General features: G+C 65.7%; 51 protein-coding genes, 1 other RNA gene and 1 pseudogene (1 of these 53 cut by a window edge). 20 read left to right on the top strand and 33 right to left on the bottom strand.

What is annotated here, in order from left to right; all coding sequences use genetic code 11:
• The 11 genes from murB to rsmH all read right to left on the bottom strand — a co-directional run.
• Positions 1-590, bottom strand: the 5' portion of a protein-coding gene (gene murB, locus ABIB99_RS26720; RefSeq protein WP_354178204.1) for a UDP-N-acetylmuramate dehydrogenase. The gene continues 328 nt to the left of window position 1, outside the view; 590 of the gene's 918 nt are visible here — the first part of the coding sequence; it begins with the start codon at positions 588-590; its stop codon lies off the left edge, out of view.
• Positions 591-863: 273 nt separating this feature from the next.
• Complete coding sequence (gene murC / locus ABIB99_RS26715; protein ID WP_354178202.1) at positions 864-2,267, bottom strand: UDP-N-acetylmuramate--L-alanine ligase; 1,404 nt, start codon at positions 2,265-2,267, stop codon at positions 864-866.
• A 120-nt stretch (positions 2,268-2,387) separates the two neighbouring features.
• On the bottom strand, positions 2,388-3,488 hold the full coding sequence (murG, locus tag ABIB99_RS26710) for an undecaprenyldiphospho-muramoylpentapeptide beta-N-acetylglucosaminyltransferase (protein WP_354178200.1): 1,101 nt from the start codon (positions 3,486-3,488) through the stop codon (positions 2,388-2,390).
• A 178-nt stretch (positions 3,489-3,666) separates the two neighbouring features.
• Positions 3,667-4,818 carry a putative lipid II flippase FtsW gene (gene ftsW / locus ABIB99_RS26705; RefSeq protein WP_063981538.1) on the bottom strand — a complete coding sequence of 384 codons (1,152 nt, stop codon included), beginning with the start codon at positions 4,816-4,818 and terminating at the stop codon, positions 3,667-3,669.
• Between the two features lie 236 nt (positions 4,819-5,054).
• Positions 5,055-6,455, bottom strand: a complete 1,401-nt coding sequence (gene murD, locus ABIB99_RS26700; RefSeq protein WP_354178197.1) for a UDP-N-acetylmuramoyl-L-alanine--D-glutamate ligase — start codon at positions 6,453-6,455, stop codon at positions 5,055-5,057.
• Positions 6,456-6,462: 7 nt separating this feature from the next.
• Entirely contained in the window at positions 6,463-7,566 is a 1,104-nt protein-coding gene (mraY, locus tag ABIB99_RS26695) for a phospho-N-acetylmuramoyl-pentapeptide-transferase (RefSeq protein ID WP_014492955.1), read from the bottom strand.
• Positions 7,567-7,727: 161 nt separating this feature from the next.
• The gene (locus ABIB99_RS26690) at positions 7,728-9,107 is read right to left on the bottom strand and encodes a UDP-N-acetylmuramoyl-tripeptide--D-alanyl-D-alanine ligase (protein ID WP_354178195.1); all 1,380 of its coding nucleotides are present in this window, start codon (positions 9,105-9,107) and stop codon (positions 7,728-7,730) included.
• Positions 9,104-10,576 (bottom strand): UDP-N-acetylmuramoyl-L-alanyl-D-glutamate--2,6-diaminopimelate ligase, encoded by a 1,473-nt coding sequence (locus tag ABIB99_RS26685; protein ID WP_354178193.1) that lies wholly within the window; start codon positions 10,574-10,576, stop codon positions 9,104-9,106. The genes ABIB99_RS26690 and ABIB99_RS26685 overlap by 4 nt, the downstream gene beginning before the upstream one ends.
• Positions 10,577-10,660: 84 nt before the next feature.
• Positions 10,661-12,415, bottom strand: coding sequence for a peptidoglycan D,D-transpeptidase FtsI family protein (locus ABIB99_RS26680; protein ID WP_354178191.1), 1,755 nt, complete (start codon positions 12,413-12,415; stop codon positions 10,661-10,663).
• Positions 12,412-12,804, bottom strand: a complete 393-nt coding sequence (gene ftsL, locus ABIB99_RS26675; RefSeq protein ID WP_014492951.1) for a cell division protein FtsL — start codon at positions 12,802-12,804, stop codon at positions 12,412-12,414. The genes ABIB99_RS26680 and ftsL overlap by 4 nt, the downstream gene beginning before the upstream one ends.
• Before the next feature lie 3 nt (positions 12,805-12,807).
• A complete protein-coding gene (rsmH, locus tag ABIB99_RS26670) occupies positions 12,808-13,797 on the bottom strand; it encodes a 16S rRNA (cytosine(1402)-N(4))-methyltransferase RsmH (RefSeq protein ID WP_354178188.1) in 990 nt (329 codons plus the stop codon).
• Between the two features lie 430 nt (positions 13,798-14,227).
• Here rsmH and ABIB99_RS26665 point away from each other — a divergent pair, with 430 nt between their 5' ends.
• On the top strand, positions 14,228-15,091 hold the full coding sequence (locus tag ABIB99_RS26665; protein ID WP_175618141.1) for an N-acetylmuramoyl-L-alanine amidase: 864 nt from the start codon (positions 14,228-14,230) through the stop codon (positions 15,089-15,091).
• A gap of 118 nt (positions 15,092-15,209) precedes the next feature.
• On the opposite strand, the gene ABIB99_RS26660 is transcribed toward ABIB99_RS26665, so the two are convergent.
• The 3 genes from ABIB99_RS26660 to ABIB99_RS26650 all read right to left on the bottom strand — a co-directional run bounded on the left by ABIB99_RS26660 (position 15,210) and on the right by ABIB99_RS26650 (position 17,243).
• Positions 15,210-16,445 carry an RNA polymerase sigma factor gene (locus ABIB99_RS26660; RefSeq protein WP_155794952.1) on the bottom strand — a complete coding sequence of 412 codons (1,236 nt, stop codon included), beginning with the start codon at positions 16,443-16,445 and terminating at the stop codon, positions 15,210-15,212.
• Complete coding sequence (locus ABIB99_RS26655; RefSeq protein ID WP_063981533.1) at positions 16,442-16,792, bottom strand: YciI family protein; 351 nt, start codon at positions 16,790-16,792, stop codon at positions 16,442-16,444. The genes ABIB99_RS26660 and ABIB99_RS26655 overlap by 4 nt, the downstream gene beginning before the upstream one ends.
• Before the next feature lie 100 nt (positions 16,793-16,892).
• Complete coding sequence (locus ABIB99_RS26650; RefSeq protein WP_354178185.1) at positions 16,893-17,243, bottom strand: YciI family protein; 351 nt, start codon at positions 17,241-17,243, stop codon at positions 16,893-16,895.
• Between the two features lie 149 nt (positions 17,244-17,392).
• Between ABIB99_RS26650 and rnpB the strand changes: the two genes are divergently transcribed.
• Positions 17,393-17,872: RNase P RNA component class A (gene rnpB, locus ABIB99_RS26645), an RNA gene on the top strand.
• Positions 17,873-17,976: 104 nt separating this feature from the next.
• Here rnpB and ABIB99_RS26640 read toward each other — a convergent pair.
• The gene (locus ABIB99_RS26640) at positions 17,977-18,690 is read right to left on the bottom strand and encodes an alpha/beta fold hydrolase (RefSeq protein WP_354178183.1); all 714 of its coding nucleotides are present in this window, start codon (positions 18,688-18,690) and stop codon (positions 17,977-17,979) included.
• A gap of 71 nt (positions 18,691-18,761) precedes the next feature.
• Positions 18,762-19,220, bottom strand: a complete 459-nt coding sequence (locus tag ABIB99_RS26635) for a DUF983 domain-containing protein (protein WP_071910384.1) — start codon at positions 19,218-19,220, stop codon at positions 18,762-18,764.
• 49 nt (positions 19,221-19,269) lie between these two features.
• On the opposite strand from ABIB99_RS26635, the gene ABIB99_RS26630 reads away from it, so the two are divergent.
• Positions 19,270-20,640, top strand: a complete 1,371-nt coding sequence (locus tag ABIB99_RS26630; protein WP_354178181.1) for an aminotransferase-like domain-containing protein — start codon at positions 19,270-19,272, stop codon at positions 20,638-20,640.
• A gap of 7 nt (positions 20,641-20,647) precedes the next feature.
• Here ABIB99_RS26630 and ABIB99_RS26625 read toward each other — a convergent pair whose 3' ends face one another.
• Positions 20,648-20,908, bottom strand: coding sequence for a hypothetical protein (locus ABIB99_RS26625; protein ID WP_354178179.1), 261 nt, complete (start codon positions 20,906-20,908; stop codon positions 20,648-20,650).
• Positions 20,909-21,139: 231 nt separating this feature from the next.
• On the opposite strand from ABIB99_RS26625, the gene ABIB99_RS26620 reads away from it, so the two are divergent.
• Positions 21,140-21,883 (top strand): sulfite exporter TauE/SafE family protein, encoded by a 744-nt coding sequence (locus tag ABIB99_RS26620; RefSeq protein ID WP_071910378.1) that lies wholly within the window; start codon positions 21,140-21,142, stop codon positions 21,881-21,883.
• Here the strand turns inward: ABIB99_RS26620 and ABIB99_RS26615 are convergent.
• From ABIB99_RS26615 to ABIB99_RS26595, 5 genes are all read right to left on the bottom strand, one after another.
• Positions 21,880-23,160: an O-antigen ligase family protein gene (locus ABIB99_RS26615; RefSeq protein WP_354178176.1), complete on the bottom strand. Its 1,281-nt coding sequence runs from the start codon at positions 23,158-23,160 to the stop codon at positions 21,880-21,882. The genes ABIB99_RS26620 and ABIB99_RS26615 overlap by 4 nt on opposite strands.
• Before the next feature lie 90 nt (positions 23,161-23,250).
• Positions 23,251-24,657 (bottom strand): MATE family efflux transporter, encoded by a 1,407-nt coding sequence (locus tag ABIB99_RS26610; RefSeq protein ID WP_354178174.1) that lies wholly within the window; start codon positions 24,655-24,657, stop codon positions 23,251-23,253.
• 57 nt (positions 24,658-24,714) lie between these two features.
• A complete protein-coding gene (locus tag ABIB99_RS26605) occupies positions 24,715-26,514 on the bottom strand; it encodes an ABC transporter ATP-binding protein (protein ID WP_354178172.1) in 1,800 nt (599 codons plus the stop codon).
• 500 nt (positions 26,515-27,014) lie between these two features.
• Positions 27,015-28,598 (bottom strand): DHA2 family efflux MFS transporter permease subunit, encoded by a 1,584-nt coding sequence (locus ABIB99_RS26600; protein ID WP_354178170.1) that lies wholly within the window; start codon positions 28,596-28,598, stop codon positions 27,015-27,017.
• A 29-nt stretch (positions 28,599-28,627) separates the two neighbouring features.
• Positions 28,628-29,938: an HlyD family secretion protein gene (locus ABIB99_RS26595; RefSeq protein WP_085399265.1), complete on the bottom strand. Its 1,311-nt coding sequence runs from the start codon at positions 29,936-29,938 to the stop codon at positions 28,628-28,630.
• A 199-nt stretch (positions 29,939-30,137) separates the two neighbouring features.
• Between ABIB99_RS26595 and ABIB99_RS26590 the strand changes: the two genes are divergently transcribed.
• Complete coding sequence (locus ABIB99_RS26590; RefSeq protein WP_354178167.1) at positions 30,138-30,773, top strand: TetR/AcrR family transcriptional regulator; 636 nt, start codon at positions 30,138-30,140, stop codon at positions 30,771-30,773.
• A gap of 54 nt (positions 30,774-30,827) precedes the next feature.
• Positions 30,828-31,163, top strand: coding sequence for a DUF6665 family protein (locus ABIB99_RS26585; RefSeq protein WP_354178165.1), 336 nt, complete (start codon positions 30,828-30,830; stop codon positions 31,161-31,163).
• A gap of 18 nt (positions 31,164-31,181) precedes the next feature.
• Here the strand turns inward: ABIB99_RS26585 and ABIB99_RS26580 are convergent, their stop codons facing one another.
• Complete coding sequence (locus tag ABIB99_RS26580) at positions 31,182-31,769, bottom strand: histidine phosphatase family protein (protein WP_354178163.1); 588 nt, start codon at positions 31,767-31,769, stop codon at positions 31,182-31,184.
• Between the two features lies 1 nt (position 31,770).
• Positions 31,771-32,976 (bottom strand): extensin-like domain-containing protein, encoded by a 1,206-nt coding sequence (locus tag ABIB99_RS26575; RefSeq protein WP_354178161.1) that lies wholly within the window; start codon positions 32,974-32,976, stop codon positions 31,771-31,773.
• Between the two features lie 39 nt (positions 32,977-33,015).
• Here ABIB99_RS26575 and ABIB99_RS26570 point away from each other — a divergent pair, with 39 nt between their 5' ends.
• Positions 33,016-33,246 (top strand): hypothetical protein, encoded by a 231-nt coding sequence (locus ABIB99_RS26570; protein WP_354178159.1) that lies wholly within the window; start codon positions 33,016-33,018, stop codon positions 33,244-33,246.
• Positions 33,247-33,318: 72 nt separating this feature from the next.
• Here the strand turns inward: ABIB99_RS26570 and ABIB99_RS26565 are convergent, their stop codons facing one another.
• Both ABIB99_RS26565 and ABIB99_RS26560 read right to left on the bottom strand, forming a co-directional pair.
• Positions 33,319-33,651 carry a hypothetical protein gene (locus ABIB99_RS26565; protein WP_354178157.1) on the bottom strand — a complete coding sequence of 111 codons (333 nt, stop codon included), beginning with the start codon at positions 33,649-33,651 and terminating at the stop codon, positions 33,319-33,321.
• 130 nt (positions 33,652-33,781) lie between these two features.
• On the bottom strand, positions 33,782-34,342 hold the full coding sequence (locus ABIB99_RS26560; RefSeq protein ID WP_354178155.1) for a DUF2147 domain-containing protein: 561 nt from the start codon (positions 34,340-34,342) through the stop codon (positions 33,782-33,784).
• A 499-nt stretch (positions 34,343-34,841) separates the two neighbouring features.
• Between ABIB99_RS26560 and ABIB99_RS26555 the strand changes: the two genes are divergently transcribed.
• Together ABIB99_RS26555 and ABIB99_RS26550 are read left to right on the top strand one after the other, a co-directional pair.
• On the top strand, positions 34,842-35,582 hold the full coding sequence (locus tag ABIB99_RS26555) for a DUF2147 domain-containing protein (RefSeq protein WP_354178153.1): 741 nt from the start codon (positions 34,842-34,844) through the stop codon (positions 35,580-35,582).
• Between the two features lie 418 nt (positions 35,583-36,000).
• Positions 36,001-37,464, top strand: coding sequence for a FecR domain-containing protein (locus tag ABIB99_RS26550; RefSeq protein ID WP_354095489.1), 1,464 nt, complete (start codon positions 36,001-36,003; stop codon positions 37,462-37,464).
• Positions 37,465-37,767: 303 nt separating this feature from the next.
• On the opposite strand, the gene ABIB99_RS26545 is transcribed toward ABIB99_RS26550, so the two are convergent.
• On the bottom strand, positions 37,768-38,331 hold the full coding sequence (locus tag ABIB99_RS26545; protein ID WP_063981515.1) for an NUDIX hydrolase: 564 nt from the start codon (positions 38,329-38,331) through the stop codon (positions 37,768-37,770).
• Positions 38,332-38,398: 67 nt separating this feature from the next.
• Positions 38,399-39,262 (bottom strand): archaetidylserine decarboxylase, encoded by an 864-nt coding sequence (gene asd, locus ABIB99_RS26540; protein ID WP_063981514.1) that lies wholly within the window; start codon positions 39,260-39,262, stop codon positions 38,399-38,401.
• Between the two features lie 35 nt (positions 39,263-39,297).
• Here asd and ABIB99_RS26535 point away from each other — a divergent pair, with 35 nt between their 5' ends.
• On the top strand, positions 39,298-40,962 hold the full coding sequence (locus tag ABIB99_RS26535) for an aminotransferase class III-fold pyridoxal phosphate-dependent enzyme (RefSeq protein WP_063981513.1): 1,665 nt from the start codon (positions 39,298-39,300) through the stop codon (positions 40,960-40,962).
• A 376-nt stretch (positions 40,963-41,338) separates the two neighbouring features.
• On the opposite strand, the gene ABIB99_RS26530 is transcribed toward ABIB99_RS26535, so the two are convergent.
• The 3 genes from ABIB99_RS26530 to ABIB99_RS26520 all read right to left on the bottom strand — a co-directional run bounded on the left by ABIB99_RS26530 (position 41,339) and on the right by ABIB99_RS26520 (position 44,014).
• Entirely contained in the window at positions 41,339-41,998 is a 660-nt protein-coding gene (locus ABIB99_RS26530; protein ID WP_014492925.1) for a hypothetical protein, read from the bottom strand.
• A 238-nt stretch (positions 41,999-42,236) separates the two neighbouring features.
• Positions 42,237-42,926: a class I SAM-dependent methyltransferase gene (locus tag ABIB99_RS26525; RefSeq protein WP_063981512.1), complete on the bottom strand. Its 690-nt coding sequence runs from the start codon at positions 42,924-42,926 to the stop codon at positions 42,237-42,239.
• A 35-nt stretch (positions 42,927-42,961) separates the two neighbouring features.
• Positions 42,962-44,014: a glycosyltransferase family 4 protein gene (locus ABIB99_RS26520; protein ID WP_063981511.1), complete on the bottom strand. Its 1,053-nt coding sequence runs from the start codon at positions 44,012-44,014 to the stop codon at positions 42,962-42,964.
• A gap of 275 nt (positions 44,015-44,289) precedes the next feature.
• On the opposite strand from ABIB99_RS26520, the pseudogene ABIB99_RS26515 reads away from it, so the two are divergent.
• From ABIB99_RS26515 to ABIB99_RS26505, 3 genes and pseudogenes are all read left to right on the top strand, one after another.
• Positions 44,290-44,997 (top strand): annotated as a pseudogene (locus ABIB99_RS26515) (L,D-transpeptidase).
• Between the two features lie 110 nt (positions 44,998-45,107).
• Positions 45,108-45,530: a c-type cytochrome gene (locus ABIB99_RS26510; RefSeq protein WP_063986139.1), complete on the top strand. Its 423-nt coding sequence runs from the start codon at positions 45,108-45,110 to the stop codon at positions 45,528-45,530.
• A gap of 206 nt (positions 45,531-45,736) precedes the next feature.
• Complete coding sequence (locus ABIB99_RS26505; protein WP_063981509.1) at positions 45,737-46,069, top strand: GIY-YIG nuclease family protein; 333 nt, start codon at positions 45,737-45,739, stop codon at positions 46,067-46,069.
• 140 nt (positions 46,070-46,209) lie between these two features.
• On the opposite strand, the gene ABIB99_RS26500 is transcribed toward ABIB99_RS26505, so the two are convergent.
• Both ABIB99_RS26500 and ABIB99_RS26495 read right to left on the bottom strand, forming a co-directional pair.
• Entirely contained in the window at positions 46,210-46,479 is a 270-nt protein-coding gene (locus tag ABIB99_RS26500) for a hypothetical protein (protein ID WP_063981508.1), read from the bottom strand.
• Positions 46,472-47,266, bottom strand: coding sequence for a DUF899 domain-containing protein (locus tag ABIB99_RS26495; protein WP_063981507.1), 795 nt, complete (start codon positions 47,264-47,266; stop codon positions 46,472-46,474). The genes ABIB99_RS26500 and ABIB99_RS26495 overlap by 8 nt, the downstream gene beginning before the upstream one ends.
• A gap of 150 nt (positions 47,267-47,416) precedes the next feature.
• Between ABIB99_RS26495 and ABIB99_RS26490 the strand changes: the two genes are divergently transcribed.
• The 7 genes from ABIB99_RS26490 (at position 47,417) to ABIB99_RS26460 (ending at position 55,480) form a co-directional block, all read left to right on the top strand.
• Positions 47,417-48,637, top strand: coding sequence for a winged helix-turn-helix domain-containing protein (locus ABIB99_RS26490; protein WP_063981506.1), 1,221 nt, complete (start codon positions 47,417-47,419; stop codon positions 48,635-48,637).
• Between the two features lie 28 nt (positions 48,638-48,665).
• Positions 48,666-49,304, top strand: coding sequence for a Vgb family protein (locus ABIB99_RS26485; protein ID WP_063981505.1), 639 nt, complete (start codon positions 48,666-48,668; stop codon positions 49,302-49,304).
• A 138-nt stretch (positions 49,305-49,442) separates the two neighbouring features.
• The gene (locus ABIB99_RS26480; protein ID WP_354178147.1) at positions 49,443-50,999 is read left to right on the top strand and encodes a DUF4403 family protein; all 1,557 of its coding nucleotides are present in this window, start codon (positions 49,443-49,445) and stop codon (positions 50,997-50,999) included.
• A 129-nt stretch (positions 51,000-51,128) separates the two neighbouring features.
• Positions 51,129-52,253 (top strand): ABC transporter ATP-binding protein, encoded by a 1,125-nt coding sequence (locus ABIB99_RS26475; RefSeq protein ID WP_063981503.1) that lies wholly within the window; start codon positions 51,129-51,131, stop codon positions 52,251-52,253.
• A gap of 56 nt (positions 52,254-52,309) precedes the next feature.
• Positions 52,310-53,368, top strand: a complete 1,059-nt coding sequence (locus ABIB99_RS26470) for an ABC transporter substrate-binding protein (RefSeq protein WP_063981502.1) — start codon at positions 52,310-52,312, stop codon at positions 53,366-53,368.
• Between the two features lie 22 nt (positions 53,369-53,390).
• The gene (locus ABIB99_RS26465; protein ID WP_354095473.1) at positions 53,391-54,653 is read left to right on the top strand and encodes an ABC transporter permease; all 1,263 of its coding nucleotides are present in this window, start codon (positions 53,391-53,393) and stop codon (positions 54,651-54,653) included.
• A complete protein-coding gene (locus tag ABIB99_RS26460; RefSeq protein ID WP_063981501.1) occupies positions 54,650-55,480 on the top strand; it encodes an ABC transporter permease in 831 nt (276 codons plus the stop codon). The genes ABIB99_RS26465 and ABIB99_RS26460 overlap by 4 nt, the downstream gene beginning before the upstream one ends.
• Positions 55,481-55,675: the final 195 nt, after the last annotated feature.

Genomic DNA, 55,675 nt, shown 5'->3' with positions numbered 1-55,675 from the left:
TCGCCGCGAAAGCGCGCGGAGGTGAAGATGATGGAGGGGTCGACGCCGCTGTTGCGGTAGACGAACTTCATGTCGGCGTTCGAGAACACGTGCTTGCTGCCGTCCCTCGCAATGCCGGTCGCCTCGATCAAGACGTCCTTGGTCTCGCCGCCATTGGCGCCCGCATTCATGCGCAGCGCACCGCCGATGGTGCCGGGAATGCCGAAATAGAATTCGAGCCCGCCGATATTGGCGGAGGCCGCCACTTCCGCCACGCGCTTGTCGAGCGCGGCAGTTCCAGCGGTGACGACATCGCCGCTCGCGCTCGCCTCGCCAAAGGCGCGCGGCGCCAGCCGAATCACCACGCCCGCAATGCCACCGTCGCGCACGATCAGGTTGGAGCCGACGCCGACGACATAGACGGGAATGTCGGACGCAAGATGCGCGAGGAAGTAAGCGAGATCGTCCTCATCCGCCGGCGTGAACAGCACCTGCGCGGGACCACCGACGCGAAACCAGGTGAGCTCGGCGAGCGACTGGTTGGCGAGCATCCGGCCACGCAGCTCCGGCATCGCAGCTTTGAGATCGGGCGTGATGTCGGGGAAGCTCATGGTGCGCTGACCGACATGCGAGCTGGATTGAGATTGCGCCGTGTGACGTTGTCCGCCAGCGCCCGGGGCTTACCCCTCTCCCCAACCCTCCCCCGCAAGGGGGGAGGGAGCCTGACCAGCGTGCTCACCTCATCCAGCGTCACAGCTGCGCTCTGATCCTTTGCGAGAGTCAGGGAGGCACCGGCGGATGGGTTCCCTCCCCCCTTGCGGGGGAGGGTTAGGGAGAGGGGTGGCCACACGGGCGGTGGTCGACGATGACTTGACATCCGCTCGCTACCCCAGCGCCTTCAATTCGCCGGGCAAGGCATACGCCCATTGCGTGATGTTGCCCGCACCGAGACACACGACGAGATCGCCGGACTTCGCCAGGCCCTTGACGATACCTGCGAGCTCCGGCGCTGCCGGCAGGCCGATCACCTCGCGGTGGCCATGGGCGCGCAGGCCGGCGACGAAATGATCGCGGTCGATGCCGTCGATCGGCGCCTCGCCGGCGGCATAGACATCGGCGACGATCACCGCATCCGCATCGTTGAAGCAGGTGCAGAATTCCTCGAACAGCGATTGCAGGCGGGTGTAGCGATGCGGCTGCACCACGGCGACGATCTTGCCGTTGGTGGATTCCCGCGCCGCCTTCAGCACTGCCGCGATCTCGACGGGGTGATGACCGTAATCGTCGATCACCGTGACGCCGTTCCACTCGCCGGTCTTGGTGAAGCGGCGCTTGACGCCGCCGAAGCCTGCGATCGCCTTGCGGATCGCGTCGTCCGACACGCCGAGTTCGCGCGCGACCGCAATCGCGGCCGTCGCGTTGGAGGCGTTGTGGCGTCCCGGCATCGGCAGCATGAGATCGGCGATCTCGTGCACGGCGCCGGTCTTGCGATCGCGGAACGCGACCTTGAACTTGGAGCCACCGCCCATCGGGGTGAGATCGACGAGCCGCACATCGGCCTGCGGATTCTCGCCATAGGTGATGATGCGGCGATCCTCGATCTTGCCGACGAGGCTCTGCACGACGGGATGGTCGATGCACATCACGGCGAAGCCGTAGAACGGCAGGTTCTCGACGAAATGCCGGAACGCGTCCTGCACCGCCTCGAAGGTCTTGAAGTGATCGAGATGCTCGGGGTCGACATTGGTGACGATCGCGACATCGGTCGGCAGCTTTAGGAACGTGCCGTCGCTCTCGTCCGCTTCGACCACCATCCATTCGCCGGCGCCGAGGCGCGCATTCGAGCCATAGGCATTGATGATGCCGCCATTGATCACGGTGGGATCGAGGCCGCCGGCATCGAGCAGCGTTGCGACCATCGTGGTCGTGGTGGTCTTGCCGTGGGTGCCGGCGATGGCGACGCAGCTCTTCAGCCGCATCAGCTCGGCCAGCATCTCGGCGCGGCGCACCACGGGAATACGGCGTTCGCGCGCCGCCATCAATTCCGGATTGTCGCGCTTGATCGCGGTGGACACGACGACGACCGCAGCGCCGTCGACATTCTCGGCCTTGTGGCCGACCGAGACCTTCGCGCCCGCCTTGCGCAGACGGTCGAGATTGTAATTGTCGGAGGCGTCCGAGCCCTGCACGGCGTAGCCGAGATTGACCAGCACCTCGGCGATGCCGCTCATGCCGATCCCGCCGATCCCGACGAAGTGGATGGGTCCGATCTCGCGCGGCAGTCTCATGCTCTGTTCCCTGACCTCGCCGCCGGAAAGGCGGCATCTGGCGAAGGTCACGGCCAAATCAGCCGCGCCGTTGTTACTGGATGCCCCGCTTTGGAAGGCCAAGACAAGGGCTTTTTCGCGTCAGATTCCCGCGACCTTGACCACCAGATCGGCCAACCGTTCGGCCGCATCGAGCCGCCCCGCCCCCTTCGCGGCTGCGGCCATGGAGGCAAGACGCGCGGGCTCGGCGGCGAAGGCGGAGATCTCGGCGGCGAGCCGGTCGGAGGTAAACTCGGTCTGCGGAACGCGGACCGCGCCGTCGACCTTGGCCAGCACACCGGCATTGGCGAACTGGTCCTGGTCGATCGAGCCGGGCAGCGGCACCAGGATCGAGGGGCGTCCGATCGCGGCGAGTTCGGCGACCGTGCCGGCGCCGGAGCGCGACACCACCAGATGGTTGGAGGCGAGCCGCGCCGGCAGATCGGTGAAGAACGGCGCGAGCTCGGCATTGATCTTGAGCTTGTCGTAGACCGCGCGCACGCGCGCCATGTCCTCGTCGCGCACCTGCTGGGTGAGGACGAGCCGGCTCCACAGTGCGGGCTCGAGCCGCTCGATCGCACCCGGGACGATGTCGGCCATGATGCGCGCGCCCTGGCTGCCGCCGACGACGAGCAGGCGCAGCGGTCCGTTCGCTTCAGGCGCGACATAGGGCACGGCGGCTGCGGCGAGGATCGCCGGACGCATCGGCGTGCCCACGGTCGTGGTCTTGCCAGCCAGCGCCGGATCGCGGTCGAGCACGCCGGGCAGCGACGTCGCGATGGCGCGGACGCGGCTCGCCAAGAACCGGTTGGCGCGGCCGAGCACCGCATTGGCGTCGTGGATGACGCTGGGCACGCCCGCAAACTTCGCGGCGACCAGAGGCGGCAGTGTCGGATAGCCGCCGAAGCCGACGACGGCGACGGGCTTCAATCGCCTGATCAGGCCGTAGGCGGACAGCGTGCCGGCGGCGAGCGTGAGGCCGGCATAGGCGAGCTGCAATGGATTGCGGCCACGCGCGGTCTCGCTCGAGACGACGTCGATCATGTCCTTGCTGAACAGCCCGCTATAGCGCAGCGCCCGCTCGTCCGTGACGAGGCGGACGCGAAAGCCGCGCCGGATCAGCTCGACACCGAGCGCCTCGGCCGGAAACAAATGGCCGCCGGTGCCGCCCGCGGCGAGAAGAATCAGGGGGGAAGTGTCCATGGTAGCGGTATTTACAGGGAAAAAGCGCCTATTGCGAGCCGTGCTCGTGCCCCGGGCGTAGCGCAGTACGCTGCACTTCGCGGCGTGGTGCGCTGCTGAACCGGGGCCCATTGGTGCGGCATTCTGGGTCCCGGCTCTGCGCGCCGCTTCGCGGAGCTTGTCCGGGACACGAGAGTGGTCACGCGTAGCTGCGCATCGCCTCGGCGTGGCCGCTTGCCTCGACTTCGGTGCGCGGGCGCAGCCGCGTCAGGGCCAGCATCATGCCGACACCATAAGCCAGCGACACGATCGAGGAGCCACCGTAGGAAATGAACGGCAGCGTCATGCCCTTGGCGGGGATGAGCTGGAGGTTGACCGACATGTTGATCGCGGCCTGCACGCCGAACAGGATCGCTAGCCCAGACGCCGCAAAGCGCGAGAACATGTCCTCGTTGGCGTAAGCGCGCGACAGCGTGCGGATCACGACGAAGGCGAACAGCGCCAGCATCGCAAGGCACAGGATGATGCCGAACTCCTCGGCGGCAACCGCGAACACGAAGTCGGTGTGACTGTCCGGCAGACTGCGCTTGGCGATGCCCTCGCCCGGCCCGAGCCCGAACCATCCGCCGTTGTAGAAGGCTTCCATGGCGGTATCGACCTGGAAGGTGTCGCCGGAAGCCGGATTCATGAAACGCTTGATGCGGCCGGCGACGTGCGGGACGAACAGATAAGCGCTGAACAGACCGGCCGCGGCGGCGCCCGCCAGGCCGAACACCCAGATCATGCGCATGCCCGCGATGAAGAACAGCGAGCCCCACACCATCAGGATCAGCATGGTCTGACCGAAGTCGGGCTCCATCACCAGCAGCGAGACCAGCATCAAGAGCAGCACCAGCGCCATCGAGGTCGCCGGCATCTCCGGCCGCCTGGTCGATTCCGCGAACAGCCAGGCGGCGATGACGACGAACGACGGCTTTGCAACTTCGGAGGCCTGGATGTTGACGCCGAGCAGCGTGATCCAGCGCCGCGAGCCCTTCACTTCGGGGCCAATCGCGAGCGTCAGCACGATCAGGATGATGCTGGCCGCGAAGATGATCAGGGCCGAGCGGCGGATCGCGCGCGGCGTCAGGAAGGACACCCCGAGCAGCACCAGGCAGGAGGGCGCCAGGAACATCACGTGCCGGCTGAAGAAGTGGAAGGGATCGAGCCCGATGCGGGTCGCAACCGGCGGGCTCGCCGCCAGCGACAGGATCACGCCCGTGAGCATCAGCGCCAGGATGGCGCCCATCAGCGGCTTGTCGACGGTCCACCACCACTCGGAAAAGGGGGTGCGTTCTTCACGGGAGAGCATGGGCGGCCGCTTTCGGACAGAGGTCGGTCCATTGGTCGCCGAGGTTGGTTTACGGGGGGTTAAGGAAACGCGGATGTTTGGAGATAGGAGCGAGCGCCGACCTCACATGCTCGTCATGCCCCGGCTTGACCGGGGCATCCAGTACGCCGTGGCCTCCCGGCTCAAGCACCGCCTCTGGGATACTGGGTCGCCCGGTCAAGCCGGGCGACGACAGCGGAGCAAGGAGTAGCCGCGCCCTACACCACCGGCTTCACACCCGGCAGCGCCTGTACCAGTTCGCGGAACTTGGTGCCGCGGATCTCGAAGTTGCGGTACTGGTCAAAGGACGCACAGGCGGGTGACAGCAGCACCACCGCATCCGCGAGGCCCGAGGCTTCCGCATCGCGCGCGGCGTGCTCGACGGCGATGTCCAGCGTCTGGCTGATCTCGTGCGCGACCTGCGTGCCCAGCGTTCCCGAAAACTCCTGCGCGGCCTCGCCGATCAGATAGGCCTTGCGAATGCGCGGGAAGTAGCCGGTCAGGCCAGTGATGCCGCCCGCCTTCGGCTTGCCGCCGGCGATCCAGAAGATTTCCGAAAAGGACGACAGCGCATGCGCAGTCGCATCCGCGTTGGTGCCCTTGGAGTCGTTGACGAACAGCACGTTGCCGCGGCGGCCGACCTGCTCCATGCGATGCGCGAGGCCGGGAAAGCTGCGCAGGCCGTTCTGCAGCACATCGAGGCTGATGCCCATCGCGAGCGCGGCGGCGGCGGCGCAGGCCGCGTTCTGCGCGTTGTGCTGGCCGCGCAGCGAGCCGATGCCGCCGAGCTTTGCGACCTCGCTCCGCGCGCCGCCCGCGGTGCGCACGATGGTGCCGTGCTCGACATGGATGCCGGAGGCCAGCGGATTCTTGACGGAGATCCGCACCACGTTCTTGCCGGCGCGGTCGAGCCGGTCGGCGATGTCGCGGCAGAAGCCATCGTCGACGCCGACGATCGCGGTGCCGCCGGCCTGCACGCCGGCGACGAGACGCTCCTTGACCGCAGCGTAATGCGCGAGGGTGCCGTGACGGTCGATGTGGTCCTCGCTGACATTGAGCAGGATGCCGACGGAGGGATCGAGCGAGGGCGTGAGGTCGATCTGGTAGGACGACATCTCGATGACGTGGACGCGGCCCGTGCGCGGCGGCTCCAGCGACAGGATCGCGGTGCCGATATTGCCGCCCATCTGGGTGTCGTAGCCGGCGACCTTTGTCAGATGCGCAATCAGCGCGGTCGTGGTCGACTTGCCGTTGGTCCCGGTGATCGCGACGAACGGCGCGTTGGGCGCGTGCCGCCGCCGCTCTCTGCAGAACAGCTCGATGTCGCCGATCACCTCGACGCCCGCCTCGCGCGCCTTCAGCACGCTCCAGTGCGGCACGGGATGGGTGAGCGGCACGCCGGGCGCGAGCACGAGCGCCGCGAAATTCGCCCAGGAGACATTGCGCAAATCGGCGGTGATGAAACCCGCTTGCGCGGCCTTGGCGACGTTCTCGGCATTGTCGTCGGCGGCAATCACCTCGGCGCCGCCCGCTTTCAGCGCGTGACAGGACGCAAGCCCCGAGCCGCCGAGGCCGAACACCGCGACCGTCTTGCCGGCGAAGGATGTGACCGGGATCATCGATCGATCACCGCAGCTTCAGCGTCGACAGACCGGCGAGCGCCAGCATCACCGAGATGATCCAGAACCGGATCACGATCTGCGGCTCAGTCCAGCCGAGCTGCTCGAAATGGTGATGGATCGGCGCCATCCGGAAGATGCGTTTGCCGGTGAGCTTGAACGACACCACCTGGACGATAACGGAAACCGCTTCCAGCACGAACAGGCCGCCGATCACCGCGAGCACGATCTCGTGCTTCACCGCGACCGCGATTGCGCCGAGCATGCCGCCGAGCGCGAGCGAGCCGGTGTCGCCCATGAAGATCGAGGCCGGCGGCGCGTTGAACCAGAGAAACCCGAGACCGGCGCCCAGCAACGCGCCGCAGAGCACCGCGAGCTCGCCGGTTCCGGCGACATATTTGATCTGGAGATAATCGGCGAACACCGCGTTGCCGGCGAGATAGGCGATCATCGCAAAGCTCGCGGTCGCGATCATCACGGGAACGATGGCGAGGCCGTCGAGACCGTCGGTGAGGTTCACCGCGTTGCCGGCGCCGACGATGACGAAAGCGCCGAACACGACGAAGAACCAGCCGAAATGCAGCACGGTGTCCTTGAGGAAGGGAATCGTCAGCGCGGTCGACGCGGGATCGCGGTTCAATCGCACCAGCGCATAGCAGGCGACCAGCGCGATGGCTGCCTCGATCAGCAGGCGCAGCTTGCTGCCGAAGCCCGTCGTGGTCTGCTTGGTCACCTTGAGGTAATCGTCATAGAAGCCGACGAAGCCGAAGCCGAGCGTCACCGCCAGCACGATCCAGACATAGGGGTTGAGCGGATTGGCCCACAGCACGGTGCCGACCGTGAGGCCGGACAGGATCATCAGCCCGCCCATGGTGGGCGTGCCTTTCTTGGCGAGATGCGATTGTGGGCCGTCGGTCCGGATCGGCTGGCCCTTGCCCTGACGGATGCGCAGATGGTCGATGATCCAGGGCCCGAACAGGAACACGAACAGCGCGCCGGTGACGACGGCGCCGCCGGTGCGGAAGGTGATATAGCGGAAGACGTTCAGGAAGGTGCGAACGGCACCGAAGCCGGGAAATGTGTTGGAGAGCTCGATCAGCCAGTAAAACATTCAGACGGTCCTATGGCGCCTTTGCACGCGGCCCTGGTGTTGGCCTTGACTTGCCTCACGCGCATTCGCGGGTCTTCTTCATGGGGTCGGGCGACCTCTGGGAAAACGAACGGCTTCGCGCCGCAAAGGGTGGGATTCGGGAACTGCGCCTTCCAAGCAGTTTACGCCTTTGCCTGCAAGGCGGCCACTAGGCCCGGCACAAACTTGTTGACCCAGAACATCTTCTTGCTGCCCTTGACAACCACGACATCGCCTGCCCTCAGCAGATTTGCGACCTCGCCCGGCTTCAGCGTGGCGGGGTCGTCGTGCCAGCCAAGGCCCTTGCCCGCCGGCAACACGTCGTAGAGATGGCGCATCAAGGGACCGACGCAGTAGACGCCGTCGATGCCGTCGAGATGCTTGGCGAGGGCCGTGTGGTAGCTTGGTGCGTCATCGCCCAGTTCCAGCATGTCGCCGAGCACCGCAATGCGGCGGCCGCCGGTCACGTTGCGCGCCTGGAGGCTTTGCAGTGCAGCAGCCACGCTGGCCGGATTGCCGTTGAAACTGTCGTCGATCACGGTGACGCCGCCGATCGCCTGCTCGACGCCGCGGCCGGTCATGATGCCGACCCGGTCGAGCTTGATTGCGAGCGTCGCCGCATCGAGGTTCGCGGCGCGGATCGAAGCGAGCGCCGCAAGCGCATTCTGCACGCGGTGCGGTGCGCCCGGCGTCAGGCTGAAGGCGATCTCCTTCTTGCCGAGCGCAGCCACGACCTGCCAGCTCTCGCCATGCGGCGCGTGCGCGACCTCGTGCACCTCGGCTTTCTCGCCAAACCGTACCACCTTGCCCTTCCAGTCCGGCGCCTTGATCCCGGCAGGCAGCACCAGCACGCCATCCTCGGGCAGGCCGAGCGCGATCGACACCTTCTCGCGCCTGATGGCTTCGAGCGAGCCGAGCTTTTCCAGATGCACCGGCTGAACGTTGACGACGAGCGCGACGGTCGGCCGCGTCAGCTCGCTGAGCCGCGCGATCTCGCCGGTCTGGTTCATGCCCATCTCGACGACCCAGAGGCTGGCGTCGGGCCTCGCGTTGCACAGCGTCAGCGGCACACCCCAGAAATTGTTGAAGCTCGACGGACTGGCATAGGCGCCGGGGTAGGCCGCGAGGAATTCCTTGGTGCTGGTCTTGCCCGCGCTGCCGGTGAGCCCGATCACCGGTCCGTTGAAACGGGCGCGTGCGGCGCGTGCGAGGCCCCAGAGACCGTCGATCAGCGTGTCCTTGACGACGATCTGGGGAACGCGGATGCCGGCGATCTCGTGCGGCACGATCATCGCGACCGCGCCCGATGCTTCCGCCTTGTCGGCGAACTCCCAGCCGTCACGCGCGCTGGCGAAGGCCGAGATGAAGCCGCCGCTCGGCGTGCCGCTGAGCGCGACGAACAGGCTGCCCGGCTTCACCAGGCGGCTGTCCTGCGTGACGAACTCGATCGGCGTGTCCGGAAACGATCCTGCAGCGCCCAGCGCACGCGCCACGTCGGCAACCGTCCATATTGGCGCGCTCATGCATCCCTCGACGCTAATGCGGCGGCGACCGCCTCGTGATCACTGAAGGGCAGCACCTCGCCGCCGACGATCTGCCCGGTCTCGTGGCCCTTGCCGGCGACGAGCAGCGCGTCGCCGTCTTCCAACTCCTCGATCGCGGTGCGGATCGCCGCGGCACGGTCGCCGATTTCGCGGGCACCTTTTGCGGTCGCGAGGATTTCGGCGCGAATGGCTTCCGGCTTCTCGCTGCGCGGATTGTCGTCGGTGATGATGACGCGGTCGGCGTTTTCGGCCGCGATCTCGCCCATGATCGGGCGCTTGCCGGCATCGCGATCGCCGCCCGCGCCGAACACGACGACCAGCCGGCGTTTTGCGTAAGGCCGCAAAGCCTGCAACGCCTTCTCCAACGCGTCGGGCTTGTGGGCGTAGTCGACGAAGATCGGCGCACCGTTGCGCTCGCCGACGCGCTCAAGCCGACCCTTGGCGCCTTCGAGATGTTCGAGGCTCGCGAACACGTTGGCCGGATCGCTGCCGGTGCCGATCGCCAGACCGGCCGACACCAGTGCGTTCTCGATCTGGAATTCGCCGGCCAGCGGCAGCCGGACCGCATAACGCTTGCCGCGATGTTCGACGGCAAGGACTTGCGAAAAACCTTCGACCTCGGCCCCGGCGAGACGAATGCCCTCGCCTGCCCCGTCGCCGTTGCGGCCGACCTCCAGCACGCGCAGGCCGTGCGACCTGGCAGCATTGATTGCTTCCGCCGAGCAATCATGATCGGCGGAGATCACCGCCGCCCCATCCGCCGGGACCAGTTCGCGGAACAGGCGGAGTTTTGCTGCGAGATAATGCGCGACGGTTGGATGGTAATCCATGTGGTCGCGCGAGAGATTGGTGAAGCCGCCGGCGGAGACACGGACACCGTCGAGGCGGTACTGGTCGAGCCCGTGCGAGGACGCCTCGAAGGCGAGATGCGTCACGCCTTCGCGCGCGATCTCATCGAGCTGCCGGTGCAGCGCGATCGGATCCGGCGTCGTCAGCGAACCGTAGACGGTGCGCTTGGGCGAGACGAGACCGATGGTGCCGATGCTGGCGGAGGCATGCCCCAGCCGCTCCCAGATCTGGCGCGTGAACGCGGCGACCGAGGTCTTGCCGCTGGTGCCGGTCACCGCCGCGATGGTCGCGGGCTGTGCGGGGAAGAATTTAGCCGCGGCCAGCGCCAGCGCGCGGCGCGGATTAGCCACCGTGACGAACGGCACCTTGCTGGCCGCTGGCGCATGGTCGCCGACGATCGCCACCGCGCCTGCGGAAATCGCGGCATCGATGAAGCGCGCACCGTCAGTCTTGCTGCCTGCGAGCGCGAAGAAGAGATCGCCTGACTTGACCACACGGCTGTCGAGCGCAACGCCGGTCACATCGAGCGCCGCGACAGCGGGCTCGATTGCGGCATCATTGCCTGGAACGTCCTGACCTAGGAGGTCGCGCAGCTTCATGGTCTTCCAGTCGACATGCCGTCCGGAAAGCCGGATCTTCGGAAAAGCCCCGACTCAGCAGCGGCGACGGCCCACCGCCGTTGATTACTGGGTTGTCCTGGATGCTGCAAGAATAAGGCGGTCGGACGGCGGCAGGTCAAACCGTGGCTCGATGCCCAGAAGCGGCGCGATCCGCTCGATCACCTTGCCGCCGGTCGGCACTGCGTTCCAGCCCGAGGTGATGAAACCATGCGTTTCGGGCAGCGCCTGCGGCTCGTCCAGCATGATCAGGATCTGATATTTTGGATTGTCGGAGGGCATGATCGCCGTGAAGGAGTTGAGCACCCGCTTCTTGGCGTAGCGGCCATTGATGACTTTCTCGGACGTGCCGGTCTTGCCGCCGACATAATAGCCCTTGACGTCTGCCTGTCTCGCCGACCCGACCTCCGCATTGAGCCGCATCAGATACCGCATCTTGTCGCTGGTCTCTTGCTTGATCACGCGCTTGGCCATCGCCGCCGCTTCAGCTTCGCTTCGCTTCATGAAGGTCGGCGGAATCAAATAGCCACCGTTCATCAGCGCGTTGATGCCCATCACCGCCTGGAGCGGCGCCACCGACAGACCCTGGCCGAACGCGATGGTGACCGTGTTCAGCTCGCTCCAGCGGCGCGGCACCAGCGGAGCCGCGCTCTCGGGCAGCTCGGTGCGCAGCCGCGTCAACTGGCCCATCTTGGCAAGGAACGCCTTGTGCGCCTCGACGCCCTGGCCGAGCGCGATCCGCGCAGCGCCGATGTTGGAGGAGTAATAGAACACTTCCTTGGTGTTGATGAAACGTCCGAGCGAATGACTGTCGTGGATGGTGAACTTGCCGTAGTGCAGGTTTCCGCGCGCATCCCACGACGAGTTCAAATTGATCTTTCCGGAATCGAGCGCCATCGCCAGCGTGAACGCCTTGAAGGTCGAGCCCATCTCGTAGACGCCCGTGGTCAGGCGGTTGATGCGGTCGGGGTCGTGCGCTTCCTTCGGATTGTTGGGATCGAAATCCGGAAGCGAGACCATCGCCACGATCTCGCCGGTCTTGACATTCGAGACGATGCCGGAGGCGGCCTTGGTGTGGTACTTCTCCTTGGCCTTCAAGAGCTCGTCGCGCAGCGCGTGCTCGACGCGCAGATCGACCGACAGCTCGATCGGCTTTTGCAGCCGGTCGGTGGCAAAGCCTGCGCGGTGGAGATCGGCGAGCCCTTGATTGTCGAGCCACTTCTCCATGCCGGCGATGCCCTGGTTGTCGATGTTGACGAGACCGATGAGGTGGGCGACCTCGTTGCCGGTCGGATAGACGCGCTTGTTCTCGCGCAGGAAGCCGATGCCGGGAATGCCGAGCTTGTGGATGTCCTGCTGCTGCTTCGGCGTGATCTCGCGCTTGAGCCAGACAAAACCCTTTCGCGCCGACAGGCGCTCGCGCACCTCGGCCTCGTCGAGGTCGGGCACGGTCGCAGTCAGAAGCTCGATCGCCTCGTCCTTGTCGATGATGCGGCGCGGCTCGCCGAACAGGCTCGCGGCCTTGACGTCGGTCGCCAGGATCGCGCCGTTGCGGTCGACGATGTCGGGCCGCGCGGTCGCGACCACCTCTTGCGCGGCAGCACGGCGCGCGCTGTGGGCGTCGGCACCGATCGCGAACATCACGAGCCGGCCGCCGATCAGGACGTAGACCGAGGTAAAGGCGATCATCGCGAGGCCAACGCGCGCGCGCGCCTTCGCGGCGCGGTCAACATTGCGCCCGTAGAGCAGACTGCGGATCAGCCGCTGCCGCCAGGGCTCGGGCGGCTTTTGAGTTGACTTGGCCGGGGTCACAGCGCTCATTGCTTGTCCTCGGGCTGAGGAACGGAGCCCGTCACCGTATCCGGATCGCTCGCGGCTTCGATGGTGTTGAGCATGGCCCCGATCGGATCCGGCTCGCCCGGCCTGAACATCCGCGGCGGACGCTCCGGCAGGTTCTTCAGCGAGTCATATTGCGTGCCGTTGACCGGCTTGAGCGGCAGATGCCGGTCGGACAGGCCCTGCAGACGCAAGGGCGCATCGAGCTTGGCCCATTCGGAGCGCAGCGCCGCGATTGCATCGCGCTGCTCGCGGATCTCCGCATGCAGCCGCAGCACCTTTTCGGTGCGCGCCGTGGAGTCCATCTTGATCCGGTAGACATAGGCCGCCGCGAAGATCAGCGCGCCGATGACGAGGAGGTGGATGAAGCGCATGCGCTAGCCACCCCTCATCACGTCGGCGAGCTTTGGCCAGGACGAGGTCTCGCCGTCGTCGTGCGCGGGCGCGGACGTGCGCTCGGCGGCACGCAGTTTTGCGGAACGCGCGCGTGGGTTATGGGCGACTTCCTCTTCGCCGGCGATCACCGGCCGGCGCGTCAGCAGCTGGAAGCTCGGCGGGACTTGCGCGACTTCCGGAAGATGCCGCGAGCCGCCGCCGGTCTTCGAACGCTCGGCGAGGAAATTTTTGACGATGCGGTCTTCCAGCGAATGGAACGAGACCACCACGAGGCGGCCGTCCGGCCTGAGCACGCGCTCGGCCGCAGCGAGCGCGGTCTGGAGTTCCTCGAGCTCTTCGTTGACGAAGATGCGCAGGGCCTGGAACGTTCGCGTCGCCGGATGAATATCGCCGGGTTTCGAGCGCACGACCCGGCCGACGAGATCGGCGAGCGCGCGCGTTGTCGTGAACGGCGTCTCCTGCCGGTCGGCGACGATGGCGCGGGCGATGCGGCGCGACTGCCGCTCCTCACCAAAGAGATAGATGATGTCGGCGAGATCGCTTTCCGAGGCGCGCGCGACGATGTCGGCCGCCGTCGGCCCCGCCTGCCCCATCCGCATGTCGAGCGGACCGTCGAGACGGAAGGAGAAGCCGCGACCGGCCTGGTCGAGCTGCATCGAGGAGACCCCGACATCCATCACGACGCCGTCGACGGCATCGACGCCTTGCGCCGCACAGACCTCGGCGAGATTGGAGAAGCGGTCCTCGACCAGCGTCAGCCGGCCCGCGGAGCGTTCGACGAGCTCAGCCCCGCCGGCGATCGCCGTGCGGTCGCGATCGATCGCAATCAGCCGGGTTCCCGGCACGTCGAGGATGGCGCGGCTGTAGCCGCCGGCGCCGAAGGTGGCGTCGATATAGATCCCGCCCGCGCGCGGCGCGAGATGATCGACCGCCTCACGGCCAAGAACGGGGATGTGCGGAACCGAGCTCATGCGCCACACCCGCAGAGCGTCCATGCGAGATCTGGGACGAGCGAGTCCATTACGCCTCGAATAATTCCGCGTCGCGGCGGTTCCACGACCCAACCCTCGTCCAGCATGGTTACCGAGCCCGGTCATCCCTGGCCGCAAACCCAGTGTTCCCAGTGGAATTTGTCGGGCAGCCATGGGATTTCGAGCCAAAATACGCTTTGGCCGCCTCCGGACGCGGGTCGGCTCTTCAATCCTCAGTAACGGCCCTTAGCGTTAAGAAAGCGTTGATCGGCTTGTTACAAGTCGAAAAGGTGACGCGTCGGTGATGCTCCATCCACACACATGCGCCAAAATGCATCCATTAACCGCGCCGCGCGATTGCGCGCGGCGGAGGGTAAAGGAATAGTAAAGAGAAGGGCTTGGCCCACTCTCTGTCCGACTTGAGCTGTCTATGTCGTCCGGTCCTTCCACGCCGTCTGGATCTGATTCGAAACGTCAACGCGTTCTCCCGGTTCCCAAGGCCGCGGCGAACACGCGGACGTTCGAGCCGGATTCCTCGATCGTCTCCGACATCATCCCTTCGCCGAACCATGGCGATCGCAACAAGGGACGGCAGCCGGATATGATCCTGCTGCACTACACCGGCATGCCCGACGTCGAGGGCGCGTTGGCGCGGCTGTGCACGGCGGGCACCGAAGTGTCGGCGCATTACGTCGTGCTGGAGGACGGCCGCATCGTGCAATGCGTGCCCGAGGCCAAGCGCGCCTGGCACGCGGGCGTCTCGTCCTGGGCCGGCGAGGACGACATCAACTCCTGCTCGATCGGCATCGAGATCATCAATCGCGGCCATGACTGGGGCTATCCGGAATATCCGTCGCGCCAGATCGCCGCCGTGATCACGTTGTGCCGCGGCATCATGCTTCGCCGCAACGTCGCCGCGCACCGGGTGCTCGGCCATTCCGACGTCGCGCCGGCGCGCAAGAAGGATCCCGGCGAGAAATTTCCGTGGCATTCGCTGGCCAATTCCGGCGTCGGACACTGGGTGACGCCCGCGCCGGTCGTGCGCGGCGAGAGCCTGATGCTCGGCACCATCAGCGACGAGGTGCTGAGCCTGCAGCAGGCGCTCGCCCGATACGGCTACGGCGTGCCGCTGACCGGCAAATACGACGCCGCGACGATGGAAGTCGTCACCGCCTTCCAGCGCCATTTCCGCCCCGCGCGGCTCGATGGTGTCGCGGATCACTCGACGCTGTCAACATTGCAGGCGTTGCTCGCGAGCCTGCCGGCGGATGCAACGGCGGTCGCGGCGAAGTAACGGCGCAAGCCACACACTCCGTCATTGCGAGCGCAGCGAAGCAATCCAGACTGCCTCCGTGGAAACAGTCTGGATTGCTTCGTCGCTACGCTCCTCGCAATGACGGAATGTGCGGCGACTACTCCATCTCCCGCATCCGTCGCGCATAGAGCCGCCGTAGCGGCTCCAGCTGCGTCGCCGCCGTCGCGGCGACATACGCCTCACGCGCCTCGTCCTTGCGCCCAAGCCGTCGCAACAGATCCGCGCGCACCGCGGGCAACAGCTCGTAGCCGCCAAGCCCGCCGCGCGCGGTGATCGCGTCGACGAGATCGAGCGCGCGCGCCGGGCCGTCGACCATCGAGACTGCGGCGGCGTGGTTAAGCTCGATCACCGGCGACGGATTGATGCGCAAGAGCACTTCGTAGAGGCCAGCGATCTGCGGCCAGTCGGTCTGCTCGTAGCTCGGCGCACGGGCATGCAGCGCGGCGATCGCGGCCTGCACAGCATAGGGCTGCGGGCGGCCAGGCACGCGGAGCGCGTCGTCCACGAGACGCAGACCTTCCTCGATCTGCACGCAATTCCAGAGCGAACGATCCTGCTCTTCCAGCAGAACGACGTCGCCGGCTGTGGTCTCGCGCCCGGCACGGCGCGCATCGTGCAGTAACATCAAGGCGAGCAGGCCTTTGATCCCGGCGCGATCCGGCATCAGCCGGTCGAGCAACCGGCCGAGCCTGATCGCTTCGACCGCGAGATCGGGCCGCATCAAATCCGCGCCCGAGGTCGCAACATAGCCTTCGGTGAAGACGAGATAGATCACGGCGAGCACGCCGTTGAGCCGCGGCGCAAGCGCGGCGTGCTCGGGCACTTCATAAGGAATGCCGGCGAGCCTGATCTTCTGCTTGGCGCGGACGAGGCGCTGCGCCATCGCATCCTCGCCGACGAGAAAGGCGCGCGCGACCTGCGCCATGGACAGCCCGCAGACGGTGCGCAGCGTCAGCGCGACCTGGACCTCGATGGCGAAGGCTGGATGGCAGCACGTGAAGATCAGCCGCAGCATATCGTCATCGAGCGTTGCTGGCGGCTCGTCGGGCGCCTGCGCGTTGAACTCGAGCTCATGCACGAGCGCCCGCTGCTTGCCGCGGAACACGGCCTGCCGCCGGATGCGATCGATCGCCTTGTTGCGACCGACATTGACCAGCCAGGCGCGCGGATTATCGGGCACCTCGCCCGCCGACCAGCGCTCCAGCGCGACCGCGAAGGCATCCTGGAGCGCGTCCTCGGCGAGATCGAAATCGCCGACGAGGCGGATCAGCGTGGCAAGCACCCGCCCCGCCTCGTCGCGAAAAATCCGAGCGATGTCGGCAGGACAGATCACTTGTAGATCATGACCGGCCTGACTTCGATGGATCCCTCTTTGGCCTCGGGAATCCGAGCAGCCAGTCCGACGGCGGTGTCCAGATCCTTGGCCTCGACCAGATAGTAGCCGGCGAGCTGCTCGCGAGTCTCCGCGAAGGGACCGTCGGTCGTCAGGGTCTTGCCCTCGCGCACGCGCACGGTGGTCGCCGTCGTGGTCGGCTGAAGCCCGTCGCCGGCCTTGAAATGGCCGCTCTGGACGATGGACTGCGTGTAAGTGCCGTACTCCGCCGACAGCGCCTGACGGTCCGCGGGGGACATGTTGATCATTTTCGCTTCGTTCCGGTAGATCAGCAGTAGGTACTGCATGGCTTACTCCTGTTGTTCGGCCTGATTGCCGACATCCAGTCGAACGGGGCCAACATCAAACGACATCCTCGGGATAATTATTCGATATCAGGGGACGAGATCATTTGTAGATCATCACGGGCCTGACTTCGATCGAGCCGTCCCTGGCTCCGGGAATCCGCGCGGCCATCGCGATCGCTGCGTCGAGGTCTCTCGCCTCGACGAGATAATAGCCGCCGAGTTGCTCGCGGGTCTCGGCGAACGGACCATCGGTCGCGAGTACCTTGCCGTCGCGAACGCGAACGGTGGTCGCAGTCGAGGTCGGCTGGAGCCCGTCGCCGGCCTTGAAGTTGCCGCTCTGGACGATGGACTGGGTGTAGGCGGAATACTCCGCCAACAGCTTCTGGTGATCTGCGGGGTCCATCTTGCTCTGTTGAGCTTCGTTCCGGTAGATCAGCAGCAAATACTGCATCGCTTAACTCCTGTTGCTCGGCTGGATTGCCGGCATCCAGTCGAACTGGGCCCACGCCCAACGACATGTTCAGGATAAATTATTCGCAGCCGGCTTGCGCGGCGATCTCTGCTTGACGGAACCGTCACAAATGCCCCATGCGTAGCCGGTCAGTCGGCCGGACGGCCGCTCCGGCAGGTGCCGAAAGGCCGCCGGGGAGGAAAGTCCGGGCTCCCTTGACATACGGTGCCGGATAACGTCCGGCGGGGGCAACCCCAGGGAAAGTGCCACAGAGAACGAACCGCCCGCCGACGCCCCTTCGGGGCTCTGGCGCGGCAAGCCCTCGGGCCTGCCGTGCCGTAGCAGCGCAAGCTGCGTAGGCAGGTAAGGGTGAAAAGGTGCGGTAAGAGCGCACCGCGGCTCCGGCAACGGAGCCGGCATGGTAAACCCCACCGGGAGCAAAACCGAATAGGGACGGCGTAGCGGGCTGTTCGCGCAAGCGATAACGCCGCGGGGCGATGTCAGGCCCGCCGTCCGGGTAGGTTGCTCGAGGCCATGTGCAAACATGGTCCCAGAGGAATGGCCGTCACGTATCGTTCGCGCAAGCGGACGGTGCCTTACAGAACCCGGCTTACAGGCCGGCTGATATCTTGCAACGAGGGGTTCGATGCTGACCGCATCGGACCCCTCACCATTTTTCACCGTTGTCATTCCGAGGCGCGACGAAGCGAGAGCCCGGAATGACGAGGGTGAACTAGGCCACAATCTTCTCCAACACCGCCATCAAAGCCTCGGGCGCTGTCACGTTCGGCGCATGACTGGCATCGAGTTCGAAATAGCGCCAGCCCTCCTCGTTCTTCGTGCGCTTCGCGAACTGCCCGAACACATCGCCCGGCGGAATGCGCTTGCAATAGATGTAGCTGCGCGGGATCGCCGGCTCGCCGTGTTCGAGCTTGAGCCTCGTCTCGAAACATTTGATCGGCATGTTGATGCGGCGCGCATTGAGCCAGTCGAGATCGGCCTGCGGCGTATCGGGCGGCGGCGGATTCGGCGGGATGCGGCAGCCGTCGCCCGCGGCAGCCGCCTTGCGCATCGGCTCGCGCCCGCCCTCGTTGAGATCGAACAGCGACTGGCCGTCACCCGGCACGAAGGCGTCGAGATAGATCAGCTGCGCCACGCGCTCGCGCGCGCGGTCGGCAACACCGGTCGCGACCATGCCGCCATAGCTGTGGCCGAGCAGCACGATGTCGTCGAGGTCCTCGAACTTGATGACGTTGAGGATGTCCTGGATATGCGTATCCAGATCGATCGCGGGACTCGCGAGATGCGCGCGTTCGCCGAGCCCGGTGTAGGTCGGCGCCACCAGGCGGTGGCCGCCCTGCGCCATCAGCGGATGCATCTTCTTCCAGGCCCATCCGCCGGACCATGCGCCATGACAGAGCAGAAAAGTCTTCGCGCGTGCGGCCATCGGCGTTTCCATCGTTCTTGTTTCTACGATGGAGTGTAGCGGCCGCGCGCGCGATGTAAACGCTGCAGCCCTCAGGCCGCGCGCGTGTTCACCTTCACGAGGACGGGCGCAACCGCCTCGCGCCGCAGCTTGCCGGCTTCAAAACCATGCATGCCGATCTGCCATTGCAGGCCGACGATGGCGCCCTTGGTCGGCTGCAGCAGCGCGAGCGAAGCGAACAGCGTCACGGGCAGCCACACGGCCAGTTGCAGCCAGACCGCCGGCGCGTAAGCCGTCTCGACCGCGAGGATCGCCGGTACGACGAGGTGACCAACCACGACCATCACCAGATAGGCCGGGAAGTCATCGGCGCGCTGGTGAAACAGCTCCTCGCCGCAATGGTCGCAGCTGTCCGCGACTTTCAGGAAACGGCCGAACATGTGTCCTTCGCCGCAGTTCGGGCACTTGCCCAAAAAGCCGCGCCACATCGCCTTCGTGAGAGAGACTGAACCGGTTGCCATGACAGCACCTCTTCCTTTTCGCTGATCCATACAATAATATCTTGTATCCATACATTCAAAGGATATGGGCCTAAATTGCATGGATTGGACCCCTACAATCTCGGAGCTGAGCGGGCCGCGCTACCAGCGCATCGTCGAGGCCATGGAGGCCGACATCGCCGCGGGCCGGCTGGTGCGCGGCCAGCAGCTGCCGACGCAGCGCGCGCTGGCCAAGGCCCTCGGCATCGACCTCACCACGGTGACGCGCGCCTACACCGAGGCGCGGCGCGGCGGCATCATGGAAGCCCGTGTCGGACAAGGCTCATTCGTATCCGAGACCAGCGCGCGCCGCGCAGTCGACCTGCCGCATCCGGTCGCGATCGACCTCTCGATGAACGTGCCGCCGCATCCGCTCGAAGCGCAACTCGACGAGCGGATCATTGCCGGGATGGAAGCCATCCGCGCACAATCGGGCCTGACGGCGCATCTCAACTACCAGCCGCCCGGCGGCAGCGCGCATGAGCGCGAGGTCGCGGCGCGCTGGATGCGTGCACGCGTTCCGCACGCGCACGCCGACAGGCTCGTGATCTTTCCCGGCACGCAGACGATCCTGTTCAACCTGCTCGCCCATCTCGCGCGGCCCGGCGACGTCGTGCTGACGGAAGCGCTCACCTTCCCCGGCATCAAGGCGGCCGCGGCGCGGCTCGGCGTCAAGCTCATCGGCGTCGCCATGGATGACGGCGGCATCCTGCCCGATGCGCTGGCGAAGGCCTGTCGCGCGCACAGGCCGAAGGCCGTCTATCTCATTCCGACGCTGCACAATCCGACCACCGCGACGCTTTCCGCCGAACGGCGCAACGCCATCGCCAAGATCATCAGCGATGCCGATACGATGCTGATCGAGGACGATGCCTACGGGCTGCTCGACCGTTCGGCATCGCCGATCGCAAACCTCATTCCGGAGCGGACCTATCTCGCAACCACGCTGTCGAAATGCATCGCGCCGGCGCTGCGCCTCGCCTATCTCGTGGCGCCCGACAACGCCGCGCAGCGCGACATGCGTGCCGGCTTGCAGGCCACCGTGCAGATGCCGGCGCCGCTGATGGTCGCGCTGGTGACGCATTGGATCGAGAACGGCATCGCCGATCGCATCATCGCCGCCATCCGCAACGAGGCGATCGGCCGCCAGCAGATTGCGCAGCGCGCGCTGAAAGGCATTCAGTTCCTGGCCAAGCCCGCCGCCCATCATCTCTGGCTGCGGCTGCCGGAGGGCCGCCCCGACGTCGCCGCGCATCTGTTGCGGAATGGACTTGCAGTCGTCGCCGGCGATGCTTTCACTGTGGACGGAACACCGCCGCATGCCGCGCGCGTCTCGCTCGGCGCCGCGCGCAATCGATCGGAGCTGACGGAAGCGCTGCGCATCCTGGTCGGCGCGCTGCACAGGCCGGCCGACACGAGGCAGATCGTCTAGACTCTTCTTATTGGTGGTGACGGCGGTGGCGCGGGCGGACGACCGGCGTCACACCTGACGGATAGGCCGCATAGGCCTCGCTCGGTGCCACTGTCTCGCCACGAGCCGCGCGCGCCGCAGGCGTGAGCTGGCCGCCGTTCAGCACATCGCGGTCGGGATGGGCGGCCTGATAGGCCGCGGGTTCGGAGAACTGCGCCTGCGCCATCGTCGGCATCAGGGCCGCCGCAGACAGCAGCGCGGCTGCAATGGCAATCTTCGTGCGGGTCATGGTCGTTCTCCATCATCTCGTTCGGGGAAAGGCCAATGAGAGCGCATCATGGCGTCGGGCAGGCCCCCGGATTGAAGTATGGTCGTCATGTAGGCCTGCCATTGGCGAATGCCCGCGGCTGGGGATCACGCTTGCGTGCGGTTTTGGAATTGACCTGCACGGCCGCAGCCGTGCTATGCGGGCGTTGGCGATCAACAGTTCGGGATCGCCCATTGCGACAAGGACAATCTGTTGGAAACGCTCACTTATGCGCTGCTGCTGTTCGGCGCGCTGGCCGGCGGCTTCGTCTCGGGACTGGCCGGCTTCGGGACCGCGCTGATGGCGCTCGGCATCTGGCTCTACGTCCTGCCGCCCTCGCTCGCGGTGCCCCTGGTGCTGATCTGCTCGGTGATCGCGCAGACCTCGACGCTGCCGTCGATGTGGAAGAGTTTTGACCTGTCGCTGGTCTGGCCGTTCCTGATCGGAGGGCTGATCGGCGTGCCGCTCGGCACCATGCTGATCGCCTCCGCCGATCCAAAAGTGTTCAAGCTGAGCGTCGGCGTGCTGATCCTGATCTTTTCGACCGCTCTCTATCTCAACAAGAGGCCCCTCGCCGTGACGTTCGGTGGCCGCATTGCCGACGGCGCGATCGGCTTTGCCGGCGGCATTCTCGGCGGCCTCGCCGGATTGTCCGGGCCGCTGCCGATCCTCTGGGCCAATATCCGCGGCTGGAACAAGCACGAGCGGCGCGGCATCTTCCAGCTCTTCAATTTCACCGTGCTCGCGACCGCGCTGGTGTTGCAGACGGCGTCGGGTCTCGTCGAATTCAAGGTGGTCTGGCTCGCTCTGGTCGCCTTTCCGGGCACGCTGATCGGCGCGTGGGCCGGCGCCCGCGTCTATCACGCGCTGAACGACAAGCATTTCGGCGACGTCGTGCTCGGCCTGTTGTTCCTGTCGGGCCTCACCCTCGTTTGGAACAGTATTGCCGCGCTCTAGCTCGATGCTCTCTTCGCGGCGAGCGCCATGCCGCCGGCGACGCCGACACCGAGCACGTAGATCCAGCCCGAGGTGAAATCGAACAGATGCGTGTTGAGCAGTGAGGACAGCATGTTCTGCACCACAACCAACATGCCGATCCAGCAGGCCAGTCCCTCGCCGCGAAACATCAGAAGGTGCGCGATCCACAGCGCGTAGAGGACCAGCACGCCGACGACGCCCCACTGCACGGCATTACTGAGGGTCTGATTGTGCGGGTTGCTGACGATCTCGCCGCGCAGCGGGTCGTCGTGCGGATTGGCGGCCACGCCGGCGAACAGACCGCGGATCGAGCCTGTGCCGTGGCCGATCAGCGGCGCGTCGGCGATAAACCTCAGGGACTTCCGCCAGTATTCGAGACGCGAGCCCATACCGCTGATCGAATTGTTGTCGGCCTCCAGGCTCCTTTCGTAATCGCTCTGGAACTTGCCGACGGTCGCGCGCAGATGCGGCGAGACGGCCCAGAGCGCTACGGCGATCAACGCCGTCGCAGCGCCGGCGACGAGCGCCGCCCGCCAGCGCAGATGCAGCAGTGCAAACACCACGAGCAGGACCGGCAGCGTCACCAGCGCCGTGCGCGAGACCACGACGAACATCATGTTGGCGAGGAAGCCGAGCGCCAATACGGCGAACAACGCCGCGATCCGACCGCGGCCCTGCTGGACAAGCGTCACGATCGGGTAGACCAGCGCGATCGCACAGAGCGCGAATTCCTGGCTCTGGTCGATATAGTTGCGCACGGCAATCCCGCTCTCGACCTGGTAGGGCCCGCGCGACAGATAGAGCTTTAGCGAGAGCCTGGGATCGATCGCGACAGTGAAGGAGTACAGCATGAGCAGCGCGCAGGAGACCAGGAACGCCGCAAAAACCCATTTGCCGTAGGGCCAGCGCTCGAACTGGTAGATCAGCAGCGGGATCACCAGCAGTTTTGCCGGCGGCCCGAGCGCGTGCAGCCGCTCGGCCCAGGGCGCAACCGACCAGAGCGTGCCGACGAGTGCCAGCACGAACAGCGCGATCGGCAGCAGGCAAATCGGGCGCAGCAGCGAGCGCGGGAGCTCGCGAAGGTCGATGAAAGCAAAGGCGATCAGCCACGGCACGAGCGCAAAAGTCACGCCGGTGGTGCTCCAGGGCAGCAGCAACGCGACCAGCGCAACGAAGCGGGCCGGTGTGCGGTAGCGCGCCGCCCAGATCGCGGAGAGCCAGGACGCTCGTCCTTGCTCGTTCAACACCTCGGTCATTGCAGTCCCTTGCAGATTCGCGGCCCACCCACGGCGCGGCAAACTAGCCGGAGCCGTGGGTGGGCGACAAGCGCGCGTCCGTTCGATCTGCTACGCGGGCTCGCGCATGGGAGGCACAACCGGCTCGGGATTTGCCGGCTTCGCGATCTTCTCCTGTGCCGGCAGCGCAAGGCGCTTTCTGAACTCCCGGAGCAACAGCCACACGCTCAGGGCGGCCTGTAGCGTGGTCGTCGCGATCGACAAATACCAGACATGCTCCATCCGGAAGCCCGGCCACGTCGAGAGCCAGATCGACGGCAGGGAATAGGTGAGAACCCGCGTCGCCGAGGTCCACAACACCGGCTTGGTGTTGCCAAGCCCCTGAAACATGCTGGAGCAGGTAAAGATCAGCCCCTGCGCCACCATGTTGAGCGAGACGAGGCGCAGGAACAGCGACGCAACCCCCATCGTCTCCTGATCCCTCGAGAAGCCGGCAAGCAACAGACCGGGTGCGAACTGCGCGAGGATCATGAAGACAATCATCACGGCGGTCGCGATAAGCGACGCCTTGACAAAGGTCTCCCGCACACGTGCTCCATTGCCGGCGCCGAAATTCTGGCCGGCGATGGGCCCTGCTGCGAGGGCGATGGCGAGCGCCGGCATCTGGATCAGCCCGAGGAGACGCGTCCCGATGCCAAACCCCGCCTGCGCCGCCGGGCCAAAAATGCTCAGCACGTAATAGCCCACGGCCATGATGATGAAGATCATCGCAAATTCCCCGCCGGCGGGCAGGCCGACATTGAGGATTCTCTTCCACTGCCGCAGCTGCGGCCGCCATTGCTCGGGGTGAAACGCGACGTAGCGCTCCAGCTTGAGGAAATAGCCAAGCAGCATCAGCACGCCGACGAAGACGGCGATCGAGCTGGCAAGGCCGGCACCGGCGACACCGAGCGCATGTCCGGTGCCCCAGCCCGTGATCAGCACCGGCGCCAGCGCGATGTTGATGACCACGGCAAGCGCCTGCACCAGCATGCTCGGCCGCACGATACCGGTCGCCCGCAATGCGGACGCCATCACTTGCGTGGCGAATTGCAGCGCCAGCGCCGGCATGAACCAGAGCAGATAAACGGTACCGGCTTCGACCGTAGCTTCGTCGGCTGCAACCGCGCGCATGTAAGGGCGCGACAGCGCGAAGCCCGCGACCAATGTCAGGATCCCGAACAGCACCGACAGGACAACCGACTGGTTGAAGACCAGATTGGCGTCGTCGCGGTCTTTCCGCCCCACGGCGTGCGCCATCAGCGCAACCGTGCCGACGCCGAGCACCTGCATCAGCGCATTGACCAGAAAGCCCGCATTGCCGGCCGCCGCGACGCCGGCGATCGCCGCCTCGCCGAGACCCGAGACGAAATACAGATCGACGAGCTGACAGATCATGATCGTGATCATGCCGACCACGATCGGAGGCGCCATGCTCAGGATGTGGCTCACGATGGAGCCGCGCGTCAGGTCCTTCATCTCATTCCATCCTTAACGGCGTGACCGCGGGACTTGCGTCCCGCTGCCGCGCGCCCCTCATTCCGCCGCCGCGATGCGCCCGAGCTCCACCACCTGGCGCTCGAACAGACCGCGATAGATACCCCCTGGCTTGCCCGCGAGCATGGCATGGGTGCCTTGCTCGACGATCTCGCCGCGGTCGAACACCAGGATCCGATCGAGGCTGCGCACCGTCGACAGGCGGTGCGCGATCACGATCGAGGTCCGGCCCTTCATCAGCCGCTCCATCGCCTGCTGGATCAGCGCCTCCGATTCCGAATCGAGGCTCGAGGTCGCCTCGTCCAGGATCAGCACCGGCGCATCCGCCAGGAAGGCGCGCGCCAGCGCCACGCGCTGCCGCTCGCCGCCCGACAGCTTCACGCCGCGCTCGCCAACCAGCGTGCCGTAGCCCTTCGGCAGGCGCAGGATGAAGTCGTGCGCATTCGCCAGCCGCGCCGCATGCTCGATGGCCTCCAGGCTGGCACCGGGCCGGCCATAGGCGATGTTCTCCGCAAGCGTGCGGTGGAACAGGATCGGCTCCTGCTGCACGATCGCGATCTGGCTGCGCAGCGATTGCTGCGTAGCGTGCGCGATGTCCTGCCCGTCGATCAGCACGCGACCACCGGAGACGTCGTAGAGCCGCTGCACCAGCTTGACGAAGGTCGTCTTGCCGGAGCCGGAGCGGCCGACCAGGCCGACGCGCTCGCCGGCGCGGATCGTGACCGACAGTCCGTCATACAGTGGCGCGCGGTGGCCGCCATAGTGGAACGTGACGTCGTCGAACACGATCTCGCCGGCCTCGATCGCGATCGGCCGCGCACTGGCCGCATCGGCAATCCCGATCGGCTCGCCATGGATCGCCACCAATTCGTCCATGTCGTTGACCGAGCGCTGGAGGTTGTTGATGTGCATGCCGACGTCGCGCAGATAGGCGTGGATGACGTAGTAGCTCGTCAGCACATAGGTGACGTCGCCGGGCGAGGCGTGCCCGGACATCCACAGCAGCACCGCGCCGCCGATCACGGACGCACGCAGGCATAGCAGCAGCGAGAGCTGCGCCATGGCCGTGTAGTTGTAGCGAAACCAGGTCCGCCGCACGCGCACGCGCCAGCGGTTGATGACGCGGGCGAGCCGCGCATCCTCGCGCGCTTCGGCGCCGAAGGATTTCACCACGGCGTTGCAGGTCAGCGCGTCCGCCAGCGTGCCGCCGACCTTGGTGTCCCAGGCGTTGGAGACGCGCGCGGCCGGCGCGATGTAGCGCGTCGAGAACAGCACGGTGATGGCGACGTAGAAAAGCGCGCCCACGGCGATCACCGCGCCGAGCGACGCCCAGTGCAGGCCGATCAGGACCATGGAGCCGATCAACACCAGCAGAGATGGCGCCAACGCCATCAGGATGGTGTCGTTGAGCAGGTCGAGCGCCCACATGCCGCGGGTGACCTTGCGCACCGTGGAGCCGGCAAAGGAGTTGGCGTGCCAGTCGGTCGAGAAGCGCTGCACGCGCGTGAAAGCCTCCTGGGCGACATCCGACATCATCTTGAGCGTGAACGGGACGATCGCCTGGAGACCGATCAACCTCAGCACCACGGACGCCGCACCGAGCGCCACGATGGCGCCGAACGCAACCAGCGCCGCGCGGCGCGCGTCGGGATCGGACGAGCCGCGCGTCAGCGCATCGACCAGATGTCCGGAGAATACCGGCATGAACAGGTCGGCGATGGTTGCGCCCAGCAGGCCGCCGGCCACGATCAGACCGCGTCCGGGCTGCTTCAGCCAGTGCCGGAATACGAAGGGCAACACCACGCGTATGGCCGCGGGCCTTTTTGACAGAGAGGTCATGACATTATCCGGCCGCTTTCGGCGCAGGCCGGCTCCATCGACGGACGCAAGTCCGCCACGGAGGGCTGACCGGCGTCACTCACAGCTGATTTTGACTTGGGAAGTGGAGAGATCGGGACTCGTGACCCGATCGAATCTGGCGGAAGGCGCCTCTAACAGGCCGCGTACATACCGAACCAGGCGATCATCGAGCGCGGGCGTACGATCTGCGAATGCGACGAAATCATGCAAATCCCTCCCCGGTTCGCTTCAATGAGGTGCGCTTTATAGATGTATCGTTTCCGGTTTGCAACGGGGCTTCCGCGAATTCACGGACGAGTGTTGCAATTTGGTGCGTAGCGCCTTGGTCCGGCATCGCCGCCGCCTCAATCTCCGCTGTCATGCCCCGGCTTGACCGGGGCATCCAGTACTCTGCGGCGATAGTTAGCTCACACAACTTCCGCCGCGGAGTGCTGGATCGCCCGCCTCCGCGGGCGATGACACCTCGTAAGCCGCTTGCCTCAGTGCGCGTCGCCGCCACCGGTCATCGAGGCCGGTTTGCTCAGCAGCGTGACCAGCAGGCTGAGGCCGAGATAGAACAGCGTCAGCACGAAGAAGGCGTCGCCAAAGCTCATCACCACGGCCTGGCGGTGCACGATCTGGCTGAGCTGCTTCATCGCCATCAGCGTGGAATCGCCGAGCCCCTGGAATTTCTGCATGAACATGGTCAGGGTTTCGGTCGCAGTCGCATTGCCCCAGGTCACCCGCTCCTGAAGGCGGGTGATGTGCAAATCGGTGCGGTTGTTGAGCACGGTGTTGATGACGGCAAGGCCGACCGCGCCGCCGAGATTGCGCATCAGGTTGAACAGGCCGGAGGCGTTCTTCACCCTGTCGGGCGCCAGCGTTCCGAGCGCGATGTTGTTGGTCGGCACCATCGCGAACATCATGCCGATGCCGCGCAGGATCTGCGGCACCAGCAGCTCGTAGAAATCGTAGTCGCGCGTGATCCATGTCATCTGGTAGGAGCCGATCGCGAACACGACGAGACCGAACGCGATCATGTAGCGCATGTCGACCTTCACCATGAGACGGCCGACCAGCGGCGCGACCAGGAACATGGTGATGCCGGAGACGAACATGGTCTCGCCGATCATCAGCGCGCTGTAGCCGCGCACCTCGGCGAGATAGCGCGGATAGATGTAGGTCAGGCCGTAGAGGCCGATGCCGATGCAGAACTGCAGAACGCAGCCGATCGCGAAATTGCGGTTGGAGAAGGTGCGCAAATTGACGATCGGTTCGGCCGCGGTGAAGACGCGCCAGAAGAAGGCGATCGCCGAGATCGCGCAGATCCAGGCGCAGATCGCAACGGACGTGTCCTGCATCCACTCATGTTGCGGACCTTCCTCCAGCACGTATTCCAGCGTGCCGAGGAAGCCGGCCATGAAGAGCAGGCCCCACCAGTCGAAGCGGTCGAGCAGCTCGAAATGCGGCTCGTCGAAATCGACCAGCGCCAGCACGCCCAGGGTGATGCCGATGCCGGGCACGACGTTGATGAAGAACAGCCAGTTCCACGACATCAGATCGGTGATGTAGCCGCCGACCGTCGGGCCGATCGTGGGAGCCAGGGTCGCAACAAGCCCGATGATGGGACCGACGATGTGGAATTTGGAGCGCGGGAATACGGTATAGGCCGAGGCGAACACGGTCGGGATCATGCCGGCGCCCAAAAAGCCCTGAAGGGCACGCCAGAGGATCATCTCCTCGATCGTGGTGGCGAAGCCGCAGAGCAGGCTCGAGGCCGTGAAGCCCGCGGCCGAGATCGCGAACAGCAGCCGCGTGCCGAAAGCGCGCGACAAAAAGCCCGACAGCGGGATCGCGATCACCTCGGCGATCAGATAGGCGGTCTGGACCCAGGCGACCTCGCTGGAGCTTGCCGACAGGCCTGCCTGGATTTCACTGAGGGACGCCGAGACGATCTGGATGTCCAGGATCGACATGAACATCCCGAACACCATGATGATGAAGGCGAACAGCCGCTTCGGCGCGATGCGCTCCGAGGCGGGGTCCGCCATCATGGCGGGTGAAGCGGTGGTGGCGTTGGCCATGGTCTGACCTCGCAGCGCTCGATTTGTGGCTACTGCGGGTGGATCGCGGTGGGATCGTCGAGATCGATCTCGCTGTCGGCGTCGGCCGCGCCCTTGTTGGTATCGACGGTCGCATACACCGACATGCCGGCGCGGAGCAGGTTCTGCTTCGCCACCGACTTCGGCACGCGGATGCGGACCGGCACGCGCTGCACGATCTTGGTGAAGTTGCCGGTGGCGTTGTCAGGTGGCAGCAGCGTGAACACCGAGCCGGAGCCCGCTGCGATGCTGTCGACGATTCCGGAGAACTTGCGCATGCCGTAGGCATCGACCTTGATCGTCACCGGCTGGCCGGGACGGATGCGCTTGAGCTGGGTTTCCTTGAAATTGGCGTCGATATAGACGTCGTCGAGCGGCACGATGTTGCCGAGACGCTGGCCGACCGCGACGAAGTCGCCGGCGCTGACCAGGCGGTTCGAGAACGTGCCGTCGACCGGCGCGCGCACCGCGGTGAAGGCGAGGTCGCGCTCGGCCTTGGCGAGCGAGGTCTTGAGCTCGGCGAGCTGCGCCTGCGCTTCGGCCTGCTGTGCCTTGGTGACGTGGACATTGCTGACCGCGACGTCGTAGGCGGCCTGGGCGGCCTTGACCGCGGCGGCGCCCTGGTCGCGTCCGGCTTCCGAGCTTTCGAACGTGGCGCGCGAAGCAAAGCCCTTGCTGCTCAGCGCCTGCTGGCGCTCATAATCGAGATCGGCGCGCTTGAGGCCCGCCTCGGCCGAGACGAGCTGCGCCTTGGCCTGTGCAACCTGGCTGTCGAGCGCTGCAATCTGGCGGCCGATGCGATCGATGGTGGCCTGCTGGGTCGCGATCCTGGTCGCGGCGGCATCGACCGCGATCTTGTAGTCGCCGTCATCGATGCGGAAGACGACGTCGCCGGCGCGCACGGTCGTGTTGTCGCCGGCGAGGATCGAAGAGATGTGGCCGGCAACGCGCGCGCCCAGCATGGTGTTGTTGGCGCGGACATAGGCGTCGTCGGTGGAGACGTAGAAGCGGCCGACCAGCGTGTAGTAGCCGGCATAGCTCGCGGCCGCGAGCGCCAGCACGAGGCCAACACCCATCAGGACGAATTTGCGCTTGCCGGGCTTCGGCGCGTCGGCGGCAGCGGGTGCAGCCGGCTTGTCGGTCACGGGCGTCTCCGGCGCCTCATTGGTGCGGCGCTTGGTTTCCTCGGCCACATGAGAGCGCAACTGCTCGGCAAGGGCGACGGATTTCTCGGTCGCAGCTTCACTGCCGGCATGCCCCGGCGTCGTCTCCACCGCTTCCTGGCGAAGGACGCGCGCAGCCTGGTCTCTCGATACGGCCATAAAGGCCTCCCCAACAAAAAAGCGGCGACCAGGGACGGCCGTCCTGCGGCCGGTTCCCTCTCGCCCATTCCAAATATCATTGACCGAACGGTTCGGTCAACATAGATAATATTCCCGGGCAGGACCCTACTGGCCCGAATCCTTTATTTGGGTTTCATGGGTCGGGTCCGATCCAGAAACCTTCCGAGACGCTGAACCAATGGTTGTAGCCGGCCGCGAACATCTCCACGTCGTCCAGGAGGAGGACAGCTCCAAGCGCCGCCAGATCCTGGACGGAGCCCGCAAGGTGTTCATGGATCTCGGTTTCGACGGCGCCAGCATGGGCGAGATCGCGCGCGCCGCGCAGGTCTCCAAGGGCACGCTCTACGTCTACTTCGCCGACAAATGCGCGCTGTTCGAAGCCATCCTCGAGCAGGAGGCGCTCCAGCACGGCCAGGTCGTTTTCAATTTCGATCCCGCGCGCGACGCCGAGACCACGCTGAAGGATTTTGGCCAGGCCTATATCCATCTGCTGTGCCGGCCCGGCGGCGGTTCGGCGATCCGCACCGTGATGGCGATCGCCGAGCGCATGCCCGACGTCGGCCGCCGCTATTATCTGCGCGTGCTGGACAAGACCATCAACCGGCTCTCCGAATATCTCAAAATCCATGTCGCCTCGGGCGATCTCAAGATCGACGATTGCGATCTGGCCGCGTCACAGTTCATGGAGCTGTGCAAGGCCTCGCTCTTCCTGCCGTTCGTTTTCCAGGCCGCGCCCGCGCCGTCGGAAGAGCGCATGACCGAGGTCGTCGACAGCGCGACGCGGATGTTTCTGGCGGCGTACCGGGCGACGTAGCAGCAGCGGGGCACGCGTTGCGCAGGCCGCTGCCGCGGCACTATATTGAGCGCCATGTCCCGTGATCTTCGCCCGCCTGTCGATATCCTCCATTACGAGATCGTCCAGGAACAGGCCTCAGCGCTTGGCCGGATGGGCAGTGCACTCGAACAGAGCCTTGCGCGCTTGCGCGAATTCGGCGCCGCGCACGCGGAGGCGCCGGCCTCAATGCAAGCGGCGAGGCGCAAGCTGGTGATGGAAGCCGGCCAGGCGCTCTGGATGCTCGTGGTGCAACGTGAGGCGACCGGCTTGCGCGACAGCCGCCATATCATGCGGACCTACAACGTTCCGGGCGAGGTGCAGCGGTGCATGGGGCTGGTCCCCGCACCGTCGAAGCCGGCCTCGAAGTGACTGCCCGGCACCCCGGAGCTAGGCCCCGATCTCTTCCATCTTGCGCCACCCGTGCAGGACGCGGCGCCCCTCCCGGGTGAATGCGAAGCAATTGCCGCCGCCGGCCGCCTGATCGTGAACGCGATCGATGGCATGCCCAGCAAAATGGCAGAACAGCAGCGTGCCGACGGCACCGTGGCCGACGAAGAGAACGTCGCCCGGGCGATTGCGGGATAGCACCGCCTCGGTCTCGCGCACGATGCGCGCCTGCGCATCGACGGCACGCTCCCAACCGCGGACGCTGAGATGCGGCTGCGCGAAAAACTGGTCGGCGACCTCCTCGAACTCGGCCGGTTTCAGGAAGCCGGTCGCCGAACGGTCGTTCTCATGCATGGCCTCGCGGATCTCGATCATGAGTCCGAGGCGGCCTGCGATGATCTCCGCGGTCTCGATCGCCTTGCGCTCGCCGCTCGAGACGATCTGCGTGGTGCTCGCGAGCCAGCCCGCATTCGCCAGCGCTTCGGTGCGCGCAAGACCGACCGGGCTGAGGCCCCATAGCGGCACGGGCACCGTGGGATCGATTTGCACCTGCGGGTGGGTGAGATAGCGGACGATATCGGCGGTCATCTTACTCGTCGGCGTACTCGTCCTCTTCCTGCTTGCGCGTCGTGCTCTTGCGCGTTCCGAGCGAGCCTGTGACGTAGGGATCGCGCCGACCGGCGTAAGGGTTGCGCTGCTGGGCGCGGCCGGCGACCTCGTCGCCGGAGACGGCGGCGGGCTGGCAGATCAGGCGCCGGCTGGCGCGGCGCATCAGGTCCACATGGATATGATCGTAGTGATAGACGTTCGAGCCCGGCGCGAGCACCGTGGTGAAATGCGCGCACGCGCCCGACTGCACGTCGCGCAAAAACCCCTGCTCTTCCGGCATGCCGCGCCAGCCGTCCTTCACGGTGACGCGGCGGCCGTCGGCGAGCACGAAGGCGGCGATGTCGAGCGCGTTGCCGAAGGCGTGCTCGGAAATGTGGGCGTGCGAGTTGCCGTTCATGCCGCGGCAAGAATAGGCAGAGATCTGCTTGATCTCGACGACGCGGGCACCGAACCAGCGCATCGCCGATGGCTGCACGGTGTCGGCGAGCCAGCGATCGAGCTCGGAGACGATCGGACAGGCGAGCGTCGCGGTCGGCTTGATCGCGACGGGGCCGACGGCGATGACGGGATTGCCCTGCGCCGGACCAAGACGCGGCAAAGGTTGCTGCGCGGGCGCCTGCGAGTACGGCGCCGGCCGCGCCGGATAGCTCGGCGCATTCATGTAGCGCGCCGCGCCCGCGGCATCGGTGCCTTCGGGCGGCAGGTCGATCTCGTCCTCTTGCTGTGCCACGCCGGGCGCGTTCAGCGACATCGGGCCGGGCGAATTGCCATAGCCGGAGGGCTGGCGCACCGCGCTCTCGGGATAGTTCGACCGCTGCGGATAGGAGGATGAGGGATAGTTCTGGCTCTGCGGAGGGTTCGATCGCGGCTGCGCCACCGGCCATCGCGGCTGGCTGCCGACATTCCCCGGCGGGCGCAGCTCCTCGTCGGCAAAGCCATAGCTGCCCGAGGCTTCGCCGATGGCAGCGACCTTCAACGGGAACTCGGCGCCGCACATGCCGGGGCCCGAGATCGGCTCGATGCGGACGAGATCCGGCCCCTCTTTCACCGCGCCCGATTTCAGGCATGCGGCTTCGGCCTCGGCCCGCCACGGTTCGCGTTCGGCCTGGAAAAAGCCGCGTCCGCAACCCGCAAGCGAAACAAGGACGATGGAGCCGACGAGATACAAACGAACTCCGCGCGTCATGCACGCACGTTCGGTGAATTTACTTAAAGACTCTTCAACGTGTTGATTTCAGTGTTCTTTAACCATACCGGCGCGCCCGCGCATGCGCCGCCCGGTAGCAGCGGAAGCAAGGCTGACTTTTTCGGAGAGAGACTCTCTGTTAACCATGACGCCGCTCGCACGGGGGACAACAGCGGGAGCGACCTTATGACGTTCGCCGGGAGACTGAGCGTTATCACCGCGTACCTCGCCATGGCCTTTGTCGGCGCCATCGTGCTCGGCATGATCTAGAGACATCACCGACCGCATCACGGGCTTGCCCGGCGGCGCCGGATCATCCGGCCGCCGTGCGTTTTGCCGTGCTCAGAAATTCGAGCAGGACGATCCCGTGACGCCGCCGATCTTGACGTCGTGACAGACCAGACCGGGATTATCGGGATCGGGATAGCCGTCGTCCTTCTCGCGAACCGTATGACTGAAGCGCCAGCCCCGCGTGCGCATGCAGCGCTTGTATTGCGCTGAGGTCACCGTGCCGTTCTGCGGCGCACCGAGTTGCGCGTCGCAGAACGCGCTGTCGACATGCAGCGCATCGTCGCCGCGCTGCTGCTTCAGCATGTTGTTCCAGATGTCGGTGTCGGCGTGGGCTGGGATCACGCTGCCGATCAGCAGCGCGGCGATGAGGCCGAGACGTTTCATGTTGGCTCTCCTTGCATGCTCGTCAGCCATCGGTCGCGTGCAAGCGAGAAGCAGGTTCGGTGCGGGACGATTACAAATTGGACAGGGGCAAGCTGCCACCCTCCCCCTCCAAGGGAGGGTAGAAGAAACGCTACGACCTTGCCCCCCACTGCCGTGATGTCGTGATCACCTTCTGCTGCCGCTCCTCGACGCGCGTCCAGTCGTTGCCGGAGCACCAGAAGTGGCCGAGCGCGCAGGCTTCGACGCGAAGCCTGCCGGAAGCCGTCAGCGTCATCGTCCCATAATAGGTGCTGCCGCTGGAACGGCTGTAGATGCTGCCGGTCCAGGAATCGTGCGTTTTCGGCTTCATGTTGACGAGCACGCTTTCGCCCCGGCTCGAGGCTTCGGTCAACGCATAGCCGCACAGCGCGGCGCCGCAGCGTTCGATGCGAACCGTGCCCTTGGCGCCTACGCTCTCCCATTCGCCGAGCGGCGAATAAGCCGGCTCGTCATCGCTGCGCTGGGCGATCGATGAAGTCTCGTCGATCTCGGGCCTCGGAGCGACGGCTGTCGCCTCCACGCGCGGCGGATCGACCAGGACCGTCTTCGGCGGATCCATGCGCGGCAGCTCAACTCTCGGCGGATCGGGGCTCGGCGCCTCGAGTCTTGGCGGCGACGGCAGGACGACAGGCTGCGATGTGGCCGCGGCCATGACGGGGGCCGGCGGCATTGGCGGTGCCACGACGGCGGTCGCTTGCGCCGGCCTGACCGGAGCCACCGGACAAGCCGGTCGCGACGGCGCGACCGCGGGCGACGGAGCAGGTGTCGTGTCGGCGTCGTTCGTCGGCCGGAACCTGCGATTGGATGAAACCGACACACAGGAAGCAGATCGGCAATGCCGCGGCGCCTCGACATGAAAGCGGTGGCCGCCGATCGAGAAGGTGTAGGAACCGGCTTGGGCTGACGACGCCATCGCCGCCAAAGCGATCAATGTGCCAAGCGATGTCGCAAGCCGCTTCATCGGCGCCTCCCTCTGTGTCGCGACGAGGTTACGCGGGATGATCCGCCGCTGAATGTGCGCTGCCTCACCTTGCTGGCGCGGACCGTTGTGACGTCCATCACAGAAGGCGGGACAGGCCCGGCGTAGGGTCGAACCACGCTTCATCCACCAGCGACACCAGTTCAGACCGGCACAATTTTCAGAGGTTGCCATGAACAAGCTCACCATCGCCGCCACCGCGCTCTTCCTCGCTTCGACCGCCGCCGCGCATGCCGGCAACTCGATTGCGTTCCAGATCGAAGGCCAGCACATCCGCATCGAGACGCCGCGCAACTGCGCCTCGCTCGATTGCGTGACGATCGTGGCACCAGGCCTGTCGGACAAGCCGATCAAGCTGAACAACATCAACCTCAAGGGCCTCGGCGGCTCCAAGGACGGCGACGACACCACGCCGGCTCCGTCCACGACGACCGCGCAGCCGGCGCCGGCTCCGGTGCAGCAGCAGCCCGTGCAACAGGCGCCGGTGCAGGCGACCGCGCCGGCCGCGCCAGCTGTCGCCGCCCCCGCGCCTCCCGCCACGACGGTGGCTGCCGCTCCGGCCGCCGGCTACGACAACACCGCGCAGACCGCGCCCGTCGCAGCTCCCGTCGCCGCGCCGGCGCCGGCTGCCAATACGCCGATCGGCGTCTGGGCGACCGAAGAGAACAAGGGCAATGTCCGCGTCGAACAGTGCGGCGCCAATCTCTGCGGTTACGCCGTGAAGTCCAACGAGCGCATCCTGATCAACATGAAGCCCGACGGCGCGAAGTGGAGCGGCCGCATCCACGATCCCGACTCCGGCCGCAACTACGACTCCATGATCGCGATGAAGGGCCCGAATGCGATGCGCGTGCAGGGCTGCGCCTTCGGCGGCATGTTCTGCGGCGGCCAGACCTGGAAGCGCGTGAGCTGACACCGGAGGTCAAATGATCGTCATGCCCGGGCTTGTCCCGCCTGCGCGGCCGAAGCCGCTTCGGCGAGGCGAAGGCCCGGGCATCCACGTTCTCAGTACCGCGCGTCAAGGCGTGGATGGCCGGAACAAGTCCGGCCATGACGATCCGAGAGACACTGCGCCACAAGCGAACAAACTCTATCCCCTCACCCTGAGGAGCCTGCGCAGCAGGCGTCTCGAAGGGCGAGGCCCGGATCGACAGCTGGGCCTCTATGGTTCGAGACGCGCGCAAGGGCGCGCTCCTCACCATGAGGGGAGAGAGCGCCGTTTGAACGTTCGCCCCGTCCATGCGACACATGTTCATCCGCCATTCAGCTAGCCCCGGCTGATATCGGCCGATCTCGCCTCGCGCTCTCACCGGGACTTCCTCGTGACATCAATGGTGGCTTGGCGCCGCTTCGTCTTCGCGCTTCCGTTGCTGGCGTTGCCGCTGGCCGGCGCGAGCGTGGCGCTCGCATCCGATGCAATCGAGCTTGCGCAGGCCCAGCCCCAAGCGCAGCCAAATCCCACCCCGTCCCCGACGCCGTCGGCTTCACCTGCGCCCGCCACGGACGCGCAACCCGCTGCCGTCGAGCCGATCGGCAACGTCGCGACCGTGACGGGGATCGCAACCGTGGTCCGCGACAAGAACTCGTATCCGCTGCGCGTGCGCGACGACATCTATCTCAACGACGTCGTGCAGACCTCGTCGAACTCCTCGCTCGGCATCACCTTCAACGACGCCACCACGTTCAACCTCTCCGCCAGCGCCAAGATCACCATCGACAATTACGTCTATGAGGACGGCGGCAAGCAAAATTCGGCGATCTTCGACATCGGCAAGGGCACCGTTGCCTTCGTTGCGGCAGCCGTGGCGAAGACCGGCGACATGAAGATCGCAACGCCGACCGCAACGCTCGGCATCCGCGGCACCACCGGCGTCGTCGACGTTCCCGAAGGCGCGGCGGCCAGTGCTGCGAATAACGTCAACATCAAGCTCTATCCCGACGCCGACGGCCGGGTCGGCCACATCGAGGTCAACGATCGCACCAGCGGCACGCGACTCGGCGCGTTGACGCAGGCCGCAAGCGGTTTTGCGATCCGCCCGGGCGCCGGAGGCACAGGCGGCATGCGCTTTGCCGCCGTGCCGATCACGATCGCTCCGCAGCAGATCACGCGCGACCGCGGCTTCGTCAGCCAGGTGCATCTGGCGCAGACCACGGGCCGGCAGATCGTCACCGAGCAGCGCGACTTCCGCCGTGCCAATCCGACCGCAATCAGCCGCATTCCGCGGCCGACCCAGCCACCGCAGCAGCAGCAATTGCGGCCGACGACAGCACCCGGTCAGCAGCCGCAGCGGCCGAACGGCCAGCCCGGCCAGAACAACCGTCCGGGCCAGCAGCAGCCGGGCACGCCGGGCCGCCAGGGCGCGCAGCCGCCGCAGCGGCAAGGACAAGGCGGCGCCGTGCAACCGGGTACGCCGCGCGCGGGCCAGGGTCAGCAGCAGCGAGGCCAGCAGCAGCAGGGCCAGCAGCAACCAGGTCAGCAGCAAGGTGCGGGACAGCCGGCAGGTGCGCCGCGTACTGGACAAGGCACGCAGCCCGGCGGCGCGTTGCAGACGCAGCCACAGCGAAACGGACAGACCCCGGCGCAGCCCGGCGGAGTCGTGCCGTCACAGCCGGGCACGGCGCCGCAGCCGCAAACGCCGCGCACCGGATTGCAGCCGGGCCAGCCGCCCGCGGCTCAGCAGCCAGGCGGCATCCAGCGCCAGGGCGGATTCCAGCAGCGCCTCCCCGCCGCGCAACGTCCCGCAGCACCGCGCAGACCGGCGCCCGCTCCGAAGGAGAAGAAAGAGCGGCGGTGAACGGTGCCTCCCCTCACCCTGAGGAGCTTGCGAAGCAAGCATCTCGAAGGGCGAGGCCACAGTCGGGCCGCATGGTTCGAGACGCGCGCGGTGCGCGCTCCTCACCATGAGGGCCGACGTCGAGTGCGCGGCCCTCTCCTCCGTCATTGCGAGCGAAGCGAAGCAATCCAGAATCTTTCCGCTGAGGGACTCTGGATTGCTTCGCTGCACTCGCAATGACGACTTGGAGGGAACTAAGGCTCCCACAAACTTGCTAGCTCGCGGATGTTTCCAAACTCGCGAGCAGAGCAGCGTGAAGACAATTTACGCCTCTCCCCGCAGCCAGGCCTTCACCTTCTGCAACAGCCCATGAGGCAGCTCGCCAACTGACGCGGCTTCGGCGGGCGTCAGCGTCTGCAAAGCTACATCGATGTCGTCGGTTGCTGGCGCCGGCTCGGGCACCGGCGTAGGCTCAAGCCCGGCCGCCGCGAGCGCGATCGGACCGACCTGCACCAGGAACGCGCGCTCATATTCACGCGACAGGCGCGCGAGCGCATCCTCCAGCGTGAGCCAGTCGACCGCCTTGATGTCGTTCATCAGCTTGCGAACGGGACCGCCCTCGGCCTCCATGCGCCAGAAATGCACGACCTTGGAGCGCCCTCCCGACTGGTAGACGAGCGTGCCGAGGAATTCGTGGATGGCCACATCGTGGCCGGTCTCTTCCAGCACCTCGCGGTGCGCGGCTTCCTTCGGCGTCTCGCCGTCGTCGAGCTTGCCCTTGGGCAAAACCCATTCGTTGCGCTTGCGCTGGCGCACGACCGCAACCAGCGGCGGTGCGCCACGCCGCAGCACAATACCACCCGCCGCCATCACCGGCGCCCGCGCCATCACAACATTCCGTGTCGATCCAATCGGCCCGCCGACGATATAGGCTGCCGACGCGGCGGATTGAAGGCTAGTTCTTCTTCAACAGCGCTTGACCTGCGCGAATGCGGGTGCCCTCGCCGATGCCGTCGCAGAAGTTGAAATCACCCGGCGCCAGGATGATGATGGTGGAGCCGTGCTCGAACCAGCCGAGTTCCTCGCCCTTGGTCACGTTGACGTCGCAGGGGAAATTGACCGGGCCGCGAGTCTGCGCGTTCAGCACCATGTCGAGGAAGTGCAGGCGGATGCTCGCGACCAGGATCGCGGCGACCGGCACCAGCGTCACGGCTTCGCCGGTCGACAAATGCGTGCGGATCACCGCGCGCTCGTTCTTGCAGAACAGACGCTCGACCCGCTTCAGCGCGATCGGGTTGACGTTCCAGACGTCGCCATGGATCAGCGTGACGCGCTCGATATGTGCATCATAGGGCGCATGGAAGCGGTGATACATGCTCGAGGTCAACCGCAGCGTGACGAAGCTTCCGTTGCGGTGCTGATCCACGAGCGCGGAGTCACCGAGCAGGTCGAGCAGCGAATAGGGCGCGCCCTTGACCTGGAACAGCTCGGTGTCGGCGATCCGGCCATGGGCGCCGACGATGCCGTCCGAGGGGCTGGCGACAATGGAGGGGTCGGGATCAAAGGGCCGCAGCCCCGGCTTGAGCTCCCGGGTGAAACAATCGTGCAGACTCCTAAAGTGGGTCTTGCGCGCCTCCGATAGATCGAGGTCGGAAAACAGCTTCCACAGCGCGATCGAGAAGTCCCTGACGAGCGGGTTCTCGATCTTGGAGAATCGGCCCATGAAGCGGGTCAGGGCCGCGCGGGGGATGCGGTTGGTCAACAGGAAGTTGAGGTCTTCCTGCTGGGTGAAAGAGGCAATGAGGGCTTTGACTGTCATGAATCTGTCAGCTCGCAGTATTAGCGCTTGTTGTCATGGAAACGACACTCCCGATTCTCTCATTTTCCGTGGCCGCCGCAGCGTCCGCTGCCGCCGCCTTCCCGAAGATCAAAGCGCGGATCGAACTGTCCCGCGCCAAGCACCGGTCGCTCGCCGGACACTCCAAGATGTCGCGCCGGGTGGCCAAGCTGCTCCCGTTCTACGAGTTCGAGGGCGACAAGTACTTCGGCTGCGACGGCGCGCCTGATAACGTGGTGCAGCAGCGCAAGGACGCCTTCTTCCGCCTCGCCAGCCTTTACGCCGAGCGCTACCCCAAGGGCCGCGCGATGACGAAGGAAGCGGCGGAAAAGATCTCCGACCTGCACTTCACCGAAACCTACCGCGTGCCGTTCCAGTTCTCGCGCCTCGTCCGCGAGCATCTGGGCACCTCGACCTTCATGGAATCGTCCAGCGGCGTCACCGTCACGGATGTCGACGGCAACACCTCCTACGACCTCACCGGATCCTACGGCGTCAACATCTTCGGCAACGACTTCTACAAGGAGTGCATCGAGGGCTCGGAGAAGCGCGCGCATGCACTCGGACCCGTGCTCGGCCCCTACCACCCCGTCATCCTCGAGAACGTGCAGCGGCTCTGCCAGATCTCGGGCCTCGACGAGGTCTCGTTCCACATGTCCGGCACCGAGGCCGTGATGCAGGCGGTGCGGCTGGCGCGCTACCACACCAAGCGCACCCATCTCGTCCGTTTCGCCGGCGCTTATCACGGCTGGTGGGGCGACGTGCAGCCCGGCGTCGGCAACCCCATTCCCGCGCACGAGACCTACACCCTCGCCGAGATGTCCGAGAAGACGCTGCACGTGCTGCGCACGCGCAAGGACATCGCCTGCGTCCTGGTCAATCCGTTGCAGGGCCTGCATCCGAACGGCAACGCGCCCGGCGATTCCTCGCTGGTCGATTCCTCCCGCGGCGGCAACTTTGACCGCGCGGCGTATACCGAGTGGCTCAAGAAGCTGCGCGAAGTCTGCACCGAGCGCGGCATCGCGCTGATCTTCGACGAGGTCTTCGTCGGCTTCCGTCTCGCCGCCGGCGGCGCCCAGGAGTACTTTGGCGTCAAGGCCGACATGGTGACCTACGGCAAGAGCCTTGCCGGCGGCCTGCCGGTCGGCGTCGTCTGCGGCAAGAAGGAATTGATGCGCCGCTTCCGCGACGATCGTCCCGCCGATATCTGCTTCGCCCGCGGCACCTTCAACTCGCACCCCTACGTCATGACGGCGATGGACGAGTTCTTGAGCCGCCTCGCCAGCCCGAACTTCCGTGCCATCTATGATGGGCTGGACGCTACCTGGAACGGCCGCGCGCAAAAGCTCAACCAGATGATGACCGACGCCGACCTGCCGGTGCGGTTCGCCAACTTCTCGTCGATCTGGACGGTGAAATACACCACCCCGTCCCGCTACAACTGGATGCTGCAATACTATCTGCGCGCCGAAGGCCTGTCGCTGAGCTGGGTCGGCACTGGCCGACTGATCTTCAGCCTGAACTACACCGACGCCGATTTCACCGAGGTCGCCGAGCGGTTCGTTCGCGCCGCCGAGAAGATGAAAGCCGACGGCTTCTGGTGGCACGACGGCGTGCTCACCAACAAGAATATCAAGCGGCAGATTTTGAAAGAGATGCTGGCCAAGCGTTTCGGGCGCTGAGGCTTTCTCACTCTTAACCCCGATCACCGCCCGCCCTTCTCCCTCGCCCCGCCCTTGTCCGCCGAAGCCTTGGCGAAGGCGGATGCGGGGCCGCGACGAGCTACGCTCGCGCTGAGAGGGTCGGGGTGAGGGGGAGTCTCCGCGCATGCGGTGAGAGTTGATCAACGATCCACTAGCAGCCCCCCCGCGGAGAGCCCCCCTCACCCGGCTTTGCGCTACGCGCAAATCCGACCTCTCCCCGCAAGCGGGGCGAGGTGAAGAGAGCGCTGGGCTCCGCTGAGTCACTTTAAAGGTATCCCCAAGACGTGGATGCCCGGCACGAGGCCGGGCATGACGTAACCATCAGACATCGGAGTGTTGTGTGAGAACAGCGCGCTCAGGCGTGCTGCTCTTCGAGCGTGGGCTCGGAGATCAAACCCAGCGTGTGCTCGGGGTTGAGGTGCAGGCCGGGATCCATCAGCTCGCCGCGCATCAGGGCGAGCGGCGCGCTACGATAGAGCATCAGGTCGTGGAAGGGATCGGTCAGGATCTTGGTCATCCAGACTAGGCCGGTCTCGACATCGCGGATGAAGAACAGGTGCACGGTGCGGAACAACAGACCGCCGCCGCCGATCACCAGCCAGATCTTGGCGACCTGCCGCATGAAATCGGTCGCGCTCGCCCAGGGCGTGAACAGGCCGAACAGCGTCGGATCGACAACCAGCACCAGCGGCGACAGCGCCCAGATCGCCATCAGCACCACTTTGCGCTGAAGGTTGTAGCCGACCTTGATGTCTTCCTTGTACTCGTGCGTCGCCTGGTTGATGTGGTCGTAATCGTGCGGCTCGAAGAAGAAGTGACCGGCCTGGCGCGAGGTCATCGACACCAGCCAGCCGACCAGCGCCGAGATCATGGGATCGACGAACAGCCAGACATAGGCGAAGAGAAAGCTCAGCGCGCTGACGAAGTGCAGGCTCTGATTGATGCGGCTGTGGTGATAGTAGCGATGGTCGTCCCAGCGCTGGATCCGCAGCTGCTCGAGATAATTCTTGATCATGCTCTCCCCCAAAATGCTTTCGGGTTCAGGATTTACAGGGATTCGATGTAGGCCGTGTGACATCATCATTTTGTCATGTGACGATGTGCAGCGGCGCGATGACGCACGTGTTACTCTCTCCCCTCATCCTGAGGAGCGCGGAACGCGCGTCTCGAAGGATGAAGGCCGAGCTGCATCAGCACGGGCCTTCATGGTTCGAGACGGCGCTTACGCGCCTCCTCACCATAAGGAGTGACGGTCAGGCTGCCTTGGCGACGTCGACCTTGCGGAAGCGCACCAGCGAGAAATGGCCGAGCGGCGGAATCAGGCGGCGCTCGGCGAGCTCGATGCCCTTGGCACCGGAGAGCCACTTCGCATAACGCGACCAGGCGAACTCGGCGGTGCGGAAGCCGAGCGGACGCACCACCGGCTGGAGCTTCTGCTCGATGAAGCGGCGCATGCCGGTATCGGCGCTGACGCGGGTGAGGATGATCAGCTCGCCGCCCGGGCGCAGCACGCGGGCGAATTCGTCGAGCGCCACTTCCGGGTTCGGCACGGCGGTGACGACATATTGCGCCATCACGACGTCGAAGGAATTGTCGGGGAATTCGAGCTTCTCGGCGTCCATCACCGCGAGGCCCTCGACATTCTTCAGATTGCCCTCGGTGACGCGCTGGCGCGCCTTGTCGAGCATCGCTTCCGAAATGTCGGTGCCGAAGATGCGCAGATGCGGCGCGTAGAGCGGCAGCGAGATGCCGGTGCCGACGCCGACCTCGAGCACACGGCCCCCGATCTTGTTGGTGGCCGCGATCGCGGCCTGCCGGCCCTTGGCGAACACGCCGCCGAACACGAGATCGTAGACGGGCGCCCAGCGGTCATAGGCCTGCTCAACCGTGCCACGGGTGAGGTCGAGCTGCTGGGTGCCGTCAAGGTTCATGATCTTAGCCATCGATGAGGTTCTCGCTGTGGGTCAAACGTTGCAGATCAGCCGCGCACCGGCCGCCGCGCCATGACCGGCGAGGCGCGCAGGATGCGGCTGGGCTGAAGTGAGGTGAGGTTTCCGACGAACTGCCGCGCGCTGTTTTCCCAGGAACGCTCCAGCGCGAAGTTACGGCAGGTCTCGCGCGACATGGTGAGCGCGCGGAGGCACGCGGTACGCAGATCATGGTCGATCGCGCCGATCGGATGATCGGCGATGACGTCCTTGGGGCCCGTCACCGGAAACGCCGCCACCGGCGTGCCGCAGGCGAGCGCCTCGAGTTGCACCACACCGAACGTGTCGGTCAGGCTCGGGAAGACGAAGACATCGGCGGCGGCGAGATGCGCGGTCAGATCCGCGCCCTTCTTCTCGCCGAGGAAGACGGCATCCGGATATTTCTTTTCGAGCGCCGCCTTCTGCGGGCCGTCGCCGACGACGACCTTGGTGCCGGGCATGTCGAGCGAGAGGAACGCTTCGAGGTTCTTCTCCACCGCGACGCGGCCCATGGTCATGAAGATCGGGCCCGGCAAATCGAGCTTGGCCGGGCTGTCTGGATGAAACAGCTCGGTGTTGACGCCGCGCGTCCAGAAGCCGAGCCGCTTGAAGCCGCGCTCGGAGAGCTCCTGCCGCAGCGAAGGCGTCGCCACCATGGTCATCGCGGCGGCATCGTGGAAGTGGCGCAGCACGGCATAGCCGACGGCATCAGGGATACCGGTCCGCACCGAGATGTATTCGGGAAAGCGCGTCGTGTAGGAGGTGGTGAAGGCAAGGCGGTTGCGGCGGCAATAAGCGCGCGCGGCCCAGCCGATCGGCCCCTCGGTCGCGATGTGCAGCGCTTCCGGCGCGGCCTTCTCGATCCGCCGCGCGATCTCCTTGCCGCTCGGCAGCGCGATGCGCAGGCCCGGATAGGTCGGTAGCGGCCAGGACCGAAAGCCGTCCGGGGTGAGGAAGTCGATCTCGACGTCGAGCGCCTTGGCCGCATTCGCCAGCGAGGTCAGCGTCCGGACCACACCGTTAACCTGCGGATGCCAGGCGTCAGTCGCGATTAATACCCGCATGGGGAAATCCCGAGAGTTTGATGATTCTCGGCTTAGGACCATCAACCACAGATATTTCAGGCGTGTGACGTCACAGAAGTGTCGGCCCGCTGTTTTGTTGGTTAACGGGTCCGCGCCGCCACGAAACCGTCATGAAACAAATCCTTTCCGCCATGAAACCGTTTTCGGTTTTCCGCGCAAAGCTCCCGAAACGTTTTGTCGTTAGTGATTTGGGCAACGGAGCACCGAAACGGTGCCGCGGTGGTCAAGAAACACCGATCAAACAGGGGCGATCAATGATCAATCTGGACACGTTCAAGACGTATTCGTGCGCCGTTGCGCTCAGCGCCGTCGCGATCTCCGCAATCGCATTTGCCGGTCCGGTGAAGGCTGCGCCCGTGCAGCTCTTCCCCTTCTTCCAGCCGCTGCCGCCGATGGCCGCGCCGCAGCCTTACCAGCCCTATCAGGCGACGCCTTACCAGGCCGCGCCGTCCGAGGATCAGGATGCGGTCGAGATGCCGGCGCGCTTCCGCCGCCAGACCGTCTCCTATGCGACGCGTGAGGCGCCGGGCACCATCATCATCGATACGCCCAACACCTATCTCTATTACGTGCTCGGCAACGGCCAGGCCGTTCGCTACGGCATCGGCGTCGGCCGCGACGGCTTCACCTGGTCCGGCGTACAGTCGGTGACCAAGAAGGCCGAGTGGCCGGATTGGACCCCGCCGCCGGAAATGATCGCCCGCCAGCCCTAATTGCCGCGCCACATGGCCGGCGGCCCCGGCAACCCGCTCGGCGCGCGCGCCATGTATCTCGGCGGCACCATCTACCGCATCCACGGCACTAACGCCCCCGACACGATCGGCAAGCACGTCTCGTCCGGCTGCATCCGCCTGACCAACGACGACGTCACCGACCTCTACTCCCGCGTCAACGTCGGCACCAAGGTGATCGTGCTGCCGATGACGGAACGCCGCGCGGATCTCGGCGCCGCAACGCGCTAACGCGACAGGACATTGTGACGCAAACGGCCCCGGAACCCACCGGGGCCGTTTTCGTTTGCATCATGCTCTCCGGGCGGCCTCGCCTGGAGAAGCACTGTTCGGAGGCGCGGATGCGATCACGCCTGCAAAGGTCGCCAGGTCCATGGCTGCGCTCGATCGTTGGTGCCGGCGCATTGACGCTGCTCCTGTCAGCGCCCCCTTCGCTCGCCCAGCAGCCGGCGAACGACGAGGCGGCCCAGCAGGCTTTCAACAATTCCTGTCGCACCTGCCACTCGGTGAAGGATGGCGACAATCGCCTCGGTCCCAATCTCAGCAAGATCGTGGGACGCAAGGCCGGCTCGCTGCCGGACTACAACTACTCTCCGTCGATGAAGGACGCCGGCTTCGTCTGGGACCGGGACAAGCTGACCCGCTTCATGGTCAAGCCGGATGAGGTCGTGTCCGGCAACAAGATGCAGCCCTATGGCGGCGTCTCCGCGGAGGACGCGGCCAGGGTGGTTGCGTATCTGCAGGCGACATCGGGTTCACAGTAGCGGGCCACGGTGCACCGCTGCATTTTGGTTTGCGATGCGATTGCGGCGCATCCTTCGAGACGCCCGCCTCCGGCGGGCTCCTCAGGATGAGGGCGGAGTGCGTGGCCGCAAATCTGTCCACAGTGCTTGCACCACGTCATGGATGCCAGTTAGCCTCATCCTGAGGAGACCGCGAAGCGGTCGTCTCGAAGGATGGGGCGGGCACGATGACAGAAGGCGCGTACCTCTACATTCTCAGATGCGTCGACGGCAGCTATTACATCGGCACGACGCGCACCGAGCTTGAGCTCAGAATCGCGCAGCACAACGCTGGCACGTTCGGCGGCTATACGAAGTCACGCAGGCCCGTGACCCTGGTCTTCTCGCAATGGTTCGACCGGATTACCGACGCGATCGAATGCGAGCGCAAGCTCAAGAAATGGAGCCGCGCCAAGAAGGAAGCCTTCATGCGCGGAGATTTTGCCGAGCTGCATGAATTGGCAAAGCGCGGATCTCATCATCCTTCGAGACGCCCACCCGCGGCGGGCTCCTCAGGATGAGGGCGGAGTGCGCGGCTCGAGGTTTTCCTCGAAGGACCTGCACTAACCTACGAAGCGCTAGTTAGCCTCATCCTGAGGAGCGCGCTCTTGCGCGCGTCTCGAAGGACGAGGCGTTCACACCGGCGGAAGCCGCTTACCGCTTACCGCGCCCGCCGCCGCTCCGCGATCAGCCTCAGCCATGCCGCTGAATGAAACGCGCTCATCAGCAGATACATCGGCACCATCCCACTCAGCACGGAGCCGTACCCGGCGGCACACAGCATGTCCGCCGGGCCGCCGAGCACGGCCGTCAGCACGGCCATGATCGCGAAGGTCGGCGTCGCCGCCAGAGCCAGCCATCTGGCGAGGTGGCGTGCGGCCACCACGCCATCGCGGCTCGCGCCGGTGGCCACGTTGGCGGGACTAGTCACGGCCTTCCGCGGCCTCGTCGCGAAAGGCCTTCTCGCCGGCCGTCGAGATCTCGACCCATTTCTTGTCGGGCGCAGCGCCTTCCGCGTAGCTGTCGTGCCAGTTCCACCATTTGTAGGTCGGCGTCTGCGGATAGCCCTTTGGCGAGTCCTCCCAGACCTCCTGGCGGCCGAGCGGCGTGATGTCGAGATAGTTCCAGGTGCCGCCCATCTGCTCGTCGCCGCGGCTCTTGATGAAGTAGGTGCGGAAGATGCGGTCGCCGTCGCGGTAGAACACGTTGGTGCCGTGCCATTCGTCGACGCCGAAATCGGCGTCGAAACTGTCGGTGACGGTGACCCAGGGCATGGTCCAGCCCATCCGCTGCTTCAGCCTGATGATGTCGGCCTGGGGCGCGCGCGAGGCGAACACGAGCGTGGTGTCGCGGGCGTTCAGATGCGAGACATGGGCGACCTGGTCGGCCACCATGGAGCAGCCCCGGCAGGCTTGATCGGGCCAGCCGAGCACGCCCGGCTCGAAGAAGGCCCGGTAGACGATCAGCTGCCGCCGGCCCTGGAACAGATCCACCAGACTGATCTTGCCGCCGGGCCCCTCGAACGCATAGGTTTTGGTGACTTCCATCCACGGCATGCGCCGGCGCTCGGCGGCGAGGGCGTCGCGGGTACGGGTATGCGCCTTTTCCTTCACGAGCAGTTGCTGACGGGCGGCCTCCCAGTCCTGCGGCGACACCACCGGCGGTGTTTGCATGGCGGCCTGTCCGTTAGTTCCTGCGTTGTCTGCTGATGTCATCATGGCTCTCCATTCCTCTTGCCCGGGCGGTCATTCCGCGTCGCGCTACGACGGACGCGGAACCGCTCGACCCTCACCGCACATTGTCGGTCGTCAACGATTTCTGGCACCAAGCGGTTGCGCGGTGGGAGTAACAAGTGTGGCGGGATTTGAATGGACTCGCTGATCACGGCCGCCGCGCGCGCGCTTGAGGCCGGCGATCCGCTCGGCGCGCTGAACCGCGTTGCGCTGCGCAACGATGCACCGTCGCTGGCGCTACGCGGCATCGCGATGGCGCAGCTCGGCGATCTCGCGAAGGCGAAGACGCTGCTGCGGAGCGCTGCGCGCGCGTTCGGTCCGAGAGAGGCGGTGGCGCGCGCAAGATGCGTGGTGGCCGAAGCCGAGATCGCGCTCGTCTCGCGCGACCTGAGCTGGCCGGTGAAAACGCTCGCAGCGGCCCGCGCGACGCTCGAACAGCACGGCGATCTCGCCAATGCAGCTCATGCAGGCCACATCGAGGCGCGCCGCCTCCTCCTCGTCGGGCAGCTCGACGAAGCCGAGCGCACGCTGGCCGAGCTCAGCCCCTCCCCGCTCCCGCCTGCCTCTCAGGTCGTCCGCGAGCTCGTGGTCGCCGGCATCGCCATCAGACGACTGAGAGCGAAAGATGCGCGCGCGGCGCTCAACCGCGCGGCTCACGCAGCGCGGCAGGCGAAGATCCCGGCGCTCGTGGCCGAGGTCGACAACGCGAACCTGATCCTCGACACGCCGGCGGCGCGCCTGATCGCGCGCGGCAGCGAGCATCCGTTGTTGCTCGGGGAGGTCGAGAGACTGGCGACCTCGACGGCGCTCGTCGTGGACACCTTTCATCATGCCCTGCGCAGGCAAGGCCGCGTCGTATCGCTCGGAACGCGCCCGGTGCTGTTCGCGCTCGCCCGCCTCCTGGCGCAGGCATGGCCCGCCGATGTCTCGCGAGAGGCGCTGATATCAGGCGCGTTCCGGGCGAAGCACGCCGACGAATCGCATCGCGCGCGGTTGCGCGTGGAGATCGGGCGGCTCCGCACCCAGCTCAAGCCGCTGGCCGACATCAGCGCGACGAAGCAGGGTTTTGTGCTGGCGCCGCGCAAGACGCGCGACGTCCTCGTGCTGGCACGTCCCGTCGAGGAGAAGCACGCCGCGGTGCTCGCCGTCCTCTCCGACGGCGAGCCCTGGTCAAGCTCGGCGCTCGCGCTGGCGCTGGGGACGAGCGCCCGCACCGTGCAGCGGGCCCTCGAAGAGCTGGCGCGGTCGAACAAGGTGCAATCGTTCGGACACGGCCGGGCACGGCGCTGGATGACCCCGCCCGTCCCGGGTTTCCCGACAGGCTTGTTACTCCCCGGACCGCTCCTGAAGGCGTAAGTTGGATCACATCAGAGGGATCAAGCACATGAAGCGTTCCGCCGCCGAGATCGTCAGGGAGTACGGACCTTTTGCGGGTGTCGAGGCCGTGCATGGCGTCACCTACGACGGCACCCATGTCTGGTTCGCATCCGGCGACAAGCTGAATGCGGTCGATCCGGCCAACGGCAAGATCGCACGCTGCATCGATGTCGCCGCGCATGCGGGGACGGCGTTCGACGGCCGGCACCTGTTCCAGATCGCCGAGGATCGCATCCAGAAGATCGACGCCGCCACCGGCAAGGTGATCAGCACGATTCCGGCCCCGGGCGGCGGCGGCGATTCCGGATTGGCCTGGGCGGAGGGCTCGCTGTGGGTCGGTCAGTATCGCGAGCGCAAGATCCATCAGGTCGATCCGGAGACGGGAAAGATCCTCCGCACCATCGAAAGCAAGCGCTTCGTGACCGGCGTCACCTGGGTCGACGGCGAGCTCTGGCATGGCACCTGGGAGGGCGAGGAAAGCGATTTGCGGCGGATCGATCCCGAGACCGGCAAGGTGCTGGAGCAGCTCGACCTGCCCGCCGGGACGATGGTGTCAGGATTGGAGTCCGACGGCGGCGACCGCTTCTTCTGCGGCGGTGGCGATCGCGGCAATGTGAGGGCGGTTCGCCGCCCGCGGCGCAGCTAAGGTGCGCGATGACGGATGCGCGGCACCGATGCTGCCGCAACCGTTAATCTGTTCGCCCCAATTCCACCCCACCGGTGCGCTCTAGCGCCCCCCTCGCCTGCCCTGTAGACTTCCGACCCTGGGTGGCTTGGGGGATTGATGCGACTGACGCTGAACTTGAAGACTGTCCTGATCGCCGTGGCGGTGCTCGCGGCGTCGTTTTTCGTCAGCCTGAAGGCGATGGACTGGCTGTCGCCGCGCGCGGCGACGACTGCGCCGCCGGTCGCGCAATTGCCGCCGCTGCCGCCGGTCGCGAAGAGTTCGATCGTGGTGGCGCCGGTGGCGATCGCGATATCGGCGATCCGCGAACAGGCCGAGAAAGCCGCGCCGCGCAATTTCGCCGGCAAGGCCGATAATCCAATCTCGCAGATCCTGGAGAATGCCGACATCGGCTGGTCCGCCGTGCGCGGGCCGATGGCGGCTGCCGGCGACAAGGACGTGCTGACGATCTCGACGCCGCTCAATGGCAAGCTGAACGTGACGGGCTCGCTGTCGTCGAAAGCCACCGGCGCGCTCGGCAGCGTGCTCGGCGGCGACGCAGCGAAACGGATCGGCGCGGTCAACATCAAGAATTTGAACGCCAGCGCCGAGATCAAGGGCAACGTGGTCGTCACCTCGCGCCCGAAGCTCGCGGCCAATTGGCATCTCGAGCCAAATCTCGGCGCCCAGGTCAATCTCGGCGACACCAACCTCAACGTCTCCGGCGCCAAGGTCAACGTGCCGGCGCAGGTGAAGCCGCTGATCGACAAGAATGTCGGCGAGCAGATCAACATCGTCTCCGAGCGCATCCGCAACGATCCCTCGCTGCGCGAGAATGCGAAGCTGCAATGGGCCAAGGCCTGCCGCTCGATCCCGCTGCAGGGCTCGGGCTCCTCGGCCTCGCTGCCGCCGCTCTGGCTCGAGATGAAACCGACCCGTGCCATCGCGGCGCAGCCGCGCGTCGACGCGCAGAACGTGACGCTGCTGCTCGGCCTTGAGCTCGAGACGCGCGTGACCTCGACGTCGACCAAGCCGGACTGTCCCTTCCCCGACAAGATCTCGATCGTGCCGCCGACCGGCACCGGCGTGAACATCGGCGTGCCGATCGACGTGCCCTTCACCGAGATCAACAAGCTGATCGCGGCGCAGATGGTCGGCCACACCTATCCCGAGGACGGCTCCGGCCCGGTCGACGTCACCGTGAAAGGCGTCAACGTGGTGCCGTCAGGCGATCGTCTCCTGATCTCGCTGCTGGTGCGTGCCAAGGAGAAGAAGAGCTGGCTCGGTCTCGGCGCCGAAGCGACCGTGCACATCTGGGGCCGGCCGATGCTCGACCAGGCGCAGCAGACGCTGCGGCTCGCCGACATCCAGCTCGCGGTGGAATCCGAGGCCGCCTTCGGCCTGCTCGGCGCGGCCGCACGCGCGGTGGTGCCGCAGATGCAGCAGGCCTTGGTGCAGAAGGCGACGCTCGATCTGAAGCCGATCGCCGCCAATGCGCGCGAGAAGATCGCGGCCGCGATCGCCGACTACCAGAAGAGCGAGGATGGCCTCAAGGTCGACGCCAAGATCGACAGCCTGACCCTCGCCGACATCGCCTTCGATTCCAAGACGCTGCGCATCGTCGCCGAAGCCGGCGGCTCGCTGAACGTCTACGTGACGAAGCTGTCGGGGATGTAGCGCGTCTTCACTCGCCGGACCCGCGCGCGTCGCTTGCGCCGCTGGCATTCTCGTCGGAGGATGCTAAGCTGTTTCTCGCAACCTCGAACGAGGTGCTGACAGCACTGCAGGGGACAACGCGAGGACAACATGGAAGCCGGCATGGTCACGCCTGCGCCGGCGCTGGTGCGCTTTTCCGGCATTCAGAAGACCTACGATGGCGAGCACCTCGTGGTGAAGAACCTCGATCTCGAAATCAGGAAGGGCGAGTTCGTCACCCTGCTCGGTCCGTCGGGCTCGGGCAAGACGACCACGCTGATGATGCTGGCCGGCTTCGAGGTTCCAACCCATGGCGAAATCTACCTCGCCGAACGGCCGATCAAGAACGTGCCGCCGCATAAGCGCGACATCGGCATGGTGTTCCAGAACTATGCCTTGTTCCCGCACCTGACGATCGCGGAGAATATCGCCTTCCCGCTATCCGTTCGCAACACGGCCAAGGCCGAGGCGCAGGAACGCGTCAACGCGGCGTTGCGCATGATCAAGATGGAAACCCTGGCGCACCGGCGGCCCGGGCAGCTGTCCGGCGGTCAGCAGCAGCGCGTGGCGCTGGCCCGCGCGCTGGTTTTCAATCCGCAGCTCGTGCTGATGGACGAGCCCCTGGGCGCCCTCGACAAGCGCCTGCGGGAGCAGATGCAACTGGAAATCAAGCAGCTGCACGAGACGATGGGCATCACCGTCGTCTACGTCACCCACGATCAGAGCGAAGCGCTCACCATGTCGGATCGCATCGCCGTGTTCAACGACGGCATCGTGCAGCAGATCGACCGGCCCGACGCGCTGTACGAGCATCCGGTGAACAGCTTCGTCGCTCACTTCATCGGTGAGAACAACGTGCTGTCCGGCACCGTCGAGACGATCGAGAAGGACTATTGCCGCGTCACGCTGGCTGGTGGCGGCGCCGTGACCGCACGGGCGGTCAATGTATCCGGCGCGGGCGCGTCGACCTCCCTGTCGGTGCGGCCGGAGCGGATCGCCATCATCCCGGACGGCACCTCCAGCGAGGGACCGAACCGGCTGCCGGCGAAGGTGCAGAACACCATCTATCTCGGCGACCACGCACTGGCCGTGCTCGATGTCGCCGGCAACGGGGAGTTCATGGTCAAGCTTCAGCCGGGGACGCATGACGGATTGAGACATGGCAGTCTAAGATCTGGTGAAAGCGTATTCATCACCTTCCGTCCCGAGGACTGCCTGGCCCTCGATCCCGTCTGATCCGGACCGGCATCGATCAACCTCAACGCAACGCAGATGAAGAAGGAACAAGGACCATGCTGAAGCGCAAGACTGGCAAGATTGCTCTGGGGTTCGCCGTGGCGTTCAGCGCCAGCGCCGCGCTGGCCACGGTCGCGCAGGCGCGTGACCTCACCGTCGTGTCGTGGGGCGGCGCCTATCAGGATGCCCAGAAGAGGGTCTATTTCGAGCCGTTCAAGAAAGCAGCCGGCGTCGCGATGAACGACGAGTCCTGGGACGGCGGCGTCGGCGTGCTGCGCGCCAAGGTGCAGGGTGGTGCCGCCACCTGGGACCTCGTCCAGGTCGAGAGCGACGAACTCGCGGTCGGCTGCGAGGAAGGCCTGTTCGAGAAGATGGATTATTCCAAAATCGGCGGCGAGGCCGCCTATATACCGCCGTCGGTCAATCCCTGCGGCGTCGGCGCCATCCTCTACGATTTCGTTCTCGGCTACGACAAGGACAAGCTGAAGGACGCCCCCAACGGCTGGGCCGACTTCTTCGACACCAAAAAGATTCCGGGCAAGCGCGCCTTGCGTCAGGGCCCGAAGACCACGCTGGAGATCGCCCTCATGGCCGACGGCGTCGCACCGAAGGACGTCTACAAGGTGCTGGCGACCGACGAGGGCGTCGAGCGCGCGTTCAAGAAGCTGGACACCATCAAGGGCGACATCGTCTGGTGGAAGGCCGGCGCCCAGCCGCCGCAATTGCTCGCCTCCGGCGAGGTGGCGATGACCTCGGTCTACAATGGCCGCATCGACACCGCGAACAAGAACGACAAGAAGAATTTTGGCATCGTATGGGACGGAGCGCTCTTCACCCTCGACAGCTGGGTCATCCTGAAGGGCAGCCCGAACAAGGACGCGGCCTACAAGTTCCTGGACTTCGCGGGCAAGGCGGAGAACCAGTCAAAGCTGTCGCAGAACATCGCCTATGGCACCTCGAACAAGGACGCAGCCGCCCTCCTCGCGCCCGCCGTTCTCAAGGACCTGCCGACAGCGCCTGACAACATCAAGAACGCGGTCGAGATCAACGTTGGCTTCTGGCTCGAGAACATCGACCGCCTGACCGAGCGCTTCAACAAATGGGCCGCGAAATAGCGCGCCCCACCAGGCTCGACCAATGACGGCCTCGCTCCTGACCGGCGCCAATGCGTCGACCGAGGTGCCGCTCAAGCGCCGATTGCGGCGTGCGGAGCGGACACGTCAGGTCAAGGCATTGGCGCTGGTGCTGCCGCTTCTCGTCTTCCTGCTCTTCACCTTCGCAGGCCCGATCGCCGGCATGCTGTGGCGCGCGGTCGATGACCGCGAGGTGCGTCAGGTTCTGCCGCAAACCATCGCTGCTCTCGCCAGCTGGGAAGGCAAGGACCTGCCGGATGAAAAGGCCTTTGCAGCGCTGGCAAGCGACATCCTGGCGGCGCGCGCTTCCGGCATCATCGCCATCGCGGCCAAGCGGCTCAATTACGCCCTGAACGGTTTTCGTACGATCCTGACCAGCACGGCACGTAATCTGAAGGCGCAGCCGGAGCCCGGCACCGCCAGGGAGACACTGGGCAAGATCAACCCGGCCTGGCGCGAACGGGCCACCTGGACGACGATCAAGGATGCCGGTGGCCCGGTGACCGGATTCTATCTGCTGGCGGCGCTCGACCTGACGCGGAACGTCGATGGTGCGATCGTCGCGGCCGCATCAGACCAGGCGATCTACCGCAACGTCTTCGCCCGCACCTTCCTCATCAGCTTCAGCGTCACGGTACTCTGCCTGATCCTCGGCTTCCCGGTCGCTTACCTACTGGCAACGCTGCCGCCGGGCCGGTCGAACCTGCTGATGATCTTCGTCCTGCTGCCGTTCTGGACGTCGCTTCTGGTCCGCACCTGCGCCTGGATCGTCTTGTTGCAGAGCAAGGGCGTCGTGAACGACAGCCTGCACTGGCTTGGCATCATCGACGAGCCGTTGCGGCTGATCTACAACCGCTTCGGTGTCTGCGTGGCCATGACCCACGTTCTCCTGCCGTTCATGATCCTGCCGCTGTATAGCAGCATGAAAGCGATCTCGCCTGCGTACATGCGTGCCGCCGCCTCGCTCGGCGCGCCACCGACCACTGCCTTCCTGCGGATCTACCTGCCTCAGACCCTGCCCGGCATCGGCGCGGGAAGCCTGCTCGTCTTCATCCTGGCGCTCGGCTACTACATCACACCGGCCCTCGTCGGCGGCGCCGCCGATCAGATGATCAGCTACTTCATCGCGCTCTACACGACCGAGACGGCCAATTGGGGCCTTGCTTCGGCGTTGGGAGCGGTGCTGCTGCTGGCCACTCTTTTGCTCGCTCTCGTCTACGGCAAGCTGGTGCAGGGGCAGCAGGTCACGGGAGGAATGAAGAATTGAGCGATCATTCTTCCCTCCGCACGCCCAGCCAGCGTATCGCGTGGACCGCGACCATCGTCATCTCCACGCTGGTGTTCATCTTCCTGATCGCGCCGATCCTTGCGATCATGCCGCTGTCCTTCAGCTCGGGCTCGTACCTCACCTATCCGCTGCCGGGCCTCTCCTTGCGCTGGTACGACGACTTCATCAATTCGCCGCGCTGGATGAATTCGCTGAAGAACAGCATGATCATCGGCGTCGCCTCGACCCTGCTGTCGATGGTGCTTGGCACGCTGGCTGCGCTGGGGCTGGCGCAGTGGAAGAGCCGGTTCAAACCGCTCGTGCTGGCTTTCGTGCTGTCGCCGGTCGTCGTGCCCGGCGTCATCACCGCGGTCGGCCTGTATTTCTTCTTCGCGCCGATCGGACTAACCGGCAGTTATCTCGGCTTGATCCTGGCCCACACCGCGCTGGCGACGCCCTTTGTGGTGATCACGGTCGGCGCGACGCTGCAAAGCTTCGACACCAATCTGGCACGCGCCGCCGCCTCACTCGGCGCCTCGCCGCTTTATGCGTTCCGCCGCGTGATCCTGCCGCTGATCCTGCCCGGCTTGGCGTCGGGTGCGCTGTTCGCCTTCGCGACCAGCTTCGATGAGGTGGTGATCGTGCTGTTCATGGCAGGCCCGGAGCAGCGCACGCTGCCGCGCGAGATGTTCAGCGGCATTCGCGAGAACATCAGTCCGACCATTACGGCGGCGGCGGTGATCTTGACGACAGTATCGGTCATCCTCCTCGCGACTTTGGAAGGCCTGCGCCGGCGCAACGAACGGCTCAAGGGCAGCAGCGCCTGAAAGGCGTCTTTCTTCCTTCTCCCCTTGTGGGAGAAGGTGGCGCGAAGCGCCGGATGAGGGGTTACCTCCGCAAGTACGAATGCAAGATGGGTACGTGCGGAGAGAGACCCCTCGCCCGTCTCGCCGCTACGCGGCGAGCCACTCTCTCCCACAAGGGGCCTGTTGCGTAATTCGTCAATTGTGATTCCCTAGGGC

The sequence above is a fragment of the Bradyrhizobium sp. LA6.1 genome, from assembly GCF_040547805.1.
Lineage (GTDB): Bacteria > Pseudomonadota > Alphaproteobacteria > Rhizobiales > Xanthobacteraceae > Bradyrhizobium > Bradyrhizobium barranii.
The sequence above is the reverse complement of the archived record's forward strand: the minus strand, read 5'-3'. Positions and strand labels throughout refer to the sequence as shown.

What these genes read in the sequence shown, in the direction of transcription:
- murC (WP_354178202.1), bottom strand. Translation starts at nt 2,267, where the DNA reads ATGAGACTGCCGCGCGAGATCGGACCCATCCACTTCGTCGGGATCGGC.
- murG (WP_354178200.1), bottom strand. Translation starts at nt 3,488, where the DNA reads ATGGACACTTCCCCCCTGATTCTTCTCGCCGCGGGCGGCACCGGCGGC.
- ftsW (WP_063981538.1), bottom strand. Translation starts at nt 4,818, where the DNA reads ATGCTCTCCCGTGAAGAACGCACCCCCTTTTCCGAGTGGTGGTGGACC.
- murD (WP_354178197.1), bottom strand. Translation starts at nt 6,455, where the DNA reads ATGATCCCGGTCACATCCTTCGCCGGCAAGACGGTCGCGGTGTTCGGC.
- mraY (WP_014492955.1), bottom strand. Translation starts at nt 7,566, where the DNA reads ATGTTTTACTGGCTGATCGAGCTCTCCAACACATTTCCCGGCTTCGGT.
- ABIB99_RS26690 (WP_354178195.1), bottom strand. Translation starts at nt 9,107, where the DNA reads ATGAGCGCGCCAATATGGACGGTTGCCGACGTGGCGCGTGCGCTGGGC.
- ABIB99_RS26685 (WP_354178193.1), bottom strand. Translation starts at nt 10,576, where the DNA reads ATGAAGCTGCGCGACCTCCTAGGTCAGGACGTTCCAGGCAATGATGCC.
- ABIB99_RS26680 (WP_354178191.1), bottom strand. Translation starts at nt 12,415, where the DNA reads ATGAGCGCTGTGACCCCGGCCAAGTCAACTCAAAAGCCGCCCGAGCCC.
- ftsL (WP_014492951.1), bottom strand. Translation starts at nt 12,804, where the DNA reads ATGCGCTTCATCCACCTCCTCGTCATCGGCGCGCTGATCTTCGCGGCG.
- rsmH (WP_354178188.1), bottom strand. Translation starts at nt 13,797, where the DNA reads ATGAGCTCGGTTCCGCACATCCCCGTTCTTGGCCGTGAGGCGGTCGAT.
- ABIB99_RS26665 (WP_175618141.1), top strand. Translation starts at nt 14,228, where the DNA reads ATGTCGTCCGGTCCTTCCACGCCGTCTGGATCTGATTCGAAACGTCAA.
- ABIB99_RS26655 (WP_063981533.1), bottom strand. Translation starts at nt 16,792, where the DNA reads ATGCAGTACCTACTGCTGATCTACCGGAACGAAGCGAAAATGATCAAC.
- ABIB99_RS26650 (WP_354178185.1), bottom strand. Translation starts at nt 17,243, where the DNA reads ATGCAGTATTTGCTGCTGATCTACCGGAACGAAGCTCAACAGAGCAAG.
- ABIB99_RS26640 (WP_354178183.1), bottom strand. Translation starts at nt 18,690, where the DNA reads ATGGCCGCACGCGCGAAGACTTTTCTGCTCTGTCATGGCGCATGGTCC.
- ABIB99_RS26635 (WP_071910384.1), bottom strand. Translation starts at nt 19,220, where the DNA reads ATGGATCAGCGAAAAGGAAGAGGTGCTGTCATGGCAACCGGTTCAGTC.
- ABIB99_RS26630 (WP_354178181.1), top strand. Translation starts at nt 19,270, where the DNA reads ATGGATTGGACCCCTACAATCTCGGAGCTGAGCGGGCCGCGCTACCAG.
- ABIB99_RS26625 (WP_354178179.1), bottom strand. Translation starts at nt 20,908, where the DNA reads ATGACCCGCACGAAGATTGCCATTGCAGCCGCGCTGCTGTCTGCGGCG.
- ABIB99_RS26615 (WP_354178176.1), bottom strand. Translation starts at nt 23,160, where the DNA reads ATGACCGAGGTGTTGAACGAGCAAGGACGAGCGTCCTGGCTCTCCGCG.
- ABIB99_RS26610 (WP_354178174.1), bottom strand. Translation starts at nt 24,657, where the DNA reads ATGAAGGACCTGACGCGCGGCTCCATCGTGAGCCACATCCTGAGCATG.
- ABIB99_RS26605 (WP_354178172.1), bottom strand. Translation starts at nt 26,514, where the DNA reads ATGACCTCTCTGTCAAAAAGGCCCGCGGCCATACGCGTGGTGTTGCCC.
- ABIB99_RS26600 (WP_354178170.1), bottom strand. Translation starts at nt 28,598, where the DNA reads ATGGCCAACGCCACCACCGCTTCACCCGCCATGATGGCGGACCCCGCC.
- ABIB99_RS26595 (WP_085399265.1), bottom strand. Translation starts at nt 29,938, where the DNA reads ATGGCCGTATCGAGAGACCAGGCTGCGCGCGTCCTTCGCCAGGAAGCG.
- ABIB99_RS26590 (WP_354178167.1), top strand. Translation starts at nt 30,138, where the DNA reads ATGGTTGTAGCCGGCCGCGAACATCTCCACGTCGTCCAGGAGGAGGAC.
- ABIB99_RS26585 (WP_354178165.1), top strand. Translation starts at nt 30,828, where the DNA reads ATGTCCCGTGATCTTCGCCCGCCTGTCGATATCCTCCATTACGAGATC.
- ABIB99_RS26580 (WP_354178163.1), bottom strand. Translation starts at nt 31,769, where the DNA reads ATGACCGCCGATATCGTCCGCTATCTCACCCACCCGCAGGTGCAAATC.
- ABIB99_RS26575 (WP_354178161.1), bottom strand. Translation starts at nt 32,976, where the DNA reads ATGACGCGCGGAGTTCGTTTGTATCTCGTCGGCTCCATCGTCCTTGTT.
- ABIB99_RS26565 (WP_354178157.1), bottom strand. Translation starts at nt 33,651, where the DNA reads ATGAAACGTCTCGGCCTCATCGCCGCGCTGCTGATCGGCAGCGTGATC.
- ABIB99_RS26560 (WP_354178155.1), bottom strand. Translation starts at nt 34,342, where the DNA reads ATGGCCGCGGCCACATCGCAGCCTGTCGTCCTGCCGTCGCCGCCAAGA.
- ABIB99_RS26555 (WP_354178153.1), top strand. Translation starts at nt 34,842, where the DNA reads ATGAACAAGCTCACCATCGCCGCCACCGCGCTCTTCCTCGCTTCGACC.
- ABIB99_RS26550 (WP_354095489.1), top strand. Translation starts at nt 36,001, where the DNA reads ATGGTGGCTTGGCGCCGCTTCGTCTTCGCGCTTCCGTTGCTGGCGTTG.
- ABIB99_RS26545 (WP_063981515.1), bottom strand. Translation starts at nt 38,331, where the DNA reads ATGGCGCGGGCGCCGGTGATGGCGGCGGGTGGTATTGTGCTGCGGCGT.
- asd (WP_063981514.1), bottom strand. Translation starts at nt 39,262, where the DNA reads ATGACAGTCAAAGCCCTCATTGCCTCTTTCACCCAGCAGGAAGACCTC.
- ABIB99_RS26535 (WP_063981513.1), top strand. Translation starts at nt 39,298, where the DNA reads ATGGAAACGACACTCCCGATTCTCTCATTTTCCGTGGCCGCCGCAGCG.
- ABIB99_RS26530 (WP_014492925.1), bottom strand. Translation starts at nt 41,998, where the DNA reads ATGATCAAGAATTATCTCGAGCAGCTGCGGATCCAGCGCTGGGACGAC.
- ABIB99_RS26525 (WP_063981512.1), bottom strand. Translation starts at nt 42,926, where the DNA reads ATGGCTAAGATCATGAACCTTGACGGCACCCAGCAGCTCGACCTCACC.
- ABIB99_RS26520 (WP_063981511.1), bottom strand. Translation starts at nt 44,014, where the DNA reads ATGCGGGTATTAATCGCGACTGACGCCTGGCATCCGCAGGTTAACGGT.
- ABIB99_RS26510 (WP_063986139.1), top strand. Translation starts at nt 45,108, where the DNA reads ATGCGATCACGCCTGCAAAGGTCGCCAGGTCCATGGCTGCGCTCGATC.
- ABIB99_RS26505 (WP_063981509.1), top strand. Translation starts at nt 45,737, where the DNA reads ATGACAGAAGGCGCGTACCTCTACATTCTCAGATGCGTCGACGGCAGC.
- ABIB99_RS26495 (WP_063981507.1), bottom strand. Translation starts at nt 47,266, where the DNA reads ATGATGACATCAGCAGACAACGCAGGAACTAACGGACAGGCCGCCATG.
- ABIB99_RS26490 (WP_063981506.1), top strand. Translation starts at nt 47,417, where the DNA reads ATGGACTCGCTGATCACGGCCGCCGCGCGCGCGCTTGAGGCCGGCGAT.
- ABIB99_RS26485 (WP_063981505.1), top strand. Translation starts at nt 48,666, where the DNA reads ATGAAGCGTTCCGCCGCCGAGATCGTCAGGGAGTACGGACCTTTTGCG.
- ABIB99_RS26480 (WP_354178147.1), top strand. Translation starts at nt 49,443, where the DNA reads ATGCGACTGACGCTGAACTTGAAGACTGTCCTGATCGCCGTGGCGGTG.
- ABIB99_RS26475 (WP_063981503.1), top strand. Translation starts at nt 51,129, where the DNA reads ATGGAAGCCGGCATGGTCACGCCTGCGCCGGCGCTGGTGCGCTTTTCC.
- ABIB99_RS26470 (WP_063981502.1), top strand. Translation starts at nt 52,310, where the DNA reads ATGCTGAAGCGCAAGACTGGCAAGATTGCTCTGGGGTTCGCCGTGGCG.
- ABIB99_RS26465 (WP_354095473.1), top strand. Translation starts at nt 53,391, where the DNA reads ATGACGGCCTCGCTCCTGACCGGCGCCAATGCGTCGACCGAGGTGCCG.